At 40.6% G+C, this 57,671-nt stretch carries 52 protein-coding genes (2 of these 52 cut by a window edge); 44 read left to right on the top strand and 8 right to left on the bottom strand.

Annotation, left to right across the window (positions count from 1 at the left end; genetic code table 11):
• The 27 genes from ACSBQP_RS04545 to ACSBQP_RS04415 all read left to right on the top strand — a co-directional run.
• On the top strand, nt 1-1,984 hold the 3' portion of the coding sequence (locus tag ACSBQP_RS04545; protein ID WP_017359059.1) for an FtsK/SpoIIIE family DNA translocase. The gene continues 392 nt to the left of window position 1, outside the view; only the last 1,984 of its 2,376 coding nucleotides appear in the window; the start codon falls outside the window, past its left edge; the stop codon is at nt 1,982-1,984.
• A 164-nt stretch (nt 1,985-2,148) separates the two neighbouring features.
• Nucleotides 2,149-2,874, top strand: coding sequence for a GntR family transcriptional regulator (locus ACSBQP_RS04540; RefSeq protein WP_035392028.1), 726 nt, complete (start codon nt 2,149-2,151; stop codon nt 2,872-2,874).
• 103 nt (nt 2,875-2,977) lie between these two features.
• Nucleotides 2,978-4,207: an MFS transporter gene (locus ACSBQP_RS04535; protein WP_227820623.1), complete on the top strand. Its 1,230-nt coding sequence runs from the start codon at nt 2,978-2,980 to the stop codon at nt 4,205-4,207.
• A 319-nt stretch (nt 4,208-4,526) separates the two neighbouring features.
• Nucleotides 4,527-7,643, top strand: a complete 3,117-nt coding sequence (locus ACSBQP_RS04530) for an MMPL family transporter (RefSeq protein ID WP_025207353.1) — start codon at nt 4,527-4,529, stop codon at nt 7,641-7,643.
• A gap of 145 nt (nt 7,644-7,788) precedes the next feature.
• On the top strand, nt 7,789-9,069 hold the full coding sequence (gene yfmF, locus ACSBQP_RS04525; protein ID WP_008344702.1) for an EF-P 5-aminopentanol modification-associated protein YfmF: 1,281 nt from the start codon (nt 7,789-7,791) through the stop codon (nt 9,067-9,069).
• Nucleotides 9,066-10,358, top strand: coding sequence for an EF-P 5-aminopentanol modification-associated protein YfmH (yfmH, locus tag ACSBQP_RS04520; RefSeq protein WP_017359055.1), 1,293 nt, complete (start codon nt 9,066-9,068; stop codon nt 10,356-10,358). The genes yfmF and yfmH overlap by 4 nt, the downstream gene beginning before the upstream one ends.
• Nucleotides 10,359-10,509: 151 nt before the next feature.
• Nucleotides 10,510-10,986 (top strand): MarR family winged helix-turn-helix transcriptional regulator, encoded by a 477-nt coding sequence (locus ACSBQP_RS04515; RefSeq protein WP_007499493.1) that lies wholly within the window; start codon nt 10,510-10,512, stop codon nt 10,984-10,986.
• Nucleotides 10,964-14,083 (top strand): MMPL family transporter, encoded by a 3,120-nt coding sequence (locus ACSBQP_RS04510; RefSeq protein ID WP_435028223.1) that lies wholly within the window; start codon nt 10,964-10,966, stop codon nt 14,081-14,083. Before ACSBQP_RS04515 ends, ACSBQP_RS04510 begins: the two co-directional genes overlap by 23 nt.
• Before the next feature lie 29 nt (nt 14,084-14,112).
• Nucleotides 14,113-14,841: an elongation factor P 5-aminopentanone reductase gene (gene ymfI, locus ACSBQP_RS04505; RefSeq protein ID WP_435028222.1), complete on the top strand. Its 729-nt coding sequence runs from the start codon at nt 14,113-14,115 to the stop codon at nt 14,839-14,841.
• Nucleotides 14,842-14,914: 73 nt separating this feature from the next.
• Nucleotides 14,915-15,172 (top strand): DUF3243 domain-containing protein, encoded by a 258-nt coding sequence (locus tag ACSBQP_RS04500; protein WP_008344693.1) that lies wholly within the window; start codon nt 14,915-14,917, stop codon nt 15,170-15,172.
• A 131-nt stretch (nt 15,173-15,303) separates the two neighbouring features.
• Complete coding sequence (locus tag ACSBQP_RS04495) at nt 15,304-16,095, top strand: DUF3388 domain-containing protein (protein ID WP_003211480.1); 792 nt, start codon at nt 15,304-15,306, stop codon at nt 16,093-16,095.
• Between the two features lie 23 nt (nt 16,096-16,118).
• The gene (locus ACSBQP_RS04490; RefSeq protein ID WP_435028221.1) at nt 16,119-17,030 is read left to right on the top strand and encodes a helix-turn-helix domain-containing protein; all 912 of its coding nucleotides are present in this window, start codon (nt 16,119-16,121) and stop codon (nt 17,028-17,030) included.
• Between the two features lie 73 nt (nt 17,031-17,103).
• Nucleotides 17,104-17,685 carry a CDP-diacylglycerol--glycerol-3-phosphate 3-phosphatidyltransferase gene (gene pgsA, locus ACSBQP_RS04485; RefSeq protein ID WP_008344688.1) on the top strand — a complete coding sequence of 194 codons (582 nt, stop codon included), beginning with the start codon at nt 17,104-17,106 and terminating at the stop codon, nt 17,683-17,685.
• A gap of 16 nt (nt 17,686-17,701) precedes the next feature.
• Nucleotides 17,702-18,952: a competence/damage-inducible protein A gene (locus ACSBQP_RS04480; RefSeq protein WP_007499480.1), complete on the top strand. Its 1,251-nt coding sequence runs from the start codon at nt 17,702-17,704 to the stop codon at nt 18,950-18,952.
• 177 nt (nt 18,953-19,129) lie between these two features.
• Complete coding sequence (gene recA / locus ACSBQP_RS04475) at nt 19,130-20,173, top strand: recombinase RecA (protein ID WP_007499478.1); 1,044 nt, start codon at nt 19,130-19,132, stop codon at nt 20,171-20,173.
• 300 nt (nt 20,174-20,473) lie between these two features.
• Nucleotides 20,474-22,036: a ribonuclease Y gene (gene rny / locus ACSBQP_RS04470; protein ID WP_003211958.1), complete on the top strand. Its 1,563-nt coding sequence runs from the start codon at nt 20,474-20,476 to the stop codon at nt 22,034-22,036.
• Nucleotides 22,037-22,125: 89 nt separating this feature from the next.
• Nucleotides 22,126-22,920 carry a TIGR00282 family metallophosphoesterase gene (locus ACSBQP_RS04465; protein ID WP_008344680.1) on the top strand — a complete coding sequence of 265 codons (795 nt, stop codon included), beginning with the start codon at nt 22,126-22,128 and terminating at the stop codon, nt 22,918-22,920.
• Nucleotides 22,921-23,122: 202 nt separating this feature from the next.
• Nucleotides 23,123-23,383 (top strand): stage V sporulation protein SpoVS, encoded by a 261-nt coding sequence (gene spoVS / locus ACSBQP_RS04460; protein ID WP_003211281.1) that lies wholly within the window; start codon nt 23,123-23,125, stop codon nt 23,381-23,383.
• A 203-nt stretch (nt 23,384-23,586) separates the two neighbouring features.
• On the top strand, nt 23,587-26,631 hold the full coding sequence (locus ACSBQP_RS04455; RefSeq protein ID WP_435028220.1) for an efflux RND transporter permease subunit: 3,045 nt from the start codon (nt 23,587-23,589) through the stop codon (nt 26,629-26,631).
• A gap of 177 nt (nt 26,632-26,808) precedes the next feature.
• On the top strand, nt 26,809-27,873 hold the full coding sequence (gene tdh, locus ACSBQP_RS04450) for an L-threonine 3-dehydrogenase (RefSeq protein ID WP_048002214.1): 1,065 nt from the start codon (nt 26,809-26,811) through the stop codon (nt 27,871-27,873).
• Nucleotides 27,870-29,051: a glycine C-acetyltransferase gene (locus ACSBQP_RS04445; RefSeq protein WP_435028219.1), complete on the top strand. Its 1,182-nt coding sequence runs from the start codon at nt 27,870-27,872 to the stop codon at nt 29,049-29,051. The genes tdh and ACSBQP_RS04445 overlap by 4 nt, the downstream gene beginning before the upstream one ends.
• Before the next feature lie 157 nt (nt 29,052-29,208).
• On the top strand, nt 29,209-30,735 hold the full coding sequence (miaB, locus tag ACSBQP_RS04440; RefSeq protein ID WP_007499471.1) for a tRNA (N6-isopentenyl adenosine(37)-C2)-methylthiotransferase MiaB: 1,527 nt from the start codon (nt 29,209-29,211) through the stop codon (nt 30,733-30,735).
• A 1-nt stretch (nt 30,736) separates the two neighbouring features.
• Nucleotides 30,737-31,171 (top strand): RicAFT regulatory complex protein RicA family protein, encoded by a 435-nt coding sequence (locus ACSBQP_RS04435; RefSeq protein WP_008344661.1) that lies wholly within the window; start codon nt 30,737-30,739, stop codon nt 31,169-31,171.
• Nucleotides 31,172-31,419: 248 nt separating this feature from the next.
• Nucleotides 31,420-31,965 carry an outer spore coat protein CotE gene (gene cotE / locus ACSBQP_RS04430; protein ID WP_007499466.1) on the top strand — a complete coding sequence of 182 codons (546 nt, stop codon included), beginning with the start codon at nt 31,420-31,422 and terminating at the stop codon, nt 31,963-31,965.
• Nucleotides 31,966-32,128: 163 nt separating this feature from the next.
• A complete protein-coding gene (gene mutS / locus ACSBQP_RS04425) occupies nt 32,129-34,666 on the top strand; it encodes a DNA mismatch repair protein MutS (protein WP_435028312.1) in 2,538 nt (845 codons plus the stop codon).
• Between the two features lie 22 nt (nt 34,667-34,688).
• Nucleotides 34,689-36,590 carry a DNA mismatch repair endonuclease MutL gene (gene mutL / locus ACSBQP_RS04420; RefSeq protein WP_217815773.1) on the top strand — a complete coding sequence of 634 codons (1,902 nt, stop codon included), beginning with the start codon at nt 34,689-34,691 and terminating at the stop codon, nt 36,588-36,590.
• 204 nt (nt 36,591-36,794) lie between these two features.
• On the top strand, nt 36,795-36,965 hold the full coding sequence (locus tag ACSBQP_RS04415) for a hypothetical protein (RefSeq protein ID WP_017359046.1): 171 nt from the start codon (nt 36,795-36,797) through the stop codon (nt 36,963-36,965).
• 144 nt (nt 36,966-37,109) lie between these two features.
• Here ACSBQP_RS04415 and bslA read toward each other — a convergent pair whose 3' ends face one another.
• Nucleotides 37,110-37,646: a biofilm surface layer hydrophobin BslA gene (gene bslA, locus ACSBQP_RS04410; protein ID WP_017367279.1), complete on the bottom strand. Its 537-nt coding sequence runs from the start codon at nt 37,644-37,646 to the stop codon at nt 37,110-37,112.
• Nucleotides 37,647-37,771: 125 nt separating this feature from the next.
• A complete protein-coding gene (locus ACSBQP_RS04405; RefSeq protein ID WP_187349922.1) occupies nt 37,772-38,173 on the bottom strand; it encodes a hypothetical protein in 402 nt (133 codons plus the stop codon).
• 590 nt (nt 38,174-38,763) lie between these two features.
• Between ACSBQP_RS04405 and ACSBQP_RS04400 the strand changes: the two genes are divergently transcribed.
• From ACSBQP_RS04400 to ACSBQP_RS04390, 3 genes are all read left to right on the top strand, one after another.
• Nucleotides 38,764-39,237: a CarD family transcriptional regulator gene (locus ACSBQP_RS04400; protein ID WP_007499456.1), complete on the top strand. Its 474-nt coding sequence runs from the start codon at nt 38,764-38,766 to the stop codon at nt 39,235-39,237.
• A 314-nt stretch (nt 39,238-39,551) separates the two neighbouring features.
• Nucleotides 39,552-40,301: a poly-gamma-glutamate hydrolase family protein gene (locus tag ACSBQP_RS04395; RefSeq protein WP_008344021.1), complete on the top strand. Its 750-nt coding sequence runs from the start codon at nt 39,552-39,554 to the stop codon at nt 40,299-40,301.
• 165 nt (nt 40,302-40,466) lie between these two features.
• Nucleotides 40,467-41,615, top strand: coding sequence for a Rap family tetratricopeptide repeat protein (locus tag ACSBQP_RS04390; protein WP_056704766.1), 1,149 nt, complete (start codon nt 40,467-40,469; stop codon nt 41,613-41,615).
• Between the two features lie 89 nt (nt 41,616-41,704).
• Here the strand turns inward: ACSBQP_RS04390 and ACSBQP_RS04385 are convergent, their stop codons facing one another.
• Nucleotides 41,705-43,030 (bottom strand): S8 family peptidase, encoded by a 1,326-nt coding sequence (locus ACSBQP_RS04385; protein WP_017367283.1) that lies wholly within the window; start codon nt 43,028-43,030, stop codon nt 41,705-41,707.
• Between the two features lie 584 nt (nt 43,031-43,614).
• Between ACSBQP_RS04385 and ACSBQP_RS04380 the strand changes: the two genes are divergently transcribed.
• Complete coding sequence (locus tag ACSBQP_RS04380; RefSeq protein ID WP_435028218.1) at nt 43,615-44,349, top strand: poly-gamma-glutamate hydrolase family protein; 735 nt, start codon at nt 43,615-43,617, stop codon at nt 44,347-44,349.
• Nucleotides 44,350-44,425: 76 nt separating this feature from the next.
• Nucleotides 44,426-44,875 carry an OsmC family protein gene (locus tag ACSBQP_RS04375; protein ID WP_017359038.1) on the top strand — a complete coding sequence of 150 codons (450 nt, stop codon included), beginning with the start codon at nt 44,426-44,428 and terminating at the stop codon, nt 44,873-44,875.
• A 45-nt stretch (nt 44,876-44,920) separates the two neighbouring features.
• Here ACSBQP_RS04375 and ACSBQP_RS04370 read toward each other — a convergent pair whose 3' ends face one another.
• From ACSBQP_RS04370 to ACSBQP_RS04355, 4 genes are all read right to left on the bottom strand, one after another.
• On the bottom strand, nt 44,921-45,289 hold the full coding sequence (locus tag ACSBQP_RS04370) for a DMT family transporter (RefSeq protein WP_417901391.1): 369 nt from the start codon (nt 45,287-45,289) through the stop codon (nt 44,921-44,923).
• Nucleotides 45,290-45,304: 15 nt separating this feature from the next.
• Nucleotides 45,305-45,622: a DMT family transporter gene (locus ACSBQP_RS04365; protein ID WP_017367286.1), complete on the bottom strand. Its 318-nt coding sequence runs from the start codon at nt 45,620-45,622 to the stop codon at nt 45,305-45,307.
• 2 nt (nt 45,623-45,624) lie between these two features.
• The gene (locus ACSBQP_RS04360; RefSeq protein ID WP_008344015.1) at nt 45,625-46,167 is read right to left on the bottom strand and encodes a TetR/AcrR family transcriptional regulator; all 543 of its coding nucleotides are present in this window, start codon (nt 46,165-46,167) and stop codon (nt 45,625-45,627) included.
• Between the two features lie 112 nt (nt 46,168-46,279).
• Nucleotides 46,280-46,543 carry a hypothetical protein gene (locus ACSBQP_RS04355; RefSeq protein ID WP_017359036.1) on the bottom strand — a complete coding sequence of 88 codons (264 nt, stop codon included), beginning with the start codon at nt 46,541-46,543 and terminating at the stop codon, nt 46,280-46,282.
• Between the two features lie 104 nt (nt 46,544-46,647).
• Between ACSBQP_RS04355 and ACSBQP_RS04350 the strand changes: the two genes are divergently transcribed.
• The 9 genes from ACSBQP_RS04350 (at nt 46,648) to ACSBQP_RS04310 (ending at nt 53,522) form a co-directional block, all read left to right on the top strand.
• Entirely contained in the window at nt 46,648-47,049 is a 402-nt protein-coding gene (locus ACSBQP_RS04350; RefSeq protein WP_007499437.1) for a YmaF family protein, read from the top strand.
• Between the two features lie 69 nt (nt 47,050-47,118).
• The gene (miaA, locus tag ACSBQP_RS04345; protein WP_017359035.1) at nt 47,119-48,069 is read left to right on the top strand and encodes a tRNA (adenosine(37)-N6)-dimethylallyltransferase MiaA; all 951 of its coding nucleotides are present in this window, start codon (nt 47,119-47,121) and stop codon (nt 48,067-48,069) included.
• A 25-nt stretch (nt 48,070-48,094) separates the two neighbouring features.
• Entirely contained in the window at nt 48,095-48,316 is a 222-nt protein-coding gene (hfq, locus tag ACSBQP_RS04340; protein WP_003211269.1) for an RNA chaperone Hfq, read from the top strand.
• A 161-nt stretch (nt 48,317-48,477) separates the two neighbouring features.
• Nucleotides 48,478-48,810, top strand: coding sequence for a YmzC family protein (locus ACSBQP_RS04335; protein WP_035391989.1), 333 nt, complete (start codon nt 48,478-48,480; stop codon nt 48,808-48,810).
• 79 nt (nt 48,811-48,889) lie between these two features.
• Nucleotides 48,890-49,102, top strand: a complete 213-nt coding sequence (locus tag ACSBQP_RS04330; RefSeq protein WP_099496523.1) for a hypothetical protein — start codon at nt 48,890-48,892, stop codon at nt 49,100-49,102.
• A gap of 265 nt (nt 49,103-49,367) precedes the next feature.
• Nucleotides 49,368-49,760, top strand: a complete 393-nt coding sequence (gene nrdI / locus ACSBQP_RS04325; protein WP_017359034.1) for a class Ib ribonucleoside-diphosphate reductase assembly flavoprotein NrdI — start codon at nt 49,368-49,370, stop codon at nt 49,758-49,760.
• Entirely contained in the window at nt 49,720-51,822 is a 2,103-nt protein-coding gene (nrdE, locus tag ACSBQP_RS04320) for a class 1b ribonucleoside-diphosphate reductase subunit alpha (protein ID WP_019743850.1), read from the top strand. The genes nrdI and nrdE overlap by 41 nt, the downstream gene beginning before the upstream one ends.
• Before the next feature lie 17 nt (nt 51,823-51,839).
• Entirely contained in the window at nt 51,840-52,820 is a 981-nt protein-coding gene (gene nrdF, locus ACSBQP_RS04315; RefSeq protein ID WP_008344010.1) for a class 1b ribonucleoside-diphosphate reductase subunit beta, read from the top strand.
• Nucleotides 52,821-52,904: 84 nt separating this feature from the next.
• A complete protein-coding gene (locus tag ACSBQP_RS04310) occupies nt 52,905-53,522 on the top strand; it encodes a hypothetical protein (protein WP_007499431.1) in 618 nt (205 codons plus the stop codon).
• 55 nt (nt 53,523-53,577) lie between these two features.
• Here the strand turns inward: ACSBQP_RS04310 and ACSBQP_RS04305 are convergent, their stop codons facing one another.
• The gene (locus ACSBQP_RS04305) at nt 53,578-54,336 is read right to left on the bottom strand and encodes an N-acetylmuramoyl-L-alanine amidase (protein WP_008344009.1); all 759 of its coding nucleotides are present in this window, start codon (nt 54,334-54,336) and stop codon (nt 53,578-53,580) included.
• Nucleotides 54,337-54,656: 320 nt separating this feature from the next.
• Between ACSBQP_RS04305 and spoVK the strand changes: the two genes are divergently transcribed.
• The 3 genes from spoVK to ACSBQP_RS04290 form a co-directional block, all read left to right on the top strand.
• The gene (gene spoVK, locus ACSBQP_RS04300; RefSeq protein ID WP_008344008.1) at nt 54,657-55,616 is read left to right on the top strand and encodes a stage V sporulation protein K; all 960 of its coding nucleotides are present in this window, start codon (nt 54,657-54,659) and stop codon (nt 55,614-55,616) included.
• A 120-nt stretch (nt 55,617-55,736) separates the two neighbouring features.
• Nucleotides 55,737-56,999: a GTPase HflX gene (hflX, locus tag ACSBQP_RS04295; RefSeq protein WP_017359031.1), complete on the top strand. Its 1,263-nt coding sequence runs from the start codon at nt 55,737-55,739 to the stop codon at nt 56,997-56,999.
• Nucleotides 57,000-57,017: 18 nt separating this feature from the next.
• Nucleotides 57,018-57,671, top strand: partial view of an aminotransferase class I/II-fold pyridoxal phosphate-dependent enzyme gene (locus tag ACSBQP_RS04290; protein WP_048002222.1) — the 5' portion only. 627 nt of this gene lie beyond the right edge of the window; 654 of the gene's 1,281 nt are visible here — the first part of the coding sequence; its start codon is at nt 57,018-57,020; the stop codon falls past the right edge of the window.

Raw genomic sequence — 57,671 nt, 5'->3', positions numbered from 1 at the left:
GAAAGGTGAGACAGGCTCGCCCGATTTAGGAGGCGGTATGATCGGTGCTGTATTATTTGCGGCCTCCTATTTCTTGTTTGCACAAGCAGGGTCGCAAATCATGGCCATTGTGCTAATGCTGATCGGCATTGTGCTGATCACAAACCGGTCATTGCAAGAAATGGTCAAAAAAGTGACGCTGCCTGTATCACAATTTTTGGTGAAGCAGTGGAAAGCATTTATTGAAGATATGAAAGGCATAAGGCAGGCGAAAAAGAATGCACCTGCGCAGAAAACAAGTGAAAAGAAAAAACGTTCACGGTTGCAAGAAGAGACCGAAGAAGATCATGATCATATCTTGATCGAGGAAGAAGAGCAAGCTTCTGACAATCGTCAGCCGATTATCTCTAGTTTTGCTGATCGAGATGACATGCTCACACCGCAAGTTCAAAAAGATCAGCCGGTCAATGAGCCAGATCCTCTTCAAGAAACTGTACAAGGCACTCCGTCTCATGATACAGGGGACGAACCGAAAGAAGCTCCGCCTATGACGTTTACGGAGCTTGAAAATAAGGATTATGAGCTGCCATCTCTTGATATTTTAGCTGAGCCGCAGCATTCAGGTCAGCAAACAGATAAGAAGAATATTTATGAAAATGCAAGAAAACTTGAAAAGACCTTCCAAAGTTTTGGTGTAAAAGCAAAAGTGACACAAGTTCATTTAGGGCCGGCCGTCACAAAATATGAAGTATACCCTGATGTCGGCGTGAAGGTAAGTAAGATCGTCAACTTGAGTGATGATTTAGCCCTTGCATTAGCTGCAAAAGACATTCGAATTGAAGCGCCGATTCCTGGTAAATCCGCCATCGGAATTGAAGTGCCCAACGCAGAAATTGCAATGGTTTCTTTAAAAGAGGTTTTAGAATCGAAACAAAATGACCGCCCAAATGCCAAGCTACTCATCGGACTGGGTCGAAATATTTCTGGTGAAGCTGTGCTGGCTGAAATGAACAAAATGCCGCATTTACTTGTGGCTGGCTCGACAGGAAGCGGAAAAAGCGTATGTATCAATGGCATTATCACAAGTATTCTCATGAGAGCAAAACCTCATGAAGTGAAGATGATGATGATTGACCCGAAAATGGTTGAATTAAATGTTTATAACGGCATCCCGCATCTGTTGGCTCCAGTTGTGACTGATCCTAAGAAAGCCTCACAGGCACTTAAAAAAGTGGTTAGTGAAATGGAGCGCCGTTATGAATTGTTTTCTCATACGGGCACAAGAAATATTGAAGGGTACAATGATTACATTAAACGAATGAATCAATCAGAAGAGGCGAAGCAGCCAGAACTCCCTTATATTGTCGTCATTGTAGACGAGCTTGCTGATTTAATGATGGTTGCTTCCTCTGATGTGGAAGATTCCATTACAAGGCTTTCTCAAATGGCACGTGCTGCAGGAATTCATTTAATTATCGCCACACAGAGACCTTCGGTTGATGTCATTACTGGTGTCATTAAAGCCAATATTCCATCCCGTATTGCATTTAGCGTATCGTCACAAACCGATTCAAGGACCATTCTTGATATGGGAGGCGCAGAAAAATTGTTGGGCAGAGGGGATATGTTGTTCTTACCGGTCGGTGCGAACAAACCAGTTCGTGTACAAGGTGCCTTTTTATCAGATGAAGAAGTGGAACATGTCGTTGATCATGTCATCACACAGCAAAAAGCACAATATCAAGAAGAAATGATCCCAAGTGAAGAAACGCAAGATCAGCTTGGGGCTGTGGACGACGACTTATATGATGAAGCAGTTGAACTGATCATTGGTATGCAGACGGCCTCTGTTTCTATGCTACAAAGGAGGTTCCGCATCGGTTATACTCGTGCTGCACGTCTTATTGACGCAATGGAAGAGCGCGGGGTTGTCGGACCATATGAAGGAAGTAAACCGAGAGAAGTCCTCCTTTCAAAAGAACAACATGACGAGCTCTCTTCATAATTCGAAGAGAGCTTTCCTAACATGAAGTTAACGATATATTGATTATGTTAACTGGAAGTCAGACTATTTATTTATTTGCAAAAACATGATATAGTTATGTTCATCTTATCTCGGAATAGAGATTTCTCATCTTATCATTTGCATTGATTAGACGGAGGGAAAACATGTCGACCAAAACAGACAATCGCCATTTATATTTGAAAGTGATTGACCGTATTAAAGAAGATATTCAAACAGGTGTATATGCCGAAAAAGAAAAGCTCCCTTCTGAGTTTGAGCTCTCAAAGCTTTTAGGCGTGAGCAGAGCGACCCTTCGTGAAGCCCTTCGTATATTAGAAGAAGAGAAGTATTTAATTAGAAGGCATGGTGTGGGGACTTTCGTCAACTCAAGACCGCTTTTTTCTACTGGCATTGAACAGCTGACAAGTGTCACAAAAATGATTGAACAGGTCAATATGACGCCAGGTACGATCTTTTTGTCCTCACAAAAAGGGGAGCCGACAGAGAATGATGTCATTCGTTTTCAGTGTGATGAATCCGAGAAGGTTTTTTCAATGGAACGCGTTCGAACAGCAGATGGACAGCCAGTCGTCTATTGTTTAGATAAAATTCCGGTTAAACATCTTCCCGCTTCTTTTACTCATGAGGAAGAATCGCTTTTTGAGCTGTTTGGCAGAGAACCGCACACCGGAATTAAATATGCAGTGGCAGACATCGAACCGATTGGTTATCACGATCAGGCTTCACCGATACTAGAATGTGACCCAGAAACAGCGTTACTATTACTGAAACAAATGCACTATGATCAAGATGATCAGCCGGTCTTATACTCGCTCAATTATTTTCGAGCGGATAAATTCAGCTTCCATGTCATACGTAAACGATTTTAACAAAGCAGTCGCTTCCATAGGCGGTTGCTTTTTGTTTGCCCATACATAAAACCCGTGAAACATGCCACACTAATACGTAACAGTATATAGAATTGGGTGAATGATGTTGGGCGAGAAAACAGTCAGTAAAAAGAATATTATTGCATTATCATCAGTGCCTCTAATCATGACACTTGGGAACTCGATGCTAATCCCCGTATTACCAGAGATCGAAAAGAAACTCTCAATCACTTCCTTTCAAGTGTCACTCATTATTACGGTATACTCCGTTGTGGCGATTTTGTGTATTCCGATTGCCGGTTATTTATCTGACCGAATTGGGCGAAAAAAGGTGCTTTTGCCGTGCCTTTTAATCGCAGGACTTGGAGGAGCTGTGGCAGCTGTTGCCTCAACCATCATGAAAGAACCCTACATGTGGATTTTATTTGGCAGGGTCCTTCAAGGTGTTGGTTCAGCTGGGGCGGCACCTGTCGTTATGCCATTTATTGGCGATTTGTTTCATGATGATGAAGAGGTAAGTGCGGGACTTGGAGCCATTGAAACTTCTAATACAGCTGGAAAGGTACTAAGTCCTATTATTGGGGCACTTCTCGCTTCTTGGTTTTGGTTTGTACCGTTTTGGTTCATTCCATTCTTTTCAATCATCAGCTTTGTGATGGTACTGTTTATGGTTGAATCCGCAAAGAAAGAGGAAGATCCGCCTACATTTAAAGAGTTTTTAAAATCAACAAAGACGATTTTTAAGCATGAAGGACGCTGGCTTTATGCCATTTTTGCTATTGGCGGTTTTATTATGTTTCTTCTTTTTGGCGTGCTCTTTTATTTATCAGATAACCTAGAAGCAGCGTATCAAATAACGGGTGTCAAAAAAGGCTTGCTGCTAAGCATCCCGCTCCTTTTCTTATCAATCAGCTCGTACATTGCGGGGAAAACAATCGGAAAAGAAAAGGGGAAAATGAGGATATTTCTCATCGTTGGTATGGCTCTTTTATCACTTTCGTATATATTTTTATGGTGGAATCACAGTTTTTACGTGTTGTTTGTCTGCTTAAGTATTGGCGGCGTAGGGATTGGCATTGTGCTTCCAGCACTGGATGCGTTGATAACAGAAGGGATTGAAAAAGAGCAGTGCGGAACCATTACGTCATTTTATAGCAGCATGCGGTTTATCGGTGTTGCTTTAGGGCCTCCAATTTACGCATTTCTGATGGATAAAGGAGACGCCATCGTTTTTATTCTATCGACCATATGTAGTCTCATTTCATTATTTTTGGTCCTCTTTTTTATCCAGCCAGATGAAAAGGATGAAAGTGAACAATTGAAAACGGTTTAAACATAGAAAAAAGACGGTATTTTGCCATCTTTTTTCTTTTTTATAAATTGACATGTAAAATTTTGATAGTTAAACTAATGTATAGTAATATCTTTTAAATTATCCCAAATAGGAGGTGTTCAAAAACATTCATTTTCTGTCTTTGTTTTAAGGCAGAAATTGAGCTCGTGGCTGATGATGGATATGCGTTTCTTCAACACGAAAGGACAATTGAATAGGTCATCCTGCCATTAGCACGTTGAAGGAGACGAAGTCAGCACTTCAGACACGCTCAAAAACAGCAAATTGATTGATGAACTAGAAGGAGCTTGAAGCAGCTATGTTGCAAATAATTAAAGCAAGATGGATTGTATTAATGGTGTGGATGATAACAGCTGTGATTCTGTTTATTACTGCGCCCAATTTAGAGGAATTAACAAGAGAAAAAGGGCAGTTAAAGGTTCCAGAGGGGACACCAACAGCTGAGGCACTTCACTTATTGGATAAGCTTTCAGATCATAATGGGAAAAAAGATACTGGTGTGATTGTATTCTCCGAACAACATTTGTTCCCTGCAAAAGAGCAGGAATTAAAAAAGGCTTTAGCTGCACTCATGACACATGCCCCAGAACTCCACATTGACGGAATTACTTCGTATTTTCATGTAGAACGTGACATTCAAAAACAACTTTTATCAAAGGATAAAAGTACACTTCTTGTTCCATTCAAATTCGACCACTACGAAACAAAAGCTGTGAAGGTTAAAGAACGAATTGAGGAAGTTTTAAAGCCCTACAACGTTTCATATGAAATGACAGGTCAAAAATTTGTGGACTCAGATGTCATTAAAAGCTCTCAACAAGGTCTGAAGAAAACTGAACTTATCACGATGATTTTTATTTTCTTTATTTTAATAATTGTATTCAGATCGATACTGGCACCTGTTGTCCCGCTTATTACGATTGGCATTTCTTATGCTGTCAGCCGGTGTATTGTGGCTTTTCTCGTAGAATATACACCATTTCCTCTGTCTAATTTCACTCAGATTTTTATGGTAGCTATTATGTTCGGTATAGGAACGGATTATTGTATATTACTTTTAAGCCGTTTTAAAGAGGAGATTGGTCAGGGGCGTGATGTCAAAGAATCGATTATCATCACGTATCAATGTGCAGGGAAAACGGTCTTTTTCAGCGGCTTAGCTGTGTTAGTCGGCTTCTCAAGTATTGGTTTCGCAAAATTCCAATTGTACCAATCAGCCGTCAGCGTTGCCGTAGGCGTTGGCATTCTGCTCATTGCACTTGTCACAATCGTTCCCTTTTTTATGTCGGTTTTCGGAAAATCCCTTTTTTGGCCGTCTAAAAGAGAAAACATTCGTCATCCACAAAGTAAGATTTGGGAATGGGCTGGGCGCTTTTCATTTAAAAGACCGCTCATCAGCTTAGGTGTAGTTGCACTCATCACTGTTCCTCCGATTCTGATGTATGACGGCACTCTTTCTTATAATAGTTTAAATGAGATTGGGACAAAGTATGAGTCAGTGTCTGCATTTAATACGATATCTGAGCAATTTGGCTTTGGTGAAGCGCTGCCGCTGAATGTGCTTGTCGAAAGTGACAATGAGCTCGATAATCAAGAAAAGATTGTCATGATTGAAAAACTGACCCGTAAGTTAAATGACATTGAGGAAGTAAAAGCGGTTCGCAGTGTCACTCGCCCAGTTGGAGATGGGTTAAGTCAGCTCTACGTTACCTCTCAAGCGAAAGAGCTGGGAGGAGAGCTTGGGAAAGGTCATGAGGGCATCGGGAAAATTACAGATGGCTTGACCGAAACAAACTTAGCACTTCTCAAACAAAAACCAAAAATTGAAGAATCCGCTAAAGGGATTGATCAATTGATTGATGGGACAAAAGCCATCAAAGGTGGGATCGGAGAAGTGAGGAAATCACTCATTTCTTTAGAGGATGGTGTGAGGCGCAGTAAAGAGGGCGTAGGAACCATTCGCACTGAAATCAAACAAGCGAAAAAAGAATTAGAGCAAGAATATCGCAAAAGTGAAACCATGATTCAAGATCTTGAACGAGTCGTAAGCACACTCGAAGGTCACGCAACATCAAATGAGCAACTGATGACAACGATTAAGAAAGTGAAACAATCCTACGAAAACGTATCATTTGAAGGGCTTGAAAACCGGCTTCCAGAAATCAAAGATATGAATGAATATAAAGAAATCAAAAAAGTATTCAAAGACACAAAAGGAATGATCGATCAAGCTGGAGAGCAAATGAGCGTCTATGAAGAGGAAGCAACTGCCTTTAAACAAAAGATCAAGAAAGCAGATCAAGTCATTCAAACGTTCTCATACAAGCAAAAAGAAATCAAACAACAAGTAAAGGCGCTGATGACAGGTTTAGATCAAATTTATGATGGTCTTGATGAAACGAATAAAGGACAAAAACAGCTCATCAAAGAAATGCCTAAAATTGAAGACGGCGCAGATCAGCTGACAGATGGCCAAAAAGCCGTGAAAAAAGGGTTTAACCAGCTATCATCTAAACTATCACTATTAACAGATGGATTAGATGAAAGTATTTCCGGACTTGAGCAAGTAAAAAGCGGCTTTACCGAGGCGGACAGCTACTTAAAACAGCTTCAGGAAGCACCAGATGAAGAAGTAACGGGCTGGTTTATACCAGAAGAAGTACTGAAACGCCATGAGTTTAAGAAAATATTTAATACGTATATGTCCCCAGATCGTAAATTAACAACCTTTGAAGTGATATTAAACGTAAATCCATACAGCAATGAAGCAATGAAAGGTGTTGCAAAAATCGAGGAAACCCTTGATCAATACTTACCTGTAAGTGGTTTGAAAAACGCCAACTACGGTGTATCTGGTATCTCCAGTTTAAATGTTGACTTAAAAGAAACGTCAGACGGTGACTTTATCAGAACGGTTATTTTCATGTTAATTGGTATCTTTATTATTTTAGTTATATTATTAAGGTCAATCGTCATGCCGATATACTTAACACTGTCACTTATATTAACGTATTTTACATCCATTGGCTTAACAGAATGGATTTTCAAAACATTCTTTGGCTACGATGGTGTCAGCTGGGCTGTTCCATTTTTCAGCTTTGTGATCCTTGTGACCCTCGGCATTGATTATTCGATCTTCCTCATGGATCGTTTTAATGAATGGAAGGGAGAGCATGTTCAAGCATCCATGATATCAGCGATGAGAAATATGGGGTCGGTCATTATTTCAGCAGTTGCTATTTTAGCGGGTACTTTTGCTGCGATGCTGCCCTCGGGTGTATTATCATTAGTTGAAATTGCAACGGTCGTACTCATTGGACTTTTATTATATGCTTTTGTTGTTCTACCACTCTTTATCCCGGTCATGGTTCGCATCTTTGGAAAATGGAATTGGTGGCCGTTTAGAATGAAATAACAACTTGCGTCTCTGCTTTTAGCAGAGGCGTTTTTATTTCCTATCCTTTCCTCTGATTGATATAATGACTATTAAATGGCTGTTTCACGTATATATCAGCTATGTTCTAATACATAATAAATAGGATGAACAAAGGAGGTTTCTCATGACGTACTTACAAGAGAAGACATTTGATACACCTGGTCTTCATACTCATATTGTCAAAACAGAAAAATTTAAAACCGTGACGATCCTTTTTAAAATGCTTGCGCCTTTATCCAAAGATGACGTCACCATGCGTTCTCTTTTCCCGCATGTGCTATTAAGAGGAACAGAAAAAATGCCGAAAACGGGAGAGCTTCGTGCTTATTTCGACGAGCTCTATGGGGCGACCGTTTCCGCAGACATGGCGAAAAAAGGTGAAAATCACATCATTACCTTCCGTCTAGAAATGGCGAATGAAAAATATTTAAAGGATCAAACCCCTTTACTAGAAAAAGGGATTGCCTTACTTTCTGAACTATTATTCCACCCGTACGTGGAAAACGGGGTATTTCATGAATTGTACGTTGAGCAAGAAAAACGAACATTGAAACAGCGCATTCAAGCCGTTTATGATGACAAAATGCGCTATTCAAACTTAAGACTTGTGCAGGAAATGTGTAAAGGTGAGCCATATGCACTGCACGTCAATGGTGAAATGGAAGACGTCGAAGCGATTACGTCAGAAGCGCTCTTTAAAGCATACGAGCATGCACTTCAGTCCAACCAGCTGGATCTCTATGTTGTGGGAGACGTTGATGAACAAGACATCAATCGAATGGTCTCGCAATACTTTAAAACAAGTGAAAGAGAGCCGGTCAAACAAAATACCGAATCATCAAGATCACAAATAGAGCCAAAAGAAGTCATTGATGAAGAGGATGTAAAACAAGGAAAGCTGAACATTGGCTTTCGCACACATACAACGATAGCGGATGAAGATTATCCGGCGCTGCATTTGTTTAATGGCATATTCGGCGGCTTCTCGCATTCAAAGCTATTTATCAATGTGCGGGAAAAAGCAAGTCTTGCGTACTATGCTGTCTCTAGACTTGAGAGCTTTAAAGGTTTGATGATGGTCATGTCAGGAATTGAAGTCGGCAACTATCAGCAGGCAGTAGACATCATCAAAGAACAATTTGATGCCATGCAAAAAGGCGATTTTTCTGATGAAGCAATTGAACAGACAAAGGCTGTCGTCAAAAACCAGTTGCTCGAAACCATTGATACGTCTTATGGAACAGCGGAATACTTATATCAGCATGCCGTCGTGCCAACAGGGGAGAGCCTCGATTCCTTTTTAGATGCGTTAGACAGAGTGACAAAAGAGGACATCATCAAAGTGGGTCAAAAAATCGAATGGGATACGACCTATTTTCTTAAAGGAACGGAGGGTGCTTCATGACAGTGAAAACAATTCAATTCGATCAGCTGCAAGAGACGGTGTATCACGAAAAAATGGACAGCGGACTTGACGTCTATGTGCTGCCAAAACAAGGGTTTAACAAAACATATGCAACCTTCACAACAAAATATGGCTCTGTTGACAATGAATTTGTGCCGCTTGGCAAAGAAGACATGATCCGAGTGCCTGATGGAATTGCCCATTTCTTAGAGCATAAGCTGTTTGAAAAAGAAGATGGTGATGTGTTTCATACATTTAGTAAACAGGGAGCAGCCGCAAACGCATTTACGACGTTTACGAGAACGGCATACTTATTTTCAAGCACGGCCAATGTCGAACAGAATCTTGAAACACTCATTGATTTTGTGCAAGAGCCTTATTTTACTGAAAAAACGGTCGAAAAAGAAAAAGGCATCATTGGTCAAGAAATCAACATGTATGATGACAATCCAGATTGGCGTTTATTCTTTGGTCTGATCGAAAACCTCTATCAAGAGCACCCAGTGAGAATTGATATTGCTGGAACCGTTGAAAGCATTGCGCCAATTACGAAAGACCATTTATATGAATGCTACGAAACGTTCTATCACCCAAGCAATATGCTTCTTTTTGTAGTGGGTCCTGTTGATCCGGCGCAAATTTTAGACCAAGTAAGAGCGAATCAGGCAAAAAAACCATTTACCGATCAGCCGGATATTCAGCGGAAAGAGATCAATGAACCTGATCGTGTATACCGAAAAGAATACGAACTGAAAATGAATGTACAAGGTTCTAAATGTATGTTTGGTTTGAAAACGAAAAACCCGCATAAAAAAGGAAAACAGCTCCTCAAACATGAGCTTGGCATGAATCTTATTTTAGAGACATTGTTTGGTAAAAGTTCTCTGCAATATGAGCGTATGTATGAAAAAGGCTTGATTGATGAGACATTCAGTTACGATTATACGGAAGAAGGCGGTTTTGGCTTCACTTCAGTTGGCGGAGACACAAATGACCCTGATCAACTCGCAGATGAATTAAAAGAAACGCTTCTTCAAGCAAAAAGCCTGATCACAGAAGAAAAGATTGAACTTGCTCGCAAGAAAAAAATTGGCAGCTTTTTAAAAGCGATGAACTCCCCGGAGTACATCGCCAATCAATTCACTCGATACGCATTCTTAGAAATGAGCTTATTTGATGTCGTGCCAGTACTGGAGCAAATCCAATTAACAGATATTCAGGAAATCTTAGACGAAGAAATTGATGAAGAAAGAATGTCAGTTTTCAAAGTCGTGCCGAAAGCAAAATAAATGAAAAAAAGACAAACTCAACGTATAAGAGTTTGTCTTTTTTGTGTCCAGCTAAAGAAAGCGCTTTATATGCGAAGATATTGATTGACAATTGTTTTGGGTATTAGTTAAACTCTTTAATAGTTAAACAATCAAACTAAAGGAGCAGCATATGGTACAAAATAAAATTGCCCAACTCATCCAGAGATATGCGGACGTCTATCTCATGATGGAGAAAAAAGTATCGAGTATGATCACGGAAAAGCTCGATAAAGAACTGACACTTGATCAATATTACTCGCTTCGATACATCAATTTACACCCAGGATGTACATCAACAGACCTTGCCATCGAATGTAATGTCAACAAAAGTGCTGTGACATCCATGACCAATCGTCTTTTTAATAAAGATTATATTTATCGTGAGCATGATCAAGCTGATCGAAGAAATGTTCATCTCTATGTGACGCCCGAAGGAAAAGACGTGGTCAGCCGAATGGAAAAGCAGCTTCAGGATCTTGTTCGGTCATATTTAGAAAAGTTTGATGAAAAAGAAATCGAATCATTTATTCAAACATATGAAAAGATTTATCAGATTATCATCGAAGAGGAGGCACAACATAGTAATGAGAGCAATCATAAAGGGTAGATGGCTGATCACGATCCTTTGGGTCGTACTAGCGGCTGTATTATTAATCACCGCTCCTAATATGGCGCAATTAACAAAAGAAAAAGGGCAGATTTCTGTTCCAGATGGTTATCCTTCTTCCTACGCCGATCAATTATTAAAGAACATGTCTGAAAATGGTGATACGGAAAAATCGATCGTCATTGTCTTTCAAGGAAAGGATATCGTTAAAGAAAGAGAAGCCTCTTTAAAGAAAGCGATGGAGATTTTAGAAAAGGATCAAGATCTCCATGTTGAAGACATCACTTCTTATTTTGATGCAAACAAAGATATTAAAAAACAGATGCTCTCTAAAGATCAAACAACACTTCTTGTTCCAGTTACATACGACTCGAACAAAATCAAAGCATCCGATTTTAAAGAAAGAGTCAATGAAAAGCTTAAGAGCCTGAACCTGACATTTGAAATGACAGGGCAGCCGCTAATCGACGATGATGTCATCACAAGCTCACAAGAAGGTCTGAAAAAAACGGAATTCATTACAATAGGGTTTATTTTAATTGTTCTTGTGCTTGTCTTTAGATCCGCAGTGGCACCGTTCGTTCCTTTAGTGGCCGTAGCGCTTTCCTATTTGGTCAGCCAATCCATTGTGGCTTACCTAGTAAAGTATGTTGATTTTCCGCTCTCGACCTTTACCCAAATTTTTATGGTCGCCATCATGTTTGGGATTGGAACCGACTACTGCATCCTGTTGCTAAGCCGGTTTAAAGAAGAACTATCTCACGGAAAAGATAAGGTTGAGGCGATTATTACAACATATAAGACGGCAGGTAAAACCGTTTTATTCAGCGGAATTGCTGTCCTCATTGGTTTTACGTGTATCGGTTTAGCCGAATTCCAACTGTATAAATCAGCTGTCGCCGTGGCGGTTGGTGTTGCCGTGTTAATAGTGGCACTGCTCACTGTCGTTCCATTCTTTATGGCGGTTTTAGGAAAAGTGTTATTTTGGCCGATCAAAGGCGATATTGCCCACCCGCAATCGAAAATGTGGGAAACAGCTGGTCGTTTTTCATTTAAGAAACCACTTCTCAGCTTGCTAATCGTTGCAATTATTACCCTTCCAGCGATTCTTATGTATAAAGGAACACTTTCATATAACAACCTAGACGAAATCGGCAATAAATACGAATCTGTCAATGCATTTAATACGATCTCTGACAAATTTGGACCAGGTGAAGCCCTTCCAGCAACCGTTGTCGTGAAATCATCCGATCTTTTAGACAATAACGAAGGTCTGATTGCTGTTGAAAAACTCAGTCGTGCGATTGAACAAACAGATGGTGTGAGTAAAGTGAGAAGTGCCACTCGTCCTGTTGGTAAAGGGCTGAATGACCTGTACGTGAAATCTCAAGCCAAAGAGCTAAATAGCGGGCTTGATAAAAGTAACGAAGGGTTGAAAAAGATCCAAGATGCTCTTACAACCATGAGTAGATCCATCGAGGATCAAACACCACAAATTAAAGCATCAGGAAAAGGCATTAACAAATTGATTTCTGGAACTGAATCCGTAAAATCAGGTATTCAAAACGTCGAAAAAACGATGAGAGAACTGCAAACCTATATCGATCAAAACAAAAAAGGTGTTTCTGAAATTAAAGAAAGAATAAAGGGTGCGAAAAAGGAATTAACAGATCAAGTCGCACAAGTGAATCAGCAAGTGGCACTGTATAAAAGCATTTCTAAAGAATTAAAAGCAGCATTGGCACAAGTCGATACGTCATCCTCTGCCGCAGCGGATGTAAAAGCTTTGATCAGTCAAGCGAATAAACAGTTCAGTACACTTGAAGAGCAAATTCCGCAGGTGAAAGAAAACCAATCATATCAAGCCATCAAAGCTTCATATAAGGAACTTTCTACTACCTTGCAAGAAGGAGCCAAACAGGCTGACAGCTATGCAAAACAAGCAAAAGAAGCAAAAAAACAGCTTGAAGCAGCAGATGCTTTTATCGCAAAAGCTTCAGAGCAGCAAAAAGTGTTTACAAATCAAATTGATGAGCTGATTGCTGGCTTAGAAGCCATTGAAAACGGGCTAGATCAAACGTCTAAAGGCCAAGGGCAGTTAGCTGATAGTATGCCTAAACTTGCAAATGGAGCCGGCGACATCATTAATGGTCAAAAACAAATGAAAGAAAAAATTGGCGGCTTTGGTGACAATCTGACCAAGCTGACAGATGGTCTAAACAAAAGTGTCGACGGCCTTGAGAAAATCTCAAACGGCTTAATGGGTGCAGGAGACTACTTAGATGAACTGAAAAACGCGCCAGATCAAGACATGGCCGGTTGGTTTATTCCAAAAGATGTCCTAAAAAATAAAGCTTTCAAGCAAGTGTTCGATTCCTATATGTCGGATGACCGCAAAATGACAAAGATTGACGTCATTTTAGAAGACAATCCATATGGAAACGACGCCATGAAAACAATTAAACAAGTAGAAGCTTCGGTCAAACGTGCACTTCCTGAAACAAACCTAAAAGATGTTTCATTTGGCGTATCTGGTGTTTCAAGTATGAACGCTGATTTAAAACAGCTGTCAGACCAAGACTTCAATAAGACGGTTCTTTACATGATGATCGGTATTTTCTTAATACTAGTGATTCTCTTCCGTTCTCTCGTGATGCCGCTTTACTTAGTTGGATCGCTGATTTTAACGTACTTTACCGCCATTGGTGTAACAGAATTTATTTTCACCCATTTCTTTGGATATCCGGGCATCAACTGGGCTGTTCCATTCTTTGGCTTTGTCATCTTAATGGCGCTTGGAGTCGATTATTCGATTTTCTTAATGGAACGCTTCAATGAATACAAAACAAAAGACATCCAGTTTGCCATGACTGAATCAATGAAAAATATGGGATCTGTTATTATGTCTGCTGCCGTCATTTTGGCAGGAACATTTGCAGCGATGCTGCCATCAGGTGTATTGTCACTCTTACAGATTGCAACACTTGTTCTCACAGGGCTTTTATTGTATGCGCTCGTTGTGCTACCATTGTTCGTACCTGTGATGGTCAAATTGTTCGGATCAGCGAATTGGTTCCCATTTAAACGAAAAGAATAAGGATTCCATAAAGAAAGTAGGAACAAAGTATGAGTCGTTGGACACTGATTACTGGTGCCAGTGGCGGAATTGGGCAGGCGACAGCCAAAAAGCTTGCCCAAGAAGGCTGCCATCTGATGCTCCATTATCATCAAAATGAACAAGCGGCTAGTCGTCTTTCCGCCGATCTCAAAGAAACATATCAAGTAGAAACGTACGTCGTTCAAGCTGATTTAGCGAAAACAGGCGGAGCAGCAGAGCTTGTCAGCCGCCTGCCGCTTGATCCAGATATTCTTGTTTTAAATAGCGGAAAGAGTCATGTTGGTTTAGTGACAGATACTGAAAAAGAAGTTCTAGCCAGCATGGTGCAGCTTCATGTGACAAGTCCATATGAGCTTACCCAATCCATTTTGCCTGCCATGATCCAAAAAAAGTCAGGTCATATTATTGCGGTTAGCTCAATATGGGGGGAAACGGGTGCCTCGTGTGAAGTACTGTACAGTATGGTCAAGGGTGCTCAAAATGCCTTCATTAAGGGGCTTGCCAAAGAGCTTGCCCCAAGTGGAATTAGAGCAAATGCAGTCTCACCAGGTGCGGTTCAGACTGATATGATGAAAAGCTTCACACAAGAAGACCTTGCGATGATGGAAGAGGAGATTCCACTCGGTCGTCTTGCTGCACCTGAAGAGATAGCCGATGCCATTTGGTTTCTTGCCTCCAAGCAGTCAAGTTATATCACAGGTCAAATTTTATCTGTGAATGGCGGCTGGTACTGTTAAAAAACGTGTATAATTCGTCTCTCCATGACAAAAGCTATGGCTGTAATTCATCTTTTCGAATGGAGGAATCGACATGTCTGTACTTGAGAGCTGGGACCATTGGAAAAACTTTTTAGGTGACCGTTTAAATCATGCACAGGATAAAGGTTTATCAGATGATACCATCAATAACCTTGCGTATGAAATTGGCGGATACCTGGCTAATGAAGTTGAAGCAAAGAATGAGCAAGAAAGAGTACTTTCTGACCTTTGGAGCGTTGCATCAGAAGATGAACAGCGTGCCATTGCAAACATGATGGTCAAGCTAGTTGAAAATAATAGCTCGCACTAAACAAAAAGAGGGGTCGTTTGTGCCTCTCTTTTTATTTTAACTGTTTCACAACATTGTGCTTTCTAAAAATGTGAAAATGCTTTATGATAAAGGAAGGTAAAAATTTGCCACAATGAAGGGGGTAATATCATTTGGCAAAGCTCGAATGGTATTTTGAATATGAGATACAGGTGAACCGTCCCGGACTTTTAGGAGACATTTCTTCTTTAATGGGGATGCTTTCAATTAATATTGTGACAATTAATGGTGTTGATGTATCAAGACGCGGCATGCTTCTTCGATGTGACCACACAGATCAAATTAAGCGGCTTGAATCAATTTTAAATACAATGGAAACGATAAAAGTAACGAAACTAAGACAGCCAAAACTTCGTGACCGTTTAGCTGTTCGTCACGGAAGATACATTCAGCGTGATGCGGATGACAAAAAGACGTTCCGTTTTGAAAGGGACGAGCTTGGTCTACTTGTCGATTTTATGGCTGAATTATTTAAAAAAGAAGGACATAAATTGATTGGAATTCGCGGCATGCCGCGGGTTGGAAAAACAGAATCAATTGTTGCTTCAAGTGTATGTGCAAGTAAGAGGTGGCTGTTTGTATCGTCGACTCTTTTGAAACAGACCATTCGCAGTCAGCTGATTGCAGATGAATACAGCCCAGATAACGTCTTTATTATTGATGGGATTGTGTCGACAAGAAGAGGTTCTGAAAAGCACTTGCAGCTTTTAAGAGAAATTATGAGACTGCCTGCTACAAAGGTGGTAGAGCATCCAGATATCTTTATTCAAAATTCAGAATATACAATGGATGATTTCGACTACATCATTGAATTGCGTAATAGTGCAGACGAAGAAATTACATACGAGCACGCTGAAGAACCACAAGTGTTTGATCATTCTGGTTTTTCTGGCTTCGATTTTTAATATGGTAATGGTAGGTGTTTGTTTTGACTGAATTGGGAAAACGGCTCGTTGAGGCCAGAGAGGAAAAAGGGATGTCGCTGGAGGATTTGATGGCGGCTACCAAAATCCAAAAGCGCTATTTGCTAGCAATAGAACAAGGAAACTATGATATCATTCCAGGTAAATTTTACGTCAGAGCGTTTATTAAACAATATGCCGAAGCCGTTGGACTGAATCCTGAACAATTGTTCGAAGAGTTTCGTAAAGATGTACCAAGCACGTATAACGATGAAGTGTCTGATAAATTATCAAATATTAAACCGCAACGAGAGCTGCCAAAGCCTGCCTCAAAGGTACTGGAGCTGCTTCCGACGATTTTAATCATTGGAGGGATCCTTGTGGTGATCGCTATCATTTATGTGATCGTTCAAGCGGTTAATCATGATAGCGGACAGAAAAATAATCAGGCGGCTCCTCAGCAATCAGAATCAAAATACGAAGTGTCTAAGGATTCATCGCTTGCAAAGGATCAAAAGAAAAAGGAAAAAGCTTCGTCAGATGATCAAGAAAAATCATCTGAAAAAGACGATTCCTCAAAGGATTCATCTAAAGACGATGAAGATGTTTCTTTGAAGGCGACGAATACAGAGGGTTCTACGACAACGTATGAAGTATCAGGTGCAGAAGAGATGGAGCTAACCATTTCTGCCTCACAAGCTTCATGGCTTCGTGTGAGAGACGAATCTGGAAAAGTGCTGAAGATGGGTGAATTGAAAGATGGCGAATCGTTTAAAACAGACTTGACTGATCTTTCCCAAGTCGATATTCGCTTAGGAAATGCATCGGGAATCGATATTAAAGTCAATGACGAAACGCTGAAGTACAAATTAGACCCTAAAAACACCATGACACAAAACATTGTGATTGTGAATAAAGGAAAGGAAAAGTCATCTTAAGCAAGTAGATGACTTTTCTTTTGTTCCTACTATTATATACATAAAAAAATGCCTTATTGGAGGATTGGAATTCATGTTTAACTTACCGAATAAAATTACTCTTTCTAGGATCGCCTTGATTCCTGTGTTTATGTTGATTATGCTTGCTCCATTAGATTGGGGTGTTGCGCGCTTTGGTGACGTCAGCATCGAAGTCACTCACCTTGTTGGAGCGATCTTGTTTATTGTCGCTTCGACAACCGACTGGATTGATGGTTACTATGCACGTAAGCTCAATTTAGTCACAAACTTTGGTAAATTTTTAGATCCGCTTGCAGATAAATTGCTTGTTTCAGCGGCTTTAATTATACTTGTTCAATACAACCTCACGCCGGCATGGATGGCAATTGTGATCATTAGCCGTGAATTTGCTGTAACAGGCCTAAGGCTTGTCTTAGCTGGAGGCGGTGAAGTGGTCGCAGCCAATATGCTTGGAAAAGTGAAGACGTGGGCGCAAATCATTGCGATTTCGGCACTTCTTTTGCATAACCTGCCGTTTGAACTTGTATCATTCCCATTTGGTGATCTTGCTATGTGGGTAGCGGTGTTCTTCACTGTTGTCTCAGGCTGGGATTACTTTGCGAAAAACTGGGAAGCCTTAAAGAATTCTAACTAAAAAGGACGTGTACGCTTTGAAGTCAGAGAGAAAAGCAGAAATTATTGCAGTCGGTTCCGAACTTTTGCTAGGGCAAATTACGAATACGAATGCACAATTCATCAGCAAACAACTAGCTGAAATTGGTGTGAATGTTTATTACCACACAGCAGTTGGTGACAATCCAGAGCGTTTAAAAAGGGCCATTCAAGTGGCGCAGGAAAGATCGAATTTTATTATCTTCTCAGGGGGTCTTGGACCAACGAAAGATGATTTAACAAAAGAAACCATTGCGAGTACGCTCGGTAAAGAGCTTGTGCTAAATGAAGAAGCATTTGAGTCTATTCAAGAATACTTCCGTAAAACCGGACGTGATATGTCACCGAACAACCGTAAACAGGCGCTCGTTCTAGAGGGATCTGATGTGCTCGTAAACCGTTTCGGAATGGCACCTGGTATGTTTATACAAGAGGGAGATACGTTTTACATTCTGCTCCCTGGACCGCCAAGTGAATTGCATCCGATGTTTGAAAACGAAGCGAAGCCGCTTATTTCTGAAAAACTCGGCCTAAAGGAAAAAATCGTGTCTGTAGTCTTGCGTTTCTTTGGCATCGGTGAATCTCAGCTGGAAACAGATCTTGAAGATTTAATTGATGCACAGACCAATCCGACGATTGCACCGCTTGCAGCTGACGGGGAAGTGACGCTAAGGCTGACAGCCAAGCATGAGGATGAAAAAGAAACAGAGCGTCTGTTAAAAGAAACAGAAGCACAAATTTTAGAACGGGTCGGCGAGTACTTCTACGGATATGGTGATACATCTCTTGCCTTTGAAGCTTCAAAGGCCTTGCATGAACACGGGAAAACAGTAGCAGCAGCTGAAAGCCTGACTGGTGGTATGTTTTCAGAGTGGCTGACAGATCTCGAAGGGGCATCATCCATTTTAAACGGTAGTGTGGTTTGTTACACAAATCAAGTCAAGCAGCAAGTGCTGGGCTGCCGTGAAGAAACATTGTCTTCTCATGGTGCTGTCAGCAAAGAGTGTGCGTTAGAGCTCGCAGAAGGCGTTAGAAAACTGACGGGAAGCGATATCGGTATTAGCTTTACAGGTGTGGCAGGTCCTGAACCACACGAAGGACAGCCGGTTGGAAAAGTATTTATCGGGCTATCGACAAAAGATCAGACAGACGTGTTTGAATGGATGTTTACTGGCAGCCGATCAGGCATTCGCAAGCGTGCTGTGAAATATGGTTTGCACCACCTTCTCAAATTATTAAAAGAAAGTTAATTTTGGTTTTTATGAGGTTTACTCCTTTATAAAAGAGCGTTTTTTCTAATAGAAACAGCTCTTTTCTTAAATAATCTGCCAAGAAAAAATCGAATATGTGTTCGTTTTTTTCTTGGCAAATGACGTAAAACAAGGTATAGTATAGATAGTGGAATTGATAAAGGAGGAAACAATAGAATGAGTGATCGTCAAGCAGCCTTAGATATGGCTCTTAAACAAATAGAAAAACAGTTTGGTAAAGGCTCTATTATGAAACTAGGAGAGCAAACAGATACACGTATTTCAACAGTACCTAGTGGTTCGTTAGCACTTGATACTGCGCTTGGAATAGGTGGATACCCTCGCGGCCGTATTATTGAAGTATATGGTCCAGAGAGTTCTGGTAAAACGACAGTAGCACTTCATGCGATTGCTGAGGTTCAGCAGCAGGGAGGACAAGCTGCATTTATCGATGCGGAGCATGCGCTAGATCCAGTTTACGCTCAAAAATTAGGTGTCAACATTGATGAGTTGTTACTTTCTCAGCCGGATACAGGAGAACAAGCACTTGAAATTGCAGAAGCACTTGTTCGTAGTGGTGCAGTTGATATTGTTGTCATTGACTCAGTAGCTGCTCTTGTACCAAAAGCAGAGATCGAAGGAGACATGGGAGATTCACACGTTGGTCTTCAAGCACGTTTGATGTCTCAAGCACTTCGTAAACTATCTGGTGCTATCAACAAATCAAAAACAATTGCGATCTTTATTAACCAAATTCGTGAAAAAGTAGGGGTTATGTTTGGTAATCCTGAAACAACGCCTGGTGGACGTGCACTTAAGTTCTATTCATCTGTTCGTTTAGAAGTACGCCGTGCTGAACAGTTGAAACAAGGGAACGACATTATGGGGAACAAAACGAGAATTAAAGTTGTGAAAAACAAAGTGGCACCGCCATTCCGTATTGCCGAAGTAGACATTATGTACGGTGAAGGTATCTCGAAAGAGGGAGAAATCATCGACCTTGGAAGCGAACTAGATATCGTACAAAAGAGCGGGGCTTGGTATTCTTATCAAGAGGAACGTCTTGGACAAGGACGTGAAAATGCGAAGCAATTCCTAAAAGAGAATAAAGACATTCTTCTTATGATTCAAGAGCAGATCAGGGAGCACTACGGTTTGGATACAAACGGAGTGAAATCAACTGACGAAGAAGGACAAGAAGAATTGGAATTGAATGACTAAAAAGACGCTGAAAAGCGTCTTTTTTTTACAATTACATAACAGCTAGCGGGTCAAAAGTTCTGTCTTTGCTTGAAATAACGACTTACGCCTTAGTCTGACTAGCTTGACAAGTATTTCCGACACAATTACAATGGGAATGTATCACTTGTTTTTCTTAACATGATTGATAACTAATTTAAACTTGACAAGGGCAGTGAGGATCTCATTCCCTGTGAAGGCCCTGTATGTTGAGACACAAAACAATGTACATGCCGACACTTTATTTGTAAAACCAAGTTCATAGCAAGAGGAGGTGAAAATATGTCGCCTACGATGTTTACGATCATCTCCATTTTGCTGAGCCTAATCTGTTTAGTTGTTGGCTACTTTGTTCGTAAAACCATTGCAGAAGCAAAAATATCCGGCGCAAGAAACATGGCCGAACAAATTGTTGAGGATGCAAAGCGTGATGCGGAAGCATTGAAGAAAGAAGCACTCTTAGAAGCGAAAGATGAAATTCATTCGTTTCGTGTAGAGGCGGAGCAAGAAGTTCGTGAAAGACGTAATGAGCTTCAAAGACAAGAAAACCGTTTACTTCAAAAAGAGGAAAACCTTGATCGCAAGGACGAATCTTTAGATAAACGGGAGTCCCTGTTGGAGAAGAGAGATCATTCTCTGAATGAACGACAACAACATATTGAAGAGATGGAAAGCAAAGTGGATGATATGATTCGTTTGCAGAAAGCTGAGTTGGAGCGTATTTCTAGTCTAACTCGAGATGAAGCGAAACAAATCATTCTGGATCAAGTTGAAAATGAGCTTTCCCACGACATTGCAGTCATGACGAAAGAATCTGAAAACCGGGCGAAAGAAGAGGCTGATAAAAAAGCGAAAAACATTCTTTCACTTGCGTTACAGCGTTGTGCAGCTGATCATGTAGCTGAAACAACAGTATCTGTAGTCAATCTTCCAAATGATGAGATGAAAGGTCGTATTATCGGACGTGAGGGACGAAATATCCGTACGTTAGAAACGTTAACAGGTATTGACCTGATCATTGATGATACACCTGAAGCTGTCATCTTATCGGGCTTTGATCCGATAAGACGTGAAACAGCTAGGATAGCTCTGGACAAGCTAGTCCAGGATGGACGTATTCATCCTGCACGAATTGAAGAAATGGTGGAAAAATCACGCCGTGAAGTCGATGATTATATCCGCGAGATGGGTGAGCAAACGACATTTGAAGTCGGAGTTCACGGTTTGCATCCGGATCTCATCAAAATTCTCGGTCGCTTAAAATTCCGTACTAGTTATGGACAAAATGTCCTGAAGCATTCAATTGAGGTTGCACATCTTGCAGGTCTCATGGCTTCAGAGCTTGGAGAAGATGCAAAGCTTGCAAAACGAGCAGGTCTTCTGCATGACATTGGAAAAGCCATTGATCATGAAGTAGAAGGAAGCCACGTGGAAATTGGCGTTGAGCTTGCGACGAAATATAAAGAGCATCCTGTTGTCATCAACAGTATTGCATCTCACCATGGTGACCAAGAACCGACATCTATTATCGCTGTTCTTGTTGCGGCAGCCGATGCATTATCTGCAGCACGCCCTGGTGCAAGAAGTGAGACGCTTGAAAATTACATTCGGAGACTTGAGAAATTAGAAGACATCTCTGAATCTTATGAAGGTGTTGAAAAATCGTTTGCGATACAAGCTGGACGTGAAGTGCGTATTATGGTGAAGCCAGATTCAATTAATGATCTTGAAGCTCACCGTCTAGCAAGGGATATTCGTAAGCGGATTGAGGACGAGCTCGATTACCCTGGTCACATTAAAGTGACAGTTATTCGAGAAACTCGCGCAGTAGAGTATGCAAAATAGAGCGGTGCGCTTAGCGCCGCTTTATTTTTTTGTGTAAATATGCAACACTGATAAGAAGATCATTTTATAAGAGAAAGGGTTCAAAACGTATGAAAATATTATTTGTTGGAGATATCGTTGGTTCACCTGGCAGAGATACACTGAAAGAATACTTGCCAAAGTTAAAGAAAAAATATCAGCCACACTTTACGATTGTCAATGGAGAAAATGCGGCTCATGGGAAAGGTCTTACTGAAAAAATCTATCATGAGCTGCTTCAAGCTGGGGCTGATGTGCTCACGATGGGGAACCACACATGGGATAAAAGAGACATTTTCGATTTCATCGATGATGCACCCCATATTGTTCGTCCGGCAAACTTCCCGCAAGGTACACCAGGGAAAGGGCTTACTTTTATTAAAAAACAAGGTAAAGAACTAGCTGTCATCAACTTGCAAGGCCGCACATTTTTACCTCCGATTGACTGCCCATTTCAAAAAGTAGATGAGCTCATAGCAGAAGCTTCAAAACGTACACCGTTTATTTTTATTGATTTTCATGGTGAAGCCACAAGTGAAAAGCAAGCAATGGGTTGGTATACAGATGGCCGTGCATCATGTGTCGTTGGAACACATACACATGTTCAAACAGCAGATAACCGTGTCTTGCCAAAAGGAACTGCTTATATTTCGGATGTTGGCATGACTGGTCCTTATGACGGTATTTTAGGTGTTGATCGGGAAACGATTATTAAACGATTTAAAACGAGCCTCCCTGTCCGTTTTGAAATTGCAGAAGGCCGCACGACATTAAGTGCAGTGATCGTAGAAATTGACGAATCGTCGAAAAAAGCTGTCAAAATTGATCGAATTTTGATAAATGATGACCATATTTTCTTTGAATAAATATTCACATATTTATTTCAGAAAAATATTAATCAGAAAGAAGGAATATGCGCCCTCTATCGTGAATATAGTAAAAATGGTAGGTAGCCTGCTATTTTTGAAAAACATTTTGGGGATGGATTTTCAAAAAAATAGCAACATCTAACAAAGATTGTTCTAATGAACACTCACTTATCCATTGTAAATTTAAGGGGGAGCAAAAATGGAAATTTTAAAAGTTTCAGCAAAGTCAAATCCAAATTCAGTAGCAGGAGCATTAGCCGGCGTTTTACGTGAACGCGGTGCAGCGGAAATACAGGCTATCGGCGCTGGAGCACTGAATCAGGCGGTCAAGGCTGTCGCCATTGCAAGGGGATTTGTTGCGCCTAGCGGAGTGGATTTGATATGCATTCCAGCCTTTACTGACATTCTTATCGATGGAGAAGAAAGAACAGCAATCAAACTGATTGTTGAACCACGATAATTCTAATTTTATTATTTTCAACCTGCTTACATCATGTAAGCAGGTTGTTTTTGTTTACCGCTATACATTTCTTATATAACATATTTCTTTCACAAAATAGATAGAAAATGACATATTAGAGCTTGCATTTTTTCACCATGATGATAAATTAAGATTAAGTTGAAAATACTTCATCAAAAATAAATATTTAAGTAGGTGAAATAATGATCGAAGCTTTTTTAAAAAGAGGAAAGCTTGTTTTTATTTTATTTTTTATCGTTCTCATTGCTGGAGGTTATTTGTTTACACAGCTTCCTAAACGAGAACTGCCAGAGTTTCAAGCAAATATTGTAACCATTTCGACTGTTTTCCCTGGTGCTGATGCAAAACAGGTAGAAAGTGATGTCACCAATAAGCTCGAGTCGGCCATTTCTGATATCAATGGTGTAGAGAAGACAAGCTCTGTTTCTGCTATTGGTTTCTCAAATATTGTGCTTGAAATTGATGATCAAGCCGATTTTCAAAAGGTGGCAAGTCAAATCAAGAGTGAAACCACAAATGCCGCCTCTTCTTTTCCAGATGGTGTGATGGAGCCAGATGTAAAGGATGAGTTTGGCAACGTGCCAATTGGTTCTTATATGATTGTATCAAGTAATTCATCTGATTTAGCAAAAAGTCAGGAATCGCTGCGTGCGTTAAAAGAAAAAGTGGAGGACATCAAAGGTGTTGATGGAGTCGTCATCAAAGGGTTCAATGACAAACAAGCAATATTGAACTTGGATTCAAGTAAACTGGAGGATAACGGGTTAAACGTGACCGATGTCACAAATGCCATCAATCAAGAATTTGACACATCCCCTCTAGGTGACGTTCAGGCAGATGGAGAAAAGGTCAAGCTGTCCATTGATGCCTATGATCGTTTAGATCAAATCAAAAAGATTGAGATTTTCTCAAAAACGAGCCGAGAGCCTGTTACAATCGGTCAGCTTGGTCGTTTAAAAGAAGTAGAAAAAGAGAAAAGTGATATCGTTTCATATAACGGAAAGCCAGCCTATTCATTTACAGTCAATATCAAGCCGGGACTGGATATTCCTAAAATGTATGACAAAGTCAGTGCGGTCATTGAAAAAGAGAAAGAGCTGCCAAATGGTGTGGATTGGATAGACTACTATTCACAAAAAAGTGAAGTGGATTCCATTTTTAACGATTTAATCAAAGAAGCGATCGTGGCCATCATCGCCGTCATTATCGTCACCACACTTGGTCTAACCATTGGTGGTGCGTTTATCGTTTCACTTGCGATTCCGCTATCCATAACGATCGGAACCATCCCGCTGCCGTTTTTACAAGTGGACCTTAATCAAATTTCAATTATTGGCTTTATCATTGCGCTAGGGATACTTGTAGATGACGCCATTGTCGTCAACGATAATATTTTGAGGCAGATGAAAAAATACGAAAGTCCGCTTAAAGGAACAATTGCAGGTGTAAAAGAAGTGGCTGGATCTATTTTAACGTCAACACTGGCTGTTGTCTTTGCCTTCTTGCCGCTTGTTTTCCTTTCTGGTGCGAACGGTTCATTTATTCGAGCGTTACCGTCTGTTCTAGTCACAACTGTACTTGCGTCAATGGTTATTTCATTGACACTTGTGCCAGTGTATCAATATACAGCAAACCGAAAAAGAAAGAACAAGAAGATTCAAAAGGAACCGGGCTTTTTAGGCAAACCATTAAAAAGATTAGCTGATTTTTATGCAGATCGAGTACTGACAAACATCGTGAAGCGGCCACTTCTCATTGGATTAAGTGGTTTGCTCGTTGCCACACTTGCCTTTTTGCTTATTTTCGCCACACCATTTGAGTTTTTCCCTGCGGCGAATAAGAAAGAAGTTGTTGTCACTGTGACACTTCCAAGTGAAACAACCTTAGATAAAACAAATGACACATTAGAGAAAATAGAACAAGAGATCAAACAGCAAAAAGGCATTGAAGAGACGGCCATTTTTGCAGGCGGTGGTGTGCCGAACTTATTTAATGAAAGCATTTCAAACGCAAGTGATCATACTGGTCAGGTTGTTGTCAGAGTAGACAATGAGCAGATGACAAGCAAAGCATTGATCGATCGTATGACAGAGCCATTGCGAAAGAAATTTAAAGATGCTGATATCTTTATGAAAACCATTGTTCAAGGACCACCAACGGGAGCGCCTGTGACCGTCACTGTTGCAGGAGAACAATTTTCAAAACTCGTGGATGTGAAAGAGAAGCTCACAAAAGAAATGAAAGAAAGCGGAGCGAGCCTGATCACAGACGATGTCAATCAGCCGGTGAAAACCATCTCATTTGAATTAAATCGTGACCGAATGGCAGAGGATGGGCTCACTGCTCAGTTTGTCAGCAGACAGCTTGGCCTTGTTACAGAAGGAATTCCATTAGGCACCTTTAAACAAGGAACAGATGACATCGACCTCGTAGTGAAACAAGACATGAGCACACATCAAAACGGACTGAAGCTAAAAGACATCAAGGTGCCTGTGAGTGCAAATGAGGGTGGCATTCCTCAATTGGAGCCGCTTAGCCGATATGTAAAGGAAAAAGAAACAGAGCAGTATGAAAGCATTCCTCATGAAAACGGGATGCCGACGATCACGTTAAAGGCATATCCTGGTACATCAGATACGTTTAAAGAGGATATGACAGAAGTCGTAAATGAAGTTGGGAAAAGCGATGCAGCGAAGAATTTGACCATTTCTCAGGGCGGAGAAAATGAAGATCAAACCCAATTCTTTATTGAAATTAGTCTCTTATTTGGGGTAGTCCTTCTGCTCATTTATGTGACCATCGCTTTCCAGTTCAATTCACTCATGCTTCCGCTTTTAGTTCTTGGAACGGTTTACTTAGCGATATCCGGCGCCATTATTGGACTATTTGTCACTCAAACGCCGTTTAGCTTTATGGCCACAATGGGGATTGTCTCATTGGCAGGTATTGTTGTCCGAAATGCGGTCGTTTTGTTTGAATTTATTGAACAGAGGCGCAAGCAAGGTCTCGATCAACAGGCAGCTGTGATTGAAGCGGGGAGAGCAAGGATTAGACCTATTTTGCTGACAGCATTTACAGCACTTGTCGCTCTTATGCCCGTTGCTTTAAGTAATGACCCACTCTTTAAGCCGCTAGCGATCTGCATCGTATCAGGTGTCTTTTTCTCAACGATTCTGACACTACTGATTGTGCCGGCTTTGTATGTGGCCGTTTCAAAAAAACACTGACAACTTAAAAGCAAATCTCCGAATAAAAGGAGATTTGCTTTTTTTTTTAGAAAAATATCTAAAAAAATATGTGGAGTGTTCATTTGTCTTCTCCTGAAAGACATCGGTATTTACGTCTAAAATAAGACATGATAAGATCGGATTGGGAGAAGTTTTTTAACAAAGGGGTTGTACGTCATGTGTGGAACGATGAAAGCGATTGTTAAAAAAGAAAGCGCTTACGGAGCGACGATGATGGAAATGCCAATTCCAGAAATAAGGGATCATGAAGTGCTTATCCAAGTAAAGGCTACATCGATATGCGGAACGGATGTGCATATTTATAATTGGGATGATTGGGCGAAGGGGAGAGTCAAAGCACCGTACATTTTTGGTCATGAATTCACAGGGGAAGTTGTCAAAACGGGGAACCAAGTCTCACGAGCAAAAGTAGGGGATTTTGTATCGGCTGAGACGCATATTGTCTGTAATCAGTGTTATATGTGTTTAACGGGTCAGCAGCATTTGTGCAGCGAAACGAAAATTTTAGGGGTCGACATTGATGGCTGTTTTGCTGAATATGTCAAAGTACCAGAACAAAATGTGTGGCATAATCCAGCTCAAATGCCAGTGGAACTTGCATCTATTCAAGAACCGCTTGGAAATGCTGTTCATACAGTTCTGCATACACCTGTTTCAGGAAAGTCAGTGGCGGTTTTTGGCTGTGGGCCCATTGGTTTAATGGCGATTGCGGTTGCAAAAGCCTCCGGGGCTGTCCAAGTGTTCGCTGTTGATAAAAATGAATACAGACTGGATCTTGCCCGTAAAATGGGTGCAGATCATATCGTGGATATCGGAAAAGATGATCCTGTTGCCATGATCAAGCAGCTCACGCGGATGGAAGGGGCAGACGTGATGTGTGAGATGTCAGGACATCCCGTTGCGATTAATCAAGCACTCGAAGCTTGTGCAAATGGAGGGAAAGTGAATATACTAAGTTTGCCAGAGCGGCCGGTAACCATTGACATTACGAATCAAATTGTTTTTAGGGGATTAACCGTGCAAGGGATCACGGGGAGAAAAATGTTTGAGACGTGGCGTCAAGTATCTGAACTTTTAAGAACGAATACCATTGATGTACAGCCGGTTGTCACCCATACGCTGCCATTTGAAGATTTTGAAAAGGGATTTGAACTCATGAGAAATGGTACGTGCGGGAAGGTCGTACTGATCATGCCATCATATCAAAGGGGGACGAAATGATGAAAGAATTTACGTATTTACAAGATGAATTGGGCACAATGAAGCAGCAAGGCACCCATCAAACACTGAAAGAAATCGATTCCAAACAATCATCCACGGTGACATTAAATGAACAATCCGTCATACAACTCTCTTCAAATAACTACTTAGGTCTCACCTCACATCCAAGGCTGATGAAAGCGGCAAAAGAGGCGATTGATGAATTCGGTGCTGGAACAGGATCTGTACGAACCATTGCTGGAACGATGACAATGCATGAACGGCTTGAAAAAAAGCTCGCAGCTTTTAAAAAGACAGAGGCAGCCCTCGTATTCCAATCAGGCTTTACGACCAACCAAGGGGTCTTATCCAGTATTCTCACAAAAGATGATATTGTCATTTCAGATGAGCTGAACCATGCCTCAATCATCGATGGGATTCGCTTAACAAAGGCAGATAAAAAAGTATATGCTCATTCTAATATGGAAGAGCTTGAGAAAATATTAAAGAAATCGATGAATTACCGCGTCCGTCTTATCGTGACAGATGGTGTGTTCTCAATGGATGGAGATATTGCACCGCTTCCTGAGATTGTAAGACTTGCAGAAGCATATGATGCCTTTGTGATGGTAGACGATGCCCATGCGTCTGGAGTACTTGGTGAAAATGGCCGCGGAACAGTGAATCATTTTCAACTTGACGGCAGAGTGCATATTCAGGTTGGCACACTTAGTAAGGCAGTTGGTGTGCTAGGCGGTTACGTCGCTGGTTCTGCCGTTTTAATCGACTATTTAAAGCATAAAGCAAGACCGTTTTTATTCAGCACCTCACATCCGCCGGCTGTCACAAGAGCCTGTGAAGAAGCCATTGAAGTGTTGTTAGACGAACCGGAGCGCATTGAAACACTTTGGGAGAACGCGGCCTATTTTAAAGAAAAAGTCATCGGTCTTGGATTTGAGGTGGCACCAACAGAAACGCCTATTATTCCAATGATGATTGGAGACGAGGCACTCACTTTCCGGTTTTCAAAAGCATTAATCGAGCGCGGCGTTTTCGCTCAAGGCATTGCTTTTCCAACTGTAGCGAAAGGAAAAGCGAGAATTAGAGCCATCATCACAGCAGAGCACACAAAAGAAGAGCTTGACCGTGCACTGACAATCATCGAAGAAGAAGCAAAAAAACTGAATATACTTAATTGAGAGAGCTGAGGCTCTCTTTTCTTTTGATCAAGAGTATTGATGACTGTCCAGATGATAGACATTTTTCATAGAAAAAACACAAATGAATTTATTTTCAATTCACGACAAAATAGTCTATACTGTAGGGTGGAGCTTGGTTTGAAAGGAGTACAAATTCATGAATGAAGAGCAGAGAAAAGCGAGCGGACAAGTAAGTTCATCGGACAAAAAATCCGAAAAGGACTACAGCCAATATTTTGAAGCTGTGTACATTCCGCCTTCCTTAAAAGATGCAAAAAAACGGGGTAAAGAAGAAGTCGAATACAATCAATTTCAAATTGACGAGCGGTTTCAAGGGTTAGGGAACGGCCGCAAGTTTTATATTCGCACATATGGCTGTCAAATGAATGAGCATGACACAGAAGTGATGGCTGGTATTTTTATGGCGCTTGGTTATGAACCAACAAATTCGACTGAAGATGCGAATGTCATCTTATTAAACACTTGTGCCATTCGTGAGAATGCAGAAAACAAAGTGTTTGGAGAGCTTGGTCATTTAAAAGCATTAAAGCGTGAAAAGCCTGATTTAATCTTAGGCGTCTGCGGATGCATGTCGCAAGAAGAATCTGTCGTTAACCGTATTTTGAAGAAACACCCATTTGTTGACTTGATTTTCGGTACTCACAACATTCACCGCCTGCCAGAGCTATTATCTGAATGCTACCTTTCAAAAGAAATGGTCATTGAGGTTTGGTCTAAAGAAGGCGATGTGATTGAAAATCTTCCGAGAGCCCGCCAAGGAAAAATTAAGGGCTGGGTGAATATTATGTACGGCTGTGATAAATTCTGTACATACTGTATCGTCCCTTACACGCGCGGGAAGGAAAGAAGCCGCCGTCCGGATGAAATTATTCAAGAGGTCAGACGCTTAGCAGCAGAAGGATATAAAGAAATTACCCTTCTTGGTCAAAACGTGAATGCGTATGGAAAAGATTTTGAAGACATGGAATATGGTCTTGGTCACCTCATGGATGAGCTGCGTAAAATCGATATTCCACGTATCCGTTTTACAACAAGCCACCCGCGTGACTTTGATGATCACTTAATTGAAGTGCTTGCCAAAGGCGGAAACCTTCTCGACCATATTCATTTGCCGGTTCAATCAGGAAGTTCTTCTGTGCTGAAACTCATGGCAAGAAAATACGACCGTGAACGTTACCTTGACTTAGTGCGTAAAATCAAAGAGGCAATGCCAAATGCTTCATTAACAACGGACATTATCGTTGGGTTCCCAAATGAAACAGATGAGCAGTTTGAAGAGACGCTTTCCCTCTATCGTGAGGTTGAGTTTGATGCGGCTTATACGTTCATTTACTCTCCAAGAGAAGGAACACCCGCAGCCAATATGAAAGACAACGTGCCAATGCGTGTAAAAAAAGAACGTCTGCAGCGCCTGAATGCACTCGTAAATGAAATTTCTGCGAAAAAAATGAAGGAATATGAAGGGCAGACTGTCGAAGTATTAGTAGAGGGTGAAAGTAAAAACAACCCTGAGATCCTAGCCGGATATACAAGTAAAAGCAAGCTTGTGAATTTTAAAGCACCAAAAGAAGCGATTGGCAACATCGTCAAAGTGAAAATCACACAAGCCAAAACTTGGTCTCTTGACGGAGAAATGGTTGGAGAAGCTATCGAGGTGAATTAAAATGACGCTTTATTCAAAGAAAGAGATTGTCGAGCGCGCAAGAGAGCTCGCGAAAATGATTTCTGAAACAGAAGAAGTTGATTTCTTCAAAAAAGCAGAAGCGCAAATCAATGAAAATACAAAAATTGCAGCGATCATTAATCAAATTAAGGCGCTTCAAAAGCAAGCTGTGAATTTAAAGCATTATGGCAAACATGAAGCCTTAAAACAAGTGGAAGAAAAAATTGATGCCCTGCAAGAAGAACTGGATGAGATCCCAGTGATTCAAGAATTCAAAGAATCGCAAACAGAGGTTAATTCCCTGCTTCAGCTTGTAGCGCACACAATTTCTAATCAAGTAACGGATGAAATCATTCTTTCAACCGGCGGTGACCTCTTATTAGGAGAAACCGGTTCAAAAGTGAAAAACTCATCCCCAAGTTGCTCCATTAAATGAGAAAACCCCGCAGATGCGGGGTTTTTTGTTTTCTGATGTAAGAATTGCATACCTTCTTTCTCCTTCAGCTTCCATCAACCCCAATCTCTCACTCTCCAACTTTTCCAATTTTCAAGGCAAGTTTATGGGCGACCATGCATACACTGAAACAGAAATGAATTTAATTGAACATGAGACTCAAAATCGTGACACACTAGACGAATGCCCAGCATAAGATAAAACGATCAAGAACAAGGAGGCATGCCGGAATGTCTGAATACAGAGAAATTATTACAAAAGCGGTGGTTGCAAAAGGGAGGAAATTTACCCAAAGCACACACACCATTTCTCCATCGCAAAAACCAACCAGCATCCTAGGCGGTTGGATCATTAATCATAAGTATGATGCTGAAAAGGTCGGTAAAACAGTTGAGATTGAAGGTACATTTGATATTAACGTCTGGTATTCTTACGCAGACAACACGAAAACCGAAGTGGTCACAGAACGTGTAAAATATGTAGATATCATCAAACTGAGATATAAAGATAAAAACTTCCTTGATGATGAGCACGAAGTGATTGCGAAAGTCTTACAGCAGCCCAATTGCTTAGAAGTCACGATTTCTCCAAATGGCAATAAAATTGTCGTTCAAGCAGAGCGTGAATTCATTGCTGAAGTAGTAGGGGAAACCAAAATTGTTGTAGAAGTCAATTCAAGCTGGAAAGAAAAAGATGATCACGAATGGGAAGAAGAAGTGGATGAGGAATTAGAAGATATTCATCCAGAATTCCTCGCGGGTGATCCAGAAGAGTAATTGATGACTAGGGCGCATATCCCCCTAGTTTTTTTGTGCCTTGATCTAAGGAAAAAAGGTGAATTTTTATGCTATAATGAAAGATGGTATGAATTCGAAAGTAATATAGTGAGGGATTAGAAATATGGCAAGTTATACGCCCATGATACAGCAATATTAAAAGATCAAGGCAGATTACCAAGATGCCTTTTTATTTTTTCGCTTAGGCGATTTTTATGAAATGTTTTTTGATGATGCAAAAGAAGCAGCACAAGAATTAGAAATTACGTTAACGAGCAGGGATGGCGGCACGATTCCAATGTGTGGTGTTCCATATCATTCTGCGTCTGCATACATAGAACAACTGATTGAAAAAGGCTATAAAGTCGCCATTTGTGAGCAGGTGGAAGACCCTAAAACGGCAAAAGGTGTGGTCAAAAGAGAGGTCGTTCAACTGATTACACCAGGTACGGTCATGGATGGCAAAGGATTGAATGAAAACGAAAATAACTTTATCGCGTCTGTTTCCAGCTTTCAAAATGGCTACGGTCTTGCGCTTTCCGATTTATCAACAGGTGAAAACATGGCGGCTTTCATTGAACGGTTAGATGAAGTTGTGTCTGAAATTTATTCTGTCGGTGCAAAAGAGATTGTGGTATCAAAGCAGCTCGATGAAGAAACGGTGAAAACCCTGAAGGAACGCTGCCAAGCGACCATCTCATACGAAGATAGCGCTGAATTAATAGATGAAGCTGAACGACTCGTTGCTCATCTTGACGAACATCTGAAAATAGCATTTTTAACACTCTATGCATACTTAAGAAGAACGCAAAAAAGGAGTCTTGATCATCTTCAGCAAGTTCAAGTGTTTCAGCTTGAACAAACGATGAAAATTGATCTTTACTCAAAGCGAAACCTTGAATTAACAGAAACCATCCGTTCAAAAAGCAAGAAGGGTTCTTTATTATGGCTCTTAGATGAAACAAAAACGGCAATGGGCGGAAGATTGCTGAAGCAATGGATCGATCGTCCGCTCATCCGCCTTTCACAAATCAAAGAACGCCAGGAAATGGTGCAAATTCTGATGGAACATTTCTTTGAGCGAGAGGATCTGCGAGAACGTTTAAAGCAAGTGTATGATCTTGAACGTCTAGCAGGCCGTGTGGCATTTGGAAATGTGAATGCCCGTGATCTTATTCAATTGAAAGAATCTCTCAAGCAAGTGCCGGCTATTAAAGAGCTTGTCCATTCTCTCCCAGAGGATATGGCGAAATCTAGAGCAAATGACATTGACCCATGCGGTGATTTACTTGATTTATTAGAAGATGCTCTTTATGAGAATCCGCCGATGACGTTAAAAGAAGGCAATTTGATTAAAGACGGCTACAATGCAAAATTAGATGAATATCGTGATGCGAGCCGAAACGGGAAAGATTGGATCGCTCGTCTTGAACAGCAAGAAAGAGAATATACAGGCATTCGTTCGTTGAAAGTCGGCTTTAATAAAGTGTTTGGCTACTATATCGAAGTGACCCGTGCAAATACGCATTTATTAGAAGAAGGCCGTTATGAAAGAAAACAAACCCTTGCCAATGCAGAGCGGTATATTACACCTGAATTGAAAGAAAAAGAAGCCCTTATTCTTGAGGCGGAATCAAATATTAGTGAATTGGAATATGAACTATTTTCTGCGCTTCGGGAACAAGTAAAAGCCTATATTCCTAGATTACAGTTGCTCGCAAAACAAATGAGTGAGCTTGATGCGCTGCAATGCTTTGCCACTGTGAGTGAAAAGCGGCGTTATGTCCGCCCTGAATTTTCATCAGATGAAGTGGAAGTCATTGATGGTCGTCATCCTGTTGTTGAAAAAGTGATGGATCATCAAGAGTATGTGCCGAATGACTGCCAAATGGGCAAAGGGAGACAAACCTTGCTCATTACTGGTCCGAATATGTCAGGGAAAAGCACATATATGAGACAAATGGCATTGATCTCAATTCTTGCGCAAATTGGCTGTTTTGTGCCAGCATCAAAGGCAACCCTTCCGATATTTGATCAAATCTTTACACGCATTGGGGCGGCAGATGATTTGATTTCTGGTCAAAGTACTTTTATGGTAGAGATGCTCGAAGCAAAAAATGCAATGGTACATGCGACAAAGAACAGCTTGATTTTATTTGATGAAATTGGACGCGGGACAAGCACTTATGATGGAATGGCTCTTGCACAGGCAATCATTGAATTTGTGCATGATCATATTGGTGCCAAAACCCTTTTCTCCACTCATTATCATGAACTGACGGTACTGGAATCCCAATTAAGCGAACTGAAAAATGTCCACGTACGAGCAGAAGAACATGAAGGGACAGTTGTTTTCTTACATCAAATCAAAGAAGGAGCAGCGGATAAAAGCTACGGCATCCATGTAGCGCAGCTTGCTGAACTGCCTGATGCGATCATTGATCGAGCCCAGACCATCTTAACGGAGCTTGAGAGCGGATCACATGAAGTGATTCCGAGCGTCTCTAAAGCCCCGAAAAAAGAAATGGCTGAGGAAAAACAGCAGCTTTCTTTCTTTGAAGTGGAAGAAAAACCGCAAACAAAACCTGTGCTGAAAAACAAAGATCAAGCAGTCATCGAAGAATTGAAGTCATTTAATTTAATGGATATGACACCGCTTGAAGCGATGACAAAGCTATATGAATTGCAAAAGAAATTATAATGTAAGGTGAGGTGAGCAAGAAATGGCAAAGATTATTCAGTTATCCGATGACCTATCAAATAAAATTGCAGCTGGTGAAGTGGTCGAACGTCCGGCTTCTGTTGTAAAGGAGCTGGTGGAAAATGCGATCGATGCTAGTAGTACTGTCATTGAAATCGATGTAGAAGAAGCAGGACTTTCTTCTATTAGAATTATTGATAATGGGGTGGGAATCGATGCTGAAGATTGTAAGCTCGCCTTTCAGCGTCATGCAACGAGTAAAATCAAAGATGAAAATGATCTGTTTCGTGTCAGGACACTCGGTTTCAGGGGGGAGGCGTTGCCAAGTATTGCCTCCGTCTCTCACTTAGAAATGAAGACAAGTACCGGTGAAGGTGCTGGAACACACTTAGCTCTCCAAGGCGGGAAGATCATTTCGGAGAAAAAAACCTCTGGCCGTCGCGGCACCGAAATTGTGGTCACCAATTTATTTTATAATACGCCAGCCCGTCTAAAATACATGAAAACGGTTCATACGGAGCTTGGCAACATTTCTGATGTTGTGAACCGAATTGCACTTGCTCATCCAGAAGTGTCGATTCGTTTGCGACATCAAGGAAAAGTGCTGCTTCAAACAAATGGAAACGGGGATGTGCGGCATGTGCTTGCGGCCATTTATGGAACGGCAGTGGCCAAAAAAATGCTGCCACTACATGTACAATCACTTGATTTTGAAGTGAAAGGCTATATTTCCTTACCAGAAGTGACAAGGGCATCACGTAATTATATGTCTTCTGTTGTCAACGGCAGATACGTCAAGCATTTCCCGCTGGTGAAAGCCATTCATGAAGGATACCATACACTGCTCCCGATCGGACGCCATCCGATTACATTTATTGAGATGAAGATGGACCCCATTTTAGTCGATGTGAACGTACATCCTTCTAAACTTGAAGTAAGACTAAGTAAAGAGCAGGAACTTCATGAGTTGATCAAACAAGGTATTAAAGACGTCTTTCAAAAGCAGCAGCTTATTCCAAGTGCTTCAGTGCCAAAAAAAGCACCAATGCCAGCAGTGAAAAATGAGCAACAGTCCTTATCTTTTGATTCTAAACAAACAATGAAAAGCCGAATGGAAACACCTGTTTCCTATGAGCCGGACTCACTCGCATCGGCTGTATACGAGACCAGTCAGAACGACACATACGGGGTGCGTGAACCGGAAAGTACGGAAGCGACTTTACCAGCATCGTCTGAAGAAACGTTTGACCATGTATATGTAGAGGAATCTGCAGCTTCGCATGAACAACATGACGAAGTGATACTGGAAGAGAGTGCAGCCCAGCATCAGGCTGAAAGTGAACGTGTCCCTGTGATGTATCCGATTGGACAAATGCATGGAACGTATATTTTGGCCCAAAATGAACGCGGTCTTTATATCATCGATCAGCACGCTGCCCAAGAGCGAATCAAGTATGAGTACTTTCGTGAAAAGGTAGGAGACATTGAACAGGAAGTGCAAGAAATGCTTGTTCCATTAACCTTTCACTACTCAAAAAACGATATGTTGATTATTGAAGAGCATATCGATATTTTAGCAAAAGTAGGGGTCTTCTTAGAGCCATTCGGATCAGGTAGCTATATCGTTCGATCGCATCCGCAGTGGTTTCCTAAAGGGGAAGAGGCTGAACTCATCGAAGAAATCATTCAGCAAGTACTTGATGAAAAGCGTGTGGATATCAAGAAACTGAGAGAAGAAGCGGCGATCATGATGAGCTGTAAAGGCTCGATTAAAGCAAATCGTCATTTGCGTAACGATGAAATCAAAGCCTTATTAGATGAACTCCGGCAAACACAAGACCCATTTACATGTCCGCATGGCCGGCCGATTATGATTCATCATTCCACTTATGAAATGGAAAAGATGTTTAAACGGGTGATGTAGCAGGATTTTAGCTGGTGGGTGAATCGGTTTGCCCACCAATTAATTTTTCAATCCGATAGTTTGGTTCCTGTTGTTGTGATGTGAAGATAAACATCCGCTGTCATGTTGTAAGGATAACCCCTTTCCTCAAATGGATAGGGGTTTTTGTTATTTGGTTATACGATTAGGTGAAGCGTGATATGATTGTAAAAAGGAGGGAATATGATGACATTTAAAAAAGCGTTCAATATAGGTTACTTTGTTTTGCTTTTATCTTTTTTTGTCGTATATTTTTTGCTTCCAGTCGATCAACTATTTACCGCAATGATGATTCTAACCTTACTATTTGGCGTATATCAATTTGTGATTTTTAAAAAACTAAAAGAGCAAAAATAATAATAAAAAACGCCATATATGGGTTTGCCAACTAATGATGACAGACCATCATGAGATATGGTGTAACAATTATATAAAATGCAGTAAGCACAGTGGCAAGAGATGTAATAAATGAGAAAAAGCGCTCTAAGAGCGCTTTTTTGTTTAGCATCCGCAAGGATTTGGCGGTGTGACGACAACTGGCCGTTTATTAATATCAATCGTATCCTCTGCATAAAATGTGGAACCGATGCTGATCGCACGATTTTCTGCGCGGAACGTATATGTACCTGCAGCAGGAAGTACTTTATGAGAAAGTTGTAATGTATATTGGGAACTTCCGAATAAATCGAAACGAGCTGGAATGCGAACAGTTTTTCCATTGTTCAAAATGTAACTGTCTTTTAAAGCTTTTCCGTTGATAATATCTTTTGTTGTGGCTTGAAAACCTGCTGGTAAAGTAAATTCAACTGCACCAATACTAAGAACAGAATTTGGACGGTAAGTCAGGTCAATGTCAGAAAAAGACCATTCTTGTTTACTTGCTCCTGTGATTTTTGCATAAAGTGCAGCTGGCCTTGCATTCGTTGAAGCTTTGCTTTCCTCTGTTTTAGCCCCTTCAGCTGATGCGGCTAGCGGTACTGAGAGTGCCATGACCAATGTAAGCATCCCCATCATAATGATTGTCCATGTTTTCTTCATTTCTTCCTTCCCCCTTGGTTGATTATAGGTAAATAATAGATGATTACATCCATTATTTACCTATAAGGTTACCATATTCCTATATGTCATTAAATGGTATTTTATACCCTTATTTTGCTTGTTTTTTAGTAATAACGGGGTAGGAATGCATTTGGTTGGTTCATTCCGTAAGCATTTCCTGTCATATGATGATTTGCTGGCATCATCATTTGCATATCATGATAGCCGTATGGCTGGTGGGGAGCCATACCATAACCGCCGTAGTGACCGAAGTGATGGTGATCGTTCATCTGTACATTTGAATAGGGTTCATACTGCTTCATAAAAGGGGAATAGGCTGAATGATGATGCGGATGGTGTCCGCTATAAGCATCTTTTTTACCGGTATGATAATGATTTGGCATATTCATAGGGTCATGCATGTTTGGTGCGATCATATGCTCATGATTGGCTGTATACACATTTTCAAACGTGTGATAGGGATTTCCTTGATGGTAATGGTTGGTTTGGTTATTCATATTGTTCATTTTGTATCTCATCCTTTTTTTCAGGTTGCCATATCTTATGAACTGCACCTGTTTCATGAGCCTATCCATATGAAAGAAAAGAACAACATGCAACAAAAAAACCGGCTTTTCAGCCGGGAAAACAAAAAGCAGGTGTAGCGTCAAACACTAAAATGAGAAGCTATGTCTTTTTCTGCGACGCTTCTTACATCTGCTGCAGACACTTTTAGGAAAATAATGGGGATCGTAGCTTCTTGAAGTATCCCAAAAATCGCTCTCAAACCAATCATCTTTTTTATGATAAAACTTCTTTTTTTCACACGGATCCATATGGTGATGATCGTCATGCTTTTTATAGCATTTTGAGTGGGAATGTTTGCTCTTGCATTTGCACATTGTCATCCCTCCTAAATGTGACTCAATGCTAGTATATGCAAGAAAGGTGTACGAGGACTGGATGGTGGCGCTCCTTTTGTAAAAAAAGGCTAATTCTTTAAAAACTCAAATAAAAAGAATTGACTAGTGCTAAATTAACATGATAAAATATAAATTTTTATCCTCTGCTGAAATGTGTTATAATGATATTGTGAATACTTTCGGAGGTGGCGGATTTGTTTCAAATAGGTGATAAAATTGTTTATCCAATGCATGGAGCCGGTGTGATTGAAGGAATGGAAGAAAAAGAGATTTTAGGTAAGACGCAGGAATATTTTCTGATTCAAATGCCGAATATGCAGATGATGGTCCCAAAAGGCAGAATCAATCAACTAGGTATACGTCCGGTAGCTGATCAAGCTACGCTGAAAGTTGTGATGAACAATTTTGCAGAAGAAACAAACGACGACACGCTTACTTGGAAGCAAAGATATGATGAAAATCTGAAAAAGCTAAAAACAGGTTCGATTGAAGATGGCGCAGACGTTGTCAAAGATCTGATGAGACGTAATCAGAAAAAAGCCTTAAATTCTAGTGAAAAGAAGATGCTTGAAGATGCACGGGGCATGTTAGTGAGCGAAATTTCACTTGCACAAGGCATGTCGCAAGATGAAGTGCTGACAGCATTAGAGAATGAATTAAGAGTTTAATGCTGGATATACAGAGACTGGCTGTAAACAGAAGGAGATATTCCTTTTGTTTACAGCTTTTTTATTTGAAAAAAGATGAAAATTCCCAATTTTGTAGGTGTTTTTGACTAAAACTAAAATGAGGTCATAGGATTTAGTTTTTACTTGCACAAGAACCGTTTTAAAGAAGCCGAAAATACCTAAGGCAACATAAAAAAACAAGTAAGTTCTCCTGATTCATAAAAAGGAGCCGGACATTCTTTGAATTCTTTTAGCGATTGATAGTAAAATAATGCGATAAGATGACATCGAAGAGAATGAAAAGGAGCGGTGAAATGAAAAGACTACTCATAAGTGGATTCATCTTTCTCATCCTGTGTGCTCTTTTAATGGTGAAATGCAGCCATTCTATCCAAGAAAATAAAGAGCAAAAACAACATCATGAAGAAGTAGAAAAGTATAAGAAAGAGCGAAAAAAAGGGGATCAATATGAAAGTTTTAAACAGCTTATACGGCATGAAAGAGACGGCTATGAGATAGAGTTTCATGAAAAAGGGGGAAGTGACTTACTTGTCTTTTCTCCTCACGGCGGCGAAATTGAACCAGGAACAAGTGAAATTGTAGAAGCATTTGAAAAGAAGTACTCTACGTATTTATTTGAAGGGACAAAACAAGACAACAATCGTGACTTGCATATCACTAGTACAAAATTCGATGAACCGATTTTGGTTCAAATGATTAAAACATATCCCTTTTCTATATCTATCCACGGCTATAAAAGTGATAGAAGACATACACTTGTGGGCGGGACAAACGAAAAAATGCAAGAAGCGGTTGTGCGAGAACTAAAAGACCGGGGCTTCTCCGCAGAGCTCGTGCAAAAAGGCGAGCGCCTCTCCGGAACGGATCCAAACAACATTAATAATCAAAATGCAAGTGGAGAAAGTGTCCAGTTAGAAATTAGTACGGCGCAGAGAAAAGCCTTTTTTGACAACTTTGATACAAGAAAAGGAAAGAAAAAAGCATTCAGTCGCTATGTCAGTGGTTTAAAAGAAGTGCTTAGAGAATTCGACCCTTCTTCGTAGAAAAAAGGTTTTGATGGGCAAAAGTACTCTCTTTAAACTTGGTAAAAAAGATAGAAATGTGCAAAATCAACATAAAATATGAAATAAATGACAATTTGCCTTAAAATCATAAATTATGTAAAATAATAGTTATCAGTTTGATATGATAGAATGGGGCTGAAGTGGATGGCACACAAAATACCATCTTCCGAAGTAGGTGTAAAAATCAATCAATGGTACACACATATTTGCAAATTTGAAGTTGATCAGGCAAACGATATGAAGCGCCTTGTTGAAGAAGACATTCATGAGATGGAAGAAGATCAAGATTTATTACTCTATTATTCCCTCATGGATTTTCGCCATCAAATGATGCTTCAGCACTTAACGCCAGTCCATGCAGGGAATGAATCGCTTCAAGCGGTCTCTTTTCCAAAAGAAATTGAAGAGGCAGAAGATGAGATGACGGGTTTATTGGGCTATTACTTTCATTTTTTCCATGGAATGTATGCATTTACCCAGCACCGGTATATCGAAGCCATTTCCTATTATAAGCATGCGGAACATCAGCTGATCTTAGTGACAGATGAGATCGAAAAAGCGGAATTTTATTATAAAATTGCTGAAGTATACTATCATATGAAACAAACCTATTTTTCTATGCATTATGCGAAAAAAGCGAGAGACATCTATAAGAAACATCAGCTTTATGGAAAAAGAAGCATTCAATGCGATTTTGTGATGGCAGGTAATTGGATTGATGTAAATCAGCATCAAAAAGCGCTCCCGTATTTAGAAAAAGCTTTAAAAGTGTGTGAAGCAATGGAAAGAAAAGAATGCACATCTTATTTTAAGGCGATGGCCCTCAATAACTTAGGAACTTGTCATTATAGTATGGGAACCTATCATACAGCGACTGTCTTCTTTGAACAAGCCATTTCACTTTATCAAAAAGATCAAGCTGCAACGATGATCAAATCATTGTTTTCACTGGCTCTTACTTGTTTTAAACTCGAAGATATGGAGCGAGCGAGTGAGGCTATAAAGGAAGGCATGAATCAGGCCTCTATATTGGGAGATGAAATTTATCAATTGAAATTCCAATTTTTACAGGCACTCTATATAGAAACAGACAGCTCTGAACAATTGAGATCAGCCCTTTTGGGACTACGAAACAAAAAAATGTTTGCTGATTTAGAGGAATTGGCACTTGATGCGGCTAATTATTATAAGGAACGCGACATGTACAAGGAATCTTCCACTTTTTTTGAAATTGTGATCGAAGCGCGTACGCACATTCAAAAAGGAGATGAGATGTATGAGAACGAAGCATAACATGTCAGCTGCTCAAGTAGAAGAAAGACTTCACACATAAAAACAGACAAAACAACACCCTTTACGAAAAACGTAAAGGGCTTTTTTATTTATTCTTGGATGGCTTTTTCTGCGTCGATGGCACCTGCTCCGTAAATCATTGGGTCCTCTCCAGACCACTTGCTTGTATTTTCTTTTAATAAGGCTTTGACTTCATCAGGTGTTAAATCTGGTGAATGCTCTAATAATAGTGCGCAGATACCGGCACAAATGGGTGTCGCCATCGAAGTGCCAGATAACGTCGTATAATCATCATCGACTCTACTTGATTTATCTAGTTTATCTAGGAATGATCTTGGTGATCTAAGAGAGACGATATTGACTCCTGGTGCGAGGAGGTCGGGCTTTGTTTCACCGTAGACCGTTGGACCTCTGCTCGAAAATGGTGCCACGACATCGTCACTTGATTCTGGCGTATTTCGATCATCATAGGCTCCGACCGTAATGACTTTTTGACTCACGGCAGGGCTTGCGATTGTTTGACTGTTAGGACCGGAGTTCCCAGCAGCAACGCATACAACAATCCCTTGATCCCAAGCTGCATTGACAGCGCGCACCATCGGATCGTCTTGTTCGTCATCATAACGCTGCGCATCGCCGCCTAGCGACATACTGATAATGTGAATTGGGTCATCAGGATGGTCTTCGTTGAACTGTATGCACCATTCAACACCTTCTATAATAGTAGAAAGTGATCCAGCGCCTTGTTTATTTAACACTTTTACCCCAATGATATTGGCTTTTGGAGCGGGTCCTTTGTATAAGCCGTCTGAGGCAGCTCCGTCTCCAGCCACATCCCCAGCGCAATGCGTTCCATGACCGTTATCATCGTAAGGTTTCGTTTTTTGTTTGACTAAATCTACAAAGTCGCGAATTCTTCCATCTAAGTCCTCATGTGGGTATATGCCTGTGTCAACGACCGCTACCGTAATGCCTTCACCGGTTAAGGTCGTGCCATTTCGAACGACTTCATCCGCATGACTTGATTGTGTCGCCACATCCAGCAGTGCATGTACCTGTCTGTCTAAATATATTTTGCGAATATGCTCCCCATTTGCTAAGAGTTCCTCTAAAGCAGCAGGGGTAAGATCAGCTGCGCAGCAGTTAATATGTGAAAAATGTTTTTTGATGTTTGTTTTTCTGCTTTTTTTCATTAGCTGCTTTGTGCTTTGAATACCTGCTTCGACTGCATCTTCTTTAAATTCAATGATGACCCGAAGCTTCTTGCTCTTCTTTAACCTTCCTTCAAAAAAACGATGAAGAAAACAAGGCGTCCACTTAAAAGGCTTATAGAGGTGAAGGACGGTCTCTCTTAAAGGCTGATCCAATTTACTAGCATGTGTTCTGACCATTTGTACCATGGAAAATCCAAACATGTGATGCCCTCCATTCTAGCTATCCATTCTCGTACACTCTTACGTTATGAACATGACAGCATCTTTGTTCGGATTCTTGTCCCTTCTTTTGTTCATATTGGCGGCTGACTCATTCCCTTTAAAAAGAAAAGCGCTTACATTTTGTAAAATAATAGAAAAAGGTGGAAATCATATTAAAACTGCCGATGATAGGTGGGAGAGTTCTTCTTAGAGAACCAGTAAAACAGAGGATTCTGCAGAAAAAAGGGGGGTTCTAGACAGGGTCAATGCTCATACAAATGTGATTCATTCCAGATGAAAAAAATCAAATTCGCATAAAAAAAAGACGAATTAAAGAAAACAGACTGGGTAGGACTAGGTCATTTTAAACATAACTTCATTTGTTTGTCATACTATTCTAACTCTGTTTTCAATCAGGAAAGGCGTTTCTGTGTATATAAATGCAATTATCTTATTTTTGAGGAATCTCATGATCTAGAGTGTTATGATCAAATTTGAAGAGAAAATGTGGAAAAAATGAAAAGAAATGATGATTCAATATTAATCATAGAAACGGCTTAGAAATCTGTTAAAGGAGAACGGGAATGAAGAAGTTTTTTGCTTTGCTTCTCCTGCTTGTCATCGGATGGGGCGTCTATTATACCATGCAAGCACAGGAACATGATGAGCCAGTGTCATCAGGTGGAGAAGACGAAAGCGGTTCAAATGATATGTATCGCAATTTTAAAGAACTGGAAGAGAATGAATCAACAGATCATTATCAAATCATATCCAATCCAGTGCCCGGCAGCCGTCTTCTAGTGATGTCGCCTCATGGCGGGAGAATCGAAGGCGGCGTTAGTGAGATTGTCCATTTTTTTGATAACGATTTTTCTACGTACTTATTTGAAGGTTTTAGAGAAAATGCATCAGAACTTCATATTACAAGTACAAACTTCGATGAACCAATCGGAGTCGCACAGGCAAAAGCACATGATTATGTATTAGCTGTTCATGGATATAAAGGGGAGCCGGGAATTGACCACACCCTTGTTGGCGGAACAGACTATGACCGTGCTGAAAAAATTGTGAACTCATTAGAGCGCAACGGTTTTTCTGCTGAACTTGCAGTTGCACACGCAACCCTAAGCGGAACGAGCAATCATAATATTAATAATCTTACAAAAACAGGGCAAAGTGTACAGCTTGAGATTAGTAGAAGTCAACGGGAAGCGTTATTTGACAGTTTCGATTTTCGGTATCGATCGAGTACAAAAAACGAGACGTTCTACCGGTATGTCAGGGCGATTCGCACGGTGCTGGATGAAGAATATACGTAAGGATGGTGCACATCTTAAGACAGCAAGGTGAATTCTTGTTACACTATAAAAAGTGATAACAAAAGGAGAGACAGATATGGCGCGTCATCATTTTCATCTTCAGGCAAGCTGGCCTGGTCTGCGTAACGATGTGGGGACAATCGAATGTGCACAGTTAAAGACGGAGATTTCCATTCCAAAAGAAATGGATGGACCGGGTATTGGAACAAATCCAGATGAGATGCTCCTAGGTGCAGCGGCCACATGTTATATCATTACACTTGCAGCCATGATGGAGCGGAGTCAATTAGAGAAAGAGGATCTATCGATGAGCTCTGAGGCAGTTGTCGATGTGACAAACGGTGTGTTTACATATGAGAAAATCATTCACCGTCCTGTCATCATTCTCAAAGAGTCTGCTACTGCACAGGACATAGAACGAGCTCGTAAGCTTGCACATAAAGCTGAAAGCTCATGTATGATCTCTAGAGCTGTGCAAGGGAATGTCCATATTTCCTTAGAAGAAACCATCAAAGCTGGATATTAAGATAAAAAAGTCATTTTCTCTTGATTATGGAGAAAATGACTTTTTTTATGACGTCCATTCGGTTTGATCGAATGGTTCTTTCTTTTCTTCCTTTTGTTTTTTGGATTGATTTAAGACAATGACGCCGCATATGACAAGTGCAAGACCAATAAATCCTTTCATATGAATGGTTTCGTTAAATAGCACGAGGCCCACTAGAGCAGTAAGTGCTGTACCGACCCCAGACCAAATGGCATATGCAGATGACAGCTCAATTGTTTTGAGTGCCAAACTGAGAAAGGTAAAGGCGCACCCAAATCCGATCAGGACCCCCATACTCGGCAGCGCCTGTGTAAAACCTTGCGAAAGCTTCAGCATCGTACTGCCAAAAACCTCTGTCAAAATGGCTCCTGTTAAATAAAGCATTCCTTTCATATCACTTCACATCCTTTAAGACATATTTAATAGTACGACCCCTGAAACAAGCATTGCCATTCCAATAAGTGCTTGACGGTTCAAGGTTTCTTTGAAAAAGAGCACGCCAAAAAAAGCCGTGAGGACGGTACCTACCCCAGACCATGTGGCGTAAGACATGCTAAGTGGAATGATATTTAGGGTCAATGACAGCATGTAAAAAGCAAGTGTATAACCAGCGACAACGACAGCGCTAGGTTTAAAGCGTGTGAAACCATTTGATAGTTTCAGCATCGCTGCCCCAATCGCTTCTGAAAAAATGGCGATAGCCAAAAAAAGATATCCGAGGATCATCATCATCCCTCCTCTAAAATGTGTAAAATCCGATGAAGTAAAAGGGTTTTTTCCTCTCGATTCAATGGTTCAAGCTGAAACATTTCTGAAAACCATATGCCATCACAGGCAAGACGGATCAATTGGCTAAGTGCAGGGTCATTGATTTCCTCGGCTGCTTTTTCTTTAAATTCCGCATAAAAATGACGCCAAGGATTTAATAACGCTTCATCAAATGACATGGTTGCCAGCATACTTGTACATAGCTGTGTGGTGTTTTGTCTATCAAGATCATTTAATGTGGCCAATATATAGGCACGTACATAGGGCGCCTTTTCGTTTTTGTATGTTTCCTGATACGTGTCAAGCTGCTGACGAAAAGAGGCAACCGCATGCTCATTCATTTGCTGGATCAGGTCTTCCTTGCTCGAAAAATGATACAGTAGCCCAGCTTTGGTCATATTTGCATGTTCTGCCACCTGCTGAAGGGTGAGCTGACTCAATCCTTCTTTTAGAATGGTGTGAGCTGCTGCCTCAAAAATTTGTTCTTTTTTCGTTTTAGACATAAAAAAAACACCTACTTTACTGAACGGTCGGTAAAGTAAATGTTAACCTATGAAAAACAAATGTGTCAATCGATTCATTTTATAAGAGGATGTTTTCACTAAATCGTCATATTCAATAATAAGGGTATGGTCCATAAGGCGGGTATGGCGGTGGATAAGGATAACCATAGCCATATCCTGGAGCAAGAAGCGACCCAGCTAAAAGCCCTCCAGCAAAACCACCTAAAAATGGCGGTCCAAAAAATCCAGGTCTTCCATAGCCAAAACCAGGGCGCCCAAACCCAAACCCAGGTCTTCCAAAACCAAATCCAGGGCGTCCAAATCCAAAAGGTCTTCTCATCTCATCTTGAACAAACGGTGCGTCAAAATAATTCATAAAAAAAGACTCCTTTCACATAAAATCACTGTAACTGACATCAGTGTATTCGAGTGGCCCACTTGTGTTTGGGTGAATGCCTAAAATAAGGAGGAATGTAAAAAATGGGCCTGTATCCGTCTGATTGGGCTAAATGTCCACCTCATGCACATGCTTATAAAGCGCGAACGGATGTAACCGAAGAACATTATCATTTAATAGAAGGTATTTCTCAGCCTGTGAATGGAAGCAGTACCGATAGACATACTCATTATTATCGGGGGATCACGTCATTTGAAAGAGGGCATTTTCATAGATATTATGGCGTCACTGGACCTGCTATCCCAAGAGTGGACGGGACGCACTACCATGAAATTGAGGAAGTCACGTTTTCTGCCTATACCGATTCTGTCCCGATTCCATACGGGGGAGTCGTTTACAGTCCAGATGAAGAAAGGCCAACGCATAAGCACCGTTTAAAAGGAAAGACATATGAAGTGGTCGGGAATGAACCACTTGGCTGGTGACGAGGAGTATATAGGAGAGAAAGAGAAGTTATGCTATACTGTAGGCAGTTTGTAAAAGAGAGTGATGTTATGAAAAAACAACCAGTGATTGTATTAGTAGGTCCGACGGCTGTCGGAAAAACAAAGCTGAGCATTGATATAGCGAAAGCATTTAATGGAGAAATTATCAGCGGGGATTCCATGCAGATCTATAAAGGGATGGATATTGGCACAGCGAAAATCACCCCTGAAGAAATGAATGGCGTTCCGCACCATTTAATCGATATTAAACAACCGGATGAATCGTTTTCTACAGCTGAATTTCAGCAGCTTGTCCGCTTAAAAATCAAAGAGATTGCTGCGAGAGGAAAAACGCCCATGATTGTTGGTGGAACTGGGCTATATATTCAGTCTGTTTTATATGATTACACGTTTACTGATGAGAAAAGTGATCCTGCTTTTAGAGAAGAGATGACGCTGTTTAAGCAGCAGCATGGACCGATCAAGCTGTATGAAAAGCTAAAAGAAGCCGATCCTGACGCTGCAAAAGCGATTCATCCGAATAACGTCCGCCGCGTGATCAGGGCGCTTGAAATCATCCATACAACAGGTCAGAAAATGTCTGATATGCAAAACGGGCATCAAGAAGTTCCTCTGTATGACACTGCCTTCATTGGGCTGAAAATGGACCGAGAGCTTTTGTACGAGCGCATTCATCAAAGAATTGATATGATGTTAGATGAAGGCTTAATTGAAGAAGTGAGCGCACTTTATCAATCTGGTTTGAAAGATTGTCAGTCTGTTCAAGCGATTGGTTATAAAGAGTTGTATGCCTATTTTCAAGGCAACTGCTCACTTGATGAAGCCATCCAGCAATTAAAACAAAATTCCCGAAGATATGCGAAGCGTCAGTTTACGTGGTTCCGTAATAAAATGGATGTCACCTGGTTTGATATGACACCACCTTGCCACTTTTCGGACAAAAAAGAGGAAATTTTCGCATATATAGCAGGAAAGCTTGGACTTAAAGCGAAACTGTAGTTATCAGAATCAAGGAGGACGAAACATGAAACCGATTAATATTCAGGACCAATTTTTGAATCAGATCCGCAAAGACAATACATTTGTCACAGTATTTTTACTGAATGGCTTTCAGCTTCGCGGTCAAGTAAAGGGATTTGACAATTTCACGGTGCTGCTTGAGACAGAAGGGAAGCAGCAGCTTATTTATAAACATGCGATTTCAACATTTGCTCCTCAAAAAAATGTAAATCTTGAATTAGAATAAACACCCGTTTTCACCAATAGCCCCATGCAGCTGCGAATAAACCGGCCGAAACCCGCTACGTTTTTTGTCAGTGCAGAGGGGCTATTTTGTATGCCATGAAACTTTTCTGTCCAAGTTGCGTATAAATCCTTATTGGACATTTAAAAGGTGAGGGGATTTATATGGAAAATGCAGAGCTTGAATTGAGAAGGATTCGAGTGATCCTTCTTTTGATTGGAATCGTTGTCTTATTTGGATCATGCGCCATCTCGAACATCGAAACGAGACAAGAAAGTTGGCATAACCATTCTAGTGAGCATGATGGGAGCCATGTTGATGGTCTTTTACCATCATCTGTTGCGCTAAAAAATAATCACATTGCTGTTGTGAAAGATGATGAAGTACATGTATACCGGTTTGATGAAAAAGAAGGAGAGCTGACGCTCATTACGACAAAGTACATAGATGAATGGGATGAAGATGATGGTGATAGTGAAGACTTTGATGAAGAGTAAGCACGTAAATTTACAAATGAATGTGAAGTCGCTACACTATAAACATGCATCAGACATCTAGACAGAAAAGGATGAGTTCATGACACACAAAATTATAATTAATCATTGGGAACAAACTTGTGAAGATGACTCCTGTTTCGAATATGGAACAAGCGTTTCTGTAAACGGGAAAGAGTTAGTAAGAGAAGCCTCGATCGTCTCTGCGCTTGAAGCGGTGCTCAAAGAATTAGGTGTTGAAGTGGAAATAACAGAAGTGTCAGAAGATTTACAGTGCGATGCCTACAAAAAATAAAACAAAAAGTCTAGTCTACTAAGCGATTTTTTTTCGTGTTATGATAGATTTCGGTTTCAGTTGAATAGGGAGTAGGGCAGTCTATTTTTAGAACCTGCTCTGCTCTATTTATTTGAACGTACGAGTTCGGCTATGAATGTTCGGCCGGGTTGGTTGATTTTTTTCGTTTCGAGTATCTATATGTTGTGTTTTGAAAAAACATAGTATACTATATATAGTGAATAACGAAATGATCAACAATACTAAAAACTAGGTCGTGATGGAATTGATTCAAATCGTATTTGATTCAAAAACAGGAAATGTTCAACGCTTTTTGGACAAGACCCCTTTTACAGACAAACGAAAATTGACTGGAGAAGAGTTTTTGGATACGCCGTTTATTCTCGTCACCTTTACGACAGGATTTGGACAAGTCCCTGGTACCACTCAGTCATTTTTAGAGAAAAATGCGCACCTTTTACTAGGTGTAGCGGTGAGTGGGAACAAAGTGTGGGGAGATAACTTTGCCAAAAGCGCCGATACGATTTCTAAACAATATCAAGTTCCTATTTTGCACACCTTTGAACTAAGCGGAACAAAAAGGGATGTTGAATTGTTTACACAGGAGGTAGAAAGAATTGTCACAAAATCAGGTTCCAAAGTGGATACAATTAAATAACGAGATTATGATTCAAAAAGAAGGAAAGTTTCAGTTCGACAAGGACAAAGAAGCTGTACATAGTTATTTCGTAGATTATATTAATCAAAACACGGTCTTCTTTCATAATCTAGAAGAGAAGATTGATTACTTAATAGAAAACGACTACTATGAGGAAGAATTTTTAAGACAATACAGCATGTCAGATATTAAAGAAGTATTTGAAGCTGCATATGCCAAGAAATTTAGATTCCCATCATTTATGAGTGCGTTTAAGTTTTACAATGACTATGCACTGAAAACAAATGACAAAAAGAAAATCCTTGAACGCTATGAAGACCGCATTTCAGTTGTGGCTCTTTTCTTTGCGGGCGGAGACAAAAAGAAAGCACTTGAGTTTGTGGAACTGATGATCAACCAAGAGTATCAGCCAAGTACACCAACATTCTTAAACGCAGGCCGTAAAAGACGTGGTGAGCTGGTGAGCTGCTTCTTGCTTGAAGTGAATGACTCATTAAACGATATCTCAAGAGCCATTGATATTTCCATGCAGCTGTCTAAATTAGGCGGCGGCGTTAGCTTGAACCTTTCAAAGCTTCGTGCGAAAGGTGAAGCGATCAAAGATGTTGAAAATGCGACCAAAGGTGTCGTAGGCGTCATGAAACTTCTTGATAATGCATTCCGATATGCAGATCAAATGGGACAAAGACAAGGTTCAGGCAGTGCCTACCTGAATATTTTCCACAGAGATATTAATGATTTCTTAGATACGAAAAAAATCTCTGCGGATGAAGATGTTCGTGTGAAAACACTTTCGATCGGTGTCGTCATCCCAGATAAATTTATCGAGCTTGCTAGAGAAGATAAAACAGCTTATACATTCTATCCTCATACAGTTTATAAAACTTATGGACAGCATCTTGATGAGATGGATATGGAAGAAATGTATGACGAGCTTGTAGAAAACCCGAAAGTCAAAAAAGAAAAAGTCAATCCAAGAAAACTTCTTGAAAAATTAGCTGTTCTGCGCTCAGAATCAGGCTATCCATATATCATGTTCCAAGATAATGTGAATAGAGAGCACGCTCTGAACCATATTTCACGTGTGAAATTCTCAAACCTTTGCTCAGAAGTACTTCAAGCTTCAGAAGTCTCTTCTTACACGGACTATGATCAAGATGATGAGATCGGACTTGATATTTCTTGTAACCTTGGTTCTTTAAATATCATGAACGTGATGAAAAACAAATCCATTGAAAAAACAGTCAAGCTTGCAACGGACTCACTCACACTTGTGTCTGAAACAACAGATATCCGCAATGCACCAGCTGTTAGAAAAGCGAACAAAGCGATGAAGTCAATTGGACTTGGTGCGATGAACCTTCATGGGTATTTAGCTCAAAACCAAATCGCTTATGAAAGTGAAGAAGCAAGAGATTTCGCTAATACGTTCTTTATGATGGTGAACTATTACTCCATTAAGCGTTCAAGTGAACTTGCAAAAGAAAAAGGGGAAACATTCCACCGTTATGAGGGCTCTGGTTATGCAACAGGTGAGTACTTCAATAAATACGTAGAAAATGATTTCACTCCAAAAACAGAAAAAGCAGCTGCGCTATTTGAAGGCATGCACATTCCAACAAAAGAAGATTGGGCAGCACTCAAAGATTTTGTAGCGGAAAATGGCATGTACCATAGCTATCGATTATGTATTGCGCCAACAGGTTCTATTTCGTATGTTCAATCGGCAACAGCTTCTGTAATGCCAATTATGGAACGTATCGAAGAAAGAACATACGGAAACAGCAAAACGTATTATCCAATGCCAGGTCTTTCAGCACAAAACTGGTTCTTCTATAAAGAAGCATACGATATGGACATGTTTAAAGTAGTCGATATGATCGCAACCATTCAGCAGCACGTCGATCAAGGAATCAGCTTTACATTATTCCTAAAAGATACGATGACAACGCGTGACTTAAACCGCATCGATCTTTATGCACACCATAAAGGCATTAAGACACTTTATTATGCAAGAACGAAGGATACAGGGCAGGAAGGCTGTCTTTCTTGTGTTGTTTGATTAAAGGAGAGTTTAACGTGACAAAAATTTATGATGCAGCCAACTGGTCAAAACACGAAGACGATTTTACACAAATGTTTTACAACCAAAACGTCAAGCAATTCTGGCTTCCAGAAGAGATTTCCTTAAACGGGGATCTCTTAACATGGAAATATTTAGGTGAAGAAGAGCGAGATACGTACATGAAGGTACTGGCTGGACTGACGTTGCTTGATACAGAACAAGGAAATACAGGAATGCCGATAGTGGCTGAACATGTGGACGGTCATCAACGTAAAGCCGTGTTAAACTTTATGGCCATGATGGAAAATGCCGTGCATGCAAAATCATACTCAAATATCTTCATGACGCTTGCACCGACTGAAACGATTAGTGAAGTATTTGAATGGGTCAAGAAAAATAAATTCTTGCAAAAGAAAGCAGATATGATTGTAGGTCTGTACCGTTCCATTCAAAAGGATGACCCGATTTCCTTATTTAAAGCAATGGTTGCTTCAGTGTATTTAGAAAGCTTCCTATTCTATAGCGGCTTTTACTACCCGCTATATTTCTACGGTCAAGGAAAGCTCATGCAAAGTGGTGAAATCATTAACTTGATTTTGCGCGATGAAGCGATTCACGGTGTGTATGTTGGATTGTTAGCACAAGAAATTTACAACAAACAAACACCTGACGTGCAAAAAGAGCTTTATGATTTCTCTATCGATCTGCTTAATGAGCTTTATGAAAATGAACTTCATTACACTGAGGATATTTATGACCAAGTCAATTTATCGCATGATGTGAAAAAGTTCATTCGTTACAATGCCAATAAAGCGTTAATGAACCTTGGATTTGCCCCTTACTTTGAAGAAGAAGAGATCAACCCAATTGTATTGAACGGACTCAATACAAAAACAAAGTCACATGACTTCTTCTCAATGAAAGGGAACGGCTACAAAAAGGCAACAGTTGAGCCGTTAAAAGATGACGATTTCTTCTTTGGAGATGAATCATAAGTAAAACGCAAAAGTCAAAACGCATCACTCGTTTTGGCTTTTTGCCATTTCTAACAATGTGTTACATACTGGAGGTTACCGAACATGGGAAAAATGGACGAAATGATTTTAGTTGCACCGCGCGCACGCGTGTTCCAAAACGAAACGCTTGCGTTTAATGGTGTGAATAGTGAAGAGAAAACAATCAGCACCATAATGAAAGAAATCGAAGAGCACTTCGAGCAGATGCGAAGAGGCGATGCAGAAGAAAATCCTGACTTCAAACAGCCGATACCTTATGTCGTTATTAAGCGTGAGGACGAAGTGTATGTATATGAAAGACTTCAAGGCGGGGGAGAGACGCGCTTACATCATAAGTTATCTCTTGGCTTTGGCGGTCATATGAATTTCATTGAAGGAAAAAAATTTGCTGAAATTCTAAAAGAAAATACCGATCGTGAACTGGACGAGGAACTTTCGATTCAAGAAGAAGACAAACTTGAGATGAAAACCCTTGGACTCATTAATGATGATGACAACAGTGTCGGCCGTGTGCACATCGGACTGTTATCAGCCCTTGAATTATCACCGGGTGCTCATGTAGAAGTAAAAGAAACAGATCAAATCTCAGGCAAATGGATGAAAGTAACAGATTTGAAAAAGCCTGAGTACTTCGATCGTCTTGAAACATGGTCTCAATTTGTCGTGAACATTTTAGCATAATTGGATAGACAACAAACCGGCTCTAAAGATGACTTGAGCCGGTTTGTTTTTTAGATTATTGAAAAACGAATGCGTCGTGACCGGCCTGCTTTAATCGAGCGACGAGGTCATCTGCATTTTGCTTTGAACGGAAAGCGCCAGCTTGGACTCGGTACATGCCGCTATCCAGTACGACCAGCGCTTCAAATCCTTTGGATCTGAGTGTAGCTGCTAGTTCATCCGCATTGGCTTTGACCTTGAAAGCCCCTGCTTGCACTTTATATAGGTTACTTGCTTTTTTTTTCAATTGAAGGGCTTTTTCTAATCCAGTGGCATGAGCACGAGCGATCCCTTGAAGGAAAGTAGCGTTACGGAGCTTATTTGCATCAGCTACCGTATCAATGAAACCGTTTTCAGTTAAAATGGCAGACATAGAAGTTTCCCGCAGAACGTGGAAGTTCGCCGTTTTCTTGCCGCGGTCGGCAAAATCAACGGAGCGGACAATCTCATCATGAAGGGCATTGCGATACGTGGTGGTTGGTGCTGAAACGCCAGGGTACACATAACTTTCAAAACCTGTGCCTCCGCCAGCATTAATATGAATAGACACGAAATAGTCAGCTCCCCAGCTGTTTGCCGCATTCGTACGCTGGGATAACGTGACGGATTGGTCAATTGAACGACTTAAGCGGACGGAAACCCCATCATATTCACTAATCAACATATCTCTCAGAAAAAGCGCAATTTGCAGTGTGATATTTTTCTCCAAAAGTCCATTAGCAGCAGCTCCAGAATCTGTTCCTCCGTGGCCAGGATCAATAAAAATTTTCACCATCTATTCATCACCTCGTCTTTATTTTATGAGGAAATAGAAAAATTGCCTGTACAAAATGCGGAAATCATCGAGACTCTTTTCTGCACAATTTGGGAAGAAAAGGCGCTATTTTTCTAAGAAAAAACAAATTGTTGGTTTGTCCGCCCGAAATGGATGAATACAATGGAAATAGCACATCATTTCCTGGGAAACCGCACAATCCCCTACAATAACCGGTATCTCGGGTCATTTTGACAGTAAACCGATGCTAGTGCGGGCGATTGTCACGATTACAGCTCCACCCGAATAGATTAAAGAGAGAAGAGCGAGAGGTGAATACGTTGGAGCGAGCTGTCACATATAAAAATAACGGCCAAATCAACATTATACTTAATGGACAGAAGCAAGTATTGGTTGATGCAGATTCAGAGGCAGAATACTTAGAGGCCTTGCAAAAAAATGAGGCCAAACACAGTATCCTACGAGAAATAGAACGAGAAATGAACAGCCTTGTCGGGATGGATGAAATGAAACGAAACATAAAAGAAATTTATGCTTGGATTTTTGTCAATCAAAAAAGACAAGAACAAGGATTAAAGGTAGGAAAGCAAGCGCTTCATATGATGTTTAAAGGAAACCCTGGCACAGGGAAAACAACGGTTGCACGGCTTGTCGGGAAGCTTTTCTTTGAAATGAATGTTCTTTCAAAAGGGCACTTAATTGAGGCGGAACGAGGAGATCTGGTTGGAGAGTACATTGGACATACAGCTCAAAAAACAAGAGATTTGATTAAAAAATCACTAGGCGGCATTTTGTTCATCGATGAAGCCTATTCTCTTGCCCGCGGAGGAGAGAAAGATTTTGGGAAAGAAGCCATTGATACCCTTGTAAAACATATGGAGGATAAGCAGCATGAATTCATCCTCATCTTAGCTGGATACTCCAAGGAAATGGATCATTTTCTTTCTCTAAATCCCGGTCTGCAATCGAGATTTCCGATCAATATCAACTTCCCTGATTATACGGTCGATCAGCTGATGGATATTGCAAAACGAATGATGGCCGATCGGGAATATGTCTTTACCCAAGAGGCAGAATGGAAACTGCGAGACTATTTAATGCACATCAAGAGCACCACGAGTCCTGCCAAATTCAGCAACGGCCGTTTTGTGCGAAACACCATTGAAAAAGCGATTCGAACTCAGGCGATGAGGCTGCTTCTTGTGGATCATTATGATAAAAAAGATTTACTTACGATTAAAAGCCATGATCTGCAAATGAAAGAGGATACGCCTTCTTGAAATGGCGTATCCTTTTTGTAAAGAGACAAGAAATTAAACCTTCCGAATGGTGGTATACGTGTGGTGTGTTTGGTATGATGGTACTACTGAAACTTAAGTACAGAAAGGAAACAACTGACGTTGAATGAACATGAAATGATCGAAAAAGCGATCCTTGTCGGCTGTCAACTGCCGCATATAACGGATGAACGCTTTCAATATTCTATGGAAGAATTAGCTTCCTTAACCAAAACAGCTGGCGGTGAAGCCGTCAGCATCATGACGCAAAAAAGAAATAGACAAGACAGCGCGACTTACATCGGGAAAGGGAAAGTGGAAGAGCTTGAAGTGCTTTGCGACGAGTTAGACTGTGACGTTATTATTTTTAACGACGAGCTTTCGCCTAGCCAGTTAAAAGCTTTGGCGACTGCCTTAGATGTGAAAATCATTGACCGTACGCAATTGATTCTAGACATCTTTGCCAAAAGAGCCCGTACAAGAGAGGGGAAGCTGCAAATAGAGCTTGCCCAGCTTCAGTATGCCTTGCCAAGACTGAGCGGACAAGGGATCAGCCTTTCAAGACAAGGCGGCGGAATTGGCGCAAGAGGTCCAGGTGAAACAAAACTTGAAACAGACAGACGTCATATTCGAAACCGCATACACGAAATTCACGGACAACTGTCTGCAGTCAAAGAACATCGCACGAGATACCGGGAACGACGGAAGAAAAATGGCGTATTCCAAATCGCTATTGTCGGGTACACAAATGCCGGGAAATCAACATTGTTTAACCAGTTAACAGAAGCGGATAGCCATGAAGAAGATTTGCTGTTTGCCACACTTGACCCAATGACGCGTAAAATGACACTTGAATCTGGCTACAGTGTACTGATTTCCGATACAGTTGGTTTTATTCAAGACCTTCCAACCACACTGATTGCAGCATTTCGTTCCACTCTTGAAGAAGTAAAAGAAGCAGACTATTTGCTTCATGTGATCGATTCTTCGAATGAGGATTATGAAGGGCATGAACGAACGGTTCATAAGCTTTTAGAAGAATTAGAAGCTGACCGTATTCCGATGCTGACTGTCTATAACAAAAAAGACCAAATCCGGCCGGATTTTATCCCTTCCTCAAAGCAGCGCCACATTTTAATCAGTGCTAGGCGCGAGGAAGATGTGAAGCGGTTAAAAGCGGATATCATGGCTGAACTGAAAAAAGATTTTTTAAAGCCATATCATGTAAGAATTCCGGCATATGAAGGGAAACTCATATCTGCCTTGAAGTCAGAAACCTTGGTGGAATCACTGGAATTTCAAAAGGAAGCAGAGCTTTATGACATCACTGGATTTAGTGGTGAGGAGCAAACCATATTAGGACAAATCAAGAAGTATATGTTGTAGGAAAGGAATTAAATCACGATGTTTCACACTTTAAAACATGGCACCATTTTAGAAAAAATAGCAGCAGAAGCAGAACAAGACATTTCACAAATACATCAGCAAATTGATCGAAAGAGTGAACAAAATGAGTGGCGGGTTCTTGAAAGCTACCGGAAACATAAAGTCAGTGACTCTCATTTTAACCCGACAACTGGTTATGGCTACGATGATATGGGAAGAGACACGTTAGAAAAGATCTATGCGGATGTATTTGGAGGGGAAAGCGGTCTTGTACGCCCGCAGATCATTTCTGGAACACATGCCATTTCCATCGCCTTATTCGGTGTGCTAAGACCTGGTGATGAATTGATCTACATGACGGGGAAACCTTACGATACCCTAGAAGAGATTGTCGGGATTCGCGGCAAAGAAGGGACAGGCTCATTAAAAGATTTTCAGATCGATTACAAAGCCATTGATTTGCGTCAAGATGGATCTGTCGATTTCGACAAAGTCAAAGAATCTATTTCCCCAAAAACAAAAGTCATCGGGATTCAGCGTTCTAAAGGCTATGCGTCAAGACCATCCTTTACAATAGAAGAAATTGAACAAATGATTTCATTTGTGAAAGACATCAATGAGGACATCATTGTGTTTGTTGACAACTGTTATGGTGAATTTACTGAATTACAA

This window comes from Bacillus sp. G402 (genome assembly GCF_051172515.1).
Taxonomy (GTDB): domain Bacteria; phylum Bacillota; class Bacilli; order Bacillales; family Bacillaceae; genus Bacillus; species Bacillus altitudinis.
Note: the sequence above shows the minus strand (reverse complement) of the source record. Positions and strands in the feature narration are given on the sequence as shown.

Excerpts from the sequence above, each read along its gene's own strand:
- ACSBQP_RS04540 (WP_035392028.1), top strand. The coding sequence starts at position 2,149 with ATGTCGACCAAAACAGACAATCGCCATTTATATTTGAAAGTGATTGAC.
- ACSBQP_RS04535 (WP_227820623.1), top strand. The coding sequence starts at position 2,978 with ATGTTGGGCGAGAAAACAGTCAGTAAAAAGAATATTATTGCATTATCA.
- ACSBQP_RS04530 (WP_025207353.1), top strand. The coding sequence starts at position 4,527 with ATGTTGCAAATAATTAAAGCAAGATGGATTGTATTAATGGTGTGGATG.
- yfmF (WP_008344702.1), top strand. The coding sequence starts at position 7,789 with ATGACGTACTTACAAGAGAAGACATTTGATACACCTGGTCTTCATACT.
- yfmH (WP_017359055.1), top strand. The coding sequence starts at position 9,066 with ATGACAGTGAAAACAATTCAATTCGATCAGCTGCAAGAGACGGTGTAT.
- ACSBQP_RS04515 (WP_007499493.1), top strand. The coding sequence starts at position 10,510 with ATGGTACAAAATAAAATTGCCCAACTCATCCAGAGATATGCGGACGTC.
- ACSBQP_RS04510 (WP_435028223.1), top strand. The coding sequence starts at position 10,964 with ATGAGAGCAATCATAAAGGGTAGATGGCTGATCACGATCCTTTGGGTC.
- ymfI (WP_435028222.1), top strand. The coding sequence starts at position 14,113 with ATGAGTCGTTGGACACTGATTACTGGTGCCAGTGGCGGAATTGGGCAG.
- ACSBQP_RS04500 (WP_008344693.1), top strand. The coding sequence starts at position 14,915 with ATGTCTGTACTTGAGAGCTGGGACCATTGGAAAAACTTTTTAGGTGAC.
- pgsA (WP_008344688.1), top strand. The coding sequence starts at position 17,104 with ATGTTTAACTTACCGAATAAAATTACTCTTTCTAGGATCGCCTTGATT.
- recA (WP_007499478.1), top strand. The coding sequence starts at position 19,130 with ATGAGTGATCGTCAAGCAGCCTTAGATATGGCTCTTAAACAAATAGAA.
- rny (WP_003211958.1), top strand. The coding sequence starts at position 20,474 with ATGTCGCCTACGATGTTTACGATCATCTCCATTTTGCTGAGCCTAATC.
- ACSBQP_RS04465 (WP_008344680.1), top strand. The coding sequence starts at position 22,126 with ATGAAAATATTATTTGTTGGAGATATCGTTGGTTCACCTGGCAGAGAT.
- spoVS (WP_003211281.1), top strand. The coding sequence starts at position 23,123 with ATGGAAATTTTAAAAGTTTCAGCAAAGTCAAATCCAAATTCAGTAGCA.
- ACSBQP_RS04455 (WP_435028220.1), top strand. The coding sequence starts at position 23,587 with ATGATCGAAGCTTTTTTAAAAAGAGGAAAGCTTGTTTTTATTTTATTT.
- tdh (WP_048002214.1), top strand. The coding sequence starts at position 26,809 with ATGTGTGGAACGATGAAAGCGATTGTTAAAAAAGAAAGCGCTTACGGA.
- ACSBQP_RS04445 (WP_435028219.1), top strand. The coding sequence starts at position 27,870 with ATGATGAAAGAATTTACGTATTTACAAGATGAATTGGGCACAATGAAG.
- miaB (WP_007499471.1), top strand. The coding sequence starts at position 29,209 with ATGAATGAAGAGCAGAGAAAAGCGAGCGGACAAGTAAGTTCATCGGAC.
- ACSBQP_RS04435 (WP_008344661.1), top strand. The coding sequence starts at position 30,737 with ATGACGCTTTATTCAAAGAAAGAGATTGTCGAGCGCGCAAGAGAGCTC.
- cotE (WP_007499466.1), top strand. The coding sequence starts at position 31,420 with ATGTCTGAATACAGAGAAATTATTACAAAAGCGGTGGTTGCAAAAGGG.
- mutL (WP_217815773.1), top strand. The coding sequence starts at position 34,689 with ATGGCAAAGATTATTCAGTTATCCGATGACCTATCAAATAAAATTGCA.
- ACSBQP_RS04415 (WP_017359046.1), top strand. The coding sequence starts at position 36,795 with ATGACATTTAAAAAAGCGTTCAATATAGGTTACTTTGTTTTGCTTTTA.
- bslA (WP_017367279.1), bottom strand. The coding sequence starts at position 37,646 with ATGAAGAAAACATGGACAATCATTATGATGGGGATGCTTACATTGGTC.
- ACSBQP_RS04405 (WP_187349922.1), bottom strand. The coding sequence starts at position 38,173 with ATGAACAATATGAATAACCAAACCAACCATTACCATCAAGGAAATCCC.
- ACSBQP_RS04395 (WP_008344021.1), top strand. The coding sequence starts at position 39,552 with ATGAAAAGACTACTCATAAGTGGATTCATCTTTCTCATCCTGTGTGCT.
- ACSBQP_RS04390 (WP_056704766.1), top strand. The coding sequence starts at position 40,467 with ATGGCACACAAAATACCATCTTCCGAAGTAGGTGTAAAAATCAATCAA.
- ACSBQP_RS04385 (WP_017367283.1), bottom strand. The coding sequence starts at position 43,030 with ATGTTTGGATTTTCCATGGTACAAATGGTCAGAACACATGCTAGTAAA.
- ACSBQP_RS04380 (WP_435028218.1), top strand. The coding sequence starts at position 43,615 with ATGAAGAAGTTTTTTGCTTTGCTTCTCCTGCTTGTCATCGGATGGGGC.
- ACSBQP_RS04375 (WP_017359038.1), top strand. The coding sequence starts at position 44,426 with ATGGCGCGTCATCATTTTCATCTTCAGGCAAGCTGGCCTGGTCTGCGT.
- ACSBQP_RS04370 (WP_417901391.1), bottom strand. The coding sequence starts at position 45,289 with ATGAAAGGAATGCTTTATTTAACAGGAGCCATTTTGACAGAGGTTTTT.
- ACSBQP_RS04365 (WP_017367286.1), bottom strand. The coding sequence starts at position 45,622 with ATGATCCTCGGATATCTTTTTTTGGCTATCGCCATTTTTTCAGAAGCG.
- ACSBQP_RS04360 (WP_008344015.1), bottom strand. The coding sequence starts at position 46,167 with ATGTCTAAAACGAAAAAAGAACAAATTTTTGAGGCAGCAGCTCACACC.
- ACSBQP_RS04355 (WP_017359036.1), bottom strand. The coding sequence starts at position 46,543 with ATGAATTATTTTGACGCACCGTTTGTTCAAGATGAGATGAGAAGACCT.
- ACSBQP_RS04350 (WP_007499437.1), top strand. The coding sequence starts at position 46,648 with ATGGGCCTGTATCCGTCTGATTGGGCTAAATGTCCACCTCATGCACAT.
- miaA (WP_017359035.1), top strand. The coding sequence starts at position 47,119 with ATGAAAAAACAACCAGTGATTGTATTAGTAGGTCCGACGGCTGTCGGA.
- hfq (WP_003211269.1), top strand. The coding sequence starts at position 48,095 with ATGAAACCGATTAATATTCAGGACCAATTTTTGAATCAGATCCGCAAA.
- ACSBQP_RS04335 (WP_035391989.1), top strand. The coding sequence starts at position 48,478 with ATGGAAAATGCAGAGCTTGAATTGAGAAGGATTCGAGTGATCCTTCTT.
- ACSBQP_RS04330 (WP_099496523.1), top strand. The coding sequence starts at position 48,890 with ATGACACACAAAATTATAATTAATCATTGGGAACAAACTTGTGAAGAT.
- ACSBQP_RS04310 (WP_007499431.1), top strand. The coding sequence starts at position 52,905 with ATGGGAAAAATGGACGAAATGATTTTAGTTGCACCGCGCGCACGCGTG.
- ACSBQP_RS04305 (WP_008344009.1), bottom strand. The coding sequence starts at position 54,336 with ATGGTGAAAATTTTTATTGATCCTGGCCACGGAGGAACAGATTCTGGA.